Origin of the sequence: Streptomyces sp. NPDC003720 (genome assembly GCF_042875075.1) — a bacterium.
Taxonomy (GTDB): Bacteria; Actinomycetota; Actinomycetes; order Streptomycetales; family Streptomycetaceae; genus Streptomyces.
This window is the reverse complement of sequence record NZ_JBIANZ010000018.1, coordinates 1-56,673: the sequence shown is the minus strand read 5'-3', so window position 1 is coordinate 56,673 and position 56,673 is coordinate 1. Positions and strand designations below refer to the sequence as shown.

General features: G+C 72.9%; 49 protein-coding genes, 5 tRNA genes and 1 riboswitch (1 of these 55 only partly in view). Of the genes, 18 read left to right on the top strand and 36 right to left on the bottom strand.

Annotation, left to right across the window (positions count from 1 at the left end; genetic code table 11):
* From ACFYU0_RS34705 to ACFYU0_RS34690, 4 genes are all read left to right on the top strand, one after another.
* Positions 1–368 carry the final stretch of an MFS transporter gene (locus ACFYU0_RS34705; RefSeq protein WP_351661289.1) on the top strand. 1,057 nt of this gene lie to the left of the window's left edge, so the window shows 368 of its 1,425 coding nt (coding positions 1,058–1,425); its start codon lies off the left edge, out of view; the stop codon is at positions 366–368.
* 60 nt (positions 369–428) lie between these two features.
* Positions 429–1,646, top strand: coding sequence for an L-2-hydroxyglutarate oxidase (gene lhgO, locus ACFYU0_RS34700; protein WP_351662135.1), 1,218 nt, complete (start codon positions 429–431; stop codon positions 1,644–1,646).
* Positions 1,647–1,726: 80 nt separating this feature from the next.
* A complete protein-coding gene (trmB, locus tag ACFYU0_RS34695) occupies positions 1,727–2,572 on the top strand; it encodes a tRNA (guanosine(46)-N7)-methyltransferase TrmB (protein ID WP_351661292.1) in 846 nt (281 codons plus the stop codon).
* 58 nt (positions 2,573–2,630) lie between these two features.
* Positions 2,631–4,064, top strand: coding sequence for a PrsW family intramembrane metalloprotease (locus ACFYU0_RS34690; protein ID WP_389306366.1), 1,434 nt, complete (start codon positions 2,631–2,633; stop codon positions 4,062–4,064).
* A gap of 25 nt (positions 4,065–4,089) precedes the next feature.
* Here ACFYU0_RS34690 and ACFYU0_RS34685 read toward each other — a convergent pair whose 3' ends face one another.
* From ACFYU0_RS34685 to ACFYU0_RS34665, 5 genes are all read right to left on the bottom strand, one after another.
* Positions 4,090–5,037 carry an aldo/keto reductase gene (locus ACFYU0_RS34685; protein WP_351661298.1) on the bottom strand — a complete coding sequence of 316 codons (948 nt, stop codon included), beginning with the start codon at positions 5,035–5,037 and terminating at the stop codon, positions 4,090–4,092.
* 148 nt (positions 5,038–5,185) lie between these two features.
* Positions 5,186–6,226, bottom strand: a complete 1,041-nt coding sequence (locus ACFYU0_RS34680) for a M23 family metallopeptidase (RefSeq protein WP_389306363.1) — start codon at positions 6,224–6,226, stop codon at positions 5,186–5,188.
* Positions 6,227–6,233: 7 nt separating this feature from the next.
* Positions 6,234–6,402: riboswitch (cyclic di-AMP (ydaO/yuaA leader) on the bottom strand.
* Positions 6,403–6,636: 234 nt separating this feature from the next.
* Positions 6,637–7,833 carry a PP2C family protein-serine/threonine phosphatase gene (locus tag ACFYU0_RS34675; protein ID WP_389306361.1) on the bottom strand — a complete coding sequence of 399 codons (1,197 nt, stop codon included), beginning with the start codon at positions 7,831–7,833 and terminating at the stop codon, positions 6,637–6,639.
* Between the two features lie 191 nt (positions 7,834–8,024).
* Positions 8,025–8,098, bottom strand: a tRNA-Met gene (locus tag ACFYU0_RS34670).
* 66 nt (positions 8,099–8,164) lie between these two features.
* The gene (locus ACFYU0_RS34665) at positions 8,165–9,298 is read right to left on the bottom strand and encodes a dihydrofolate reductase family protein (protein WP_351661307.1); all 1,134 of its coding nucleotides are present in this window, start codon (positions 9,296–9,298) and stop codon (positions 8,165–8,167) included.
* A gap of 86 nt (positions 9,299–9,384) precedes the next feature.
* Here ACFYU0_RS34665 and ACFYU0_RS34660 point away from each other — a divergent pair, with 86 nt between their 5' ends.
* Entirely contained in the window at positions 9,385–9,924 is a 540-nt protein-coding gene (locus ACFYU0_RS34660) for a MarR family transcriptional regulator (protein WP_351661310.1), read from the top strand.
* A 151-nt stretch (positions 9,925–10,075) separates the two neighbouring features.
* Entirely contained in the window at positions 10,076–10,720 is a 645-nt protein-coding gene (ribA, locus tag ACFYU0_RS34655) for a GTP cyclohydrolase II (protein WP_389306358.1), read from the top strand.
* A 33-nt stretch (positions 10,721–10,753) separates the two neighbouring features.
* On the opposite strand, the gene ACFYU0_RS34650 is transcribed toward ribA, so the two are convergent.
* From ACFYU0_RS34650 to ACFYU0_RS34595, 12 genes are all read right to left on the bottom strand, one after another.
* Positions 10,754–11,533, bottom strand: a complete 780-nt coding sequence (locus ACFYU0_RS34650; RefSeq protein WP_351661315.1) for an SDR family oxidoreductase — start codon at positions 11,531–11,533, stop codon at positions 10,754–10,756.
* A 211-nt stretch (positions 11,534–11,744) separates the two neighbouring features.
* A complete protein-coding gene (locus tag ACFYU0_RS34645; RefSeq protein ID WP_351661318.1) occupies positions 11,745–12,272 on the bottom strand; it encodes an NUDIX domain-containing protein in 528 nt (175 codons plus the stop codon).
* A 108-nt stretch (positions 12,273–12,380) separates the two neighbouring features.
* Positions 12,381–12,453: transfer RNA gene (locus tag ACFYU0_RS34640), tRNA-Lys, on the bottom strand.
* An 89-nt stretch (positions 12,454–12,542) separates the two neighbouring features.
* A complete protein-coding gene (locus ACFYU0_RS34635) occupies positions 12,543–14,069 on the bottom strand; it encodes an amino acid permease (RefSeq protein WP_351661321.1) in 1,527 nt (508 codons plus the stop codon).
* 93 nt (positions 14,070–14,162) lie between these two features.
* Complete coding sequence (locus ACFYU0_RS34630) at positions 14,163–15,395, bottom strand: low temperature requirement protein A (RefSeq protein WP_389306355.1); 1,233 nt, start codon at positions 15,393–15,395, stop codon at positions 14,163–14,165.
* A gap of 5 nt (positions 15,396–15,400) precedes the next feature.
* Positions 15,401–15,787, bottom strand: a complete 387-nt coding sequence (locus ACFYU0_RS34625; RefSeq protein ID WP_351661327.1) for a nuclear transport factor 2 family protein — start codon at positions 15,785–15,787, stop codon at positions 15,401–15,403.
* A gap of 39 nt (positions 15,788–15,826) precedes the next feature.
* Positions 15,827–16,432: a DJ-1/PfpI family protein gene (locus ACFYU0_RS34620; protein ID WP_389306353.1), complete on the bottom strand. Its 606-nt coding sequence runs from the start codon at positions 16,430–16,432 to the stop codon at positions 15,827–15,829.
* Positions 16,433–16,436: 4 nt separating this feature from the next.
* Positions 16,437–16,862 carry an ester cyclase gene (locus ACFYU0_RS34615; protein ID WP_351661333.1) on the bottom strand — a complete coding sequence of 142 codons (426 nt, stop codon included), beginning with the start codon at positions 16,860–16,862 and terminating at the stop codon, positions 16,437–16,439.
* An 88-nt stretch (positions 16,863–16,950) separates the two neighbouring features.
* On the bottom strand, positions 16,951–18,459 hold the full coding sequence (locus tag ACFYU0_RS34610; RefSeq protein ID WP_389306351.1) for a GMC family oxidoreductase: 1,509 nt from the start codon (positions 18,457–18,459) through the stop codon (positions 16,951–16,953).
* Positions 18,460–18,496: 37 nt separating this feature from the next.
* On the bottom strand, positions 18,497–18,970 hold the full coding sequence (locus ACFYU0_RS34605) for a VOC family protein (RefSeq protein WP_389306349.1): 474 nt from the start codon (positions 18,968–18,970) through the stop codon (positions 18,497–18,499).
* Positions 18,971–18,992: 22 nt separating this feature from the next.
* Positions 18,993–19,286, bottom strand: a complete 294-nt coding sequence (locus tag ACFYU0_RS34600; protein ID WP_351661341.1) for a putative quinol monooxygenase — start codon at positions 19,284–19,286, stop codon at positions 18,993–18,995.
* Positions 19,287–19,318: 32 nt separating this feature from the next.
* Positions 19,319–20,026, bottom strand: coding sequence for a DJ-1/PfpI family protein (locus tag ACFYU0_RS34595; protein ID WP_351661344.1), 708 nt, complete (start codon positions 20,024–20,026; stop codon positions 19,319–19,321).
* A 365-nt stretch (positions 20,027–20,391) separates the two neighbouring features.
* On the opposite strand from ACFYU0_RS34595, the gene ACFYU0_RS34590 reads away from it, so the two are divergent.
* The 5 genes from ACFYU0_RS34590 (at position 20,392) to ACFYU0_RS34570 (ending at position 26,349) form a co-directional block, all read left to right on the top strand.
* Positions 20,392–21,783, top strand: coding sequence for an MFS transporter (locus ACFYU0_RS34590; protein WP_351661347.1), 1,392 nt, complete (start codon positions 20,392–20,394; stop codon positions 21,781–21,783).
* A 62-nt stretch (positions 21,784–21,845) separates the two neighbouring features.
* Positions 21,846–23,009, top strand: coding sequence for a ferritin-like protein (locus ACFYU0_RS34585; protein ID WP_389306347.1), 1,164 nt, complete (start codon positions 21,846–21,848; stop codon positions 23,007–23,009).
* Positions 23,010–23,030: 21 nt separating this feature from the next.
* Complete coding sequence (locus ACFYU0_RS34580; RefSeq protein ID WP_389306345.1) at positions 23,031–23,714, top strand: type 1 glutamine amidotransferase domain-containing protein; 684 nt, start codon at positions 23,031–23,033, stop codon at positions 23,712–23,714.
* On the top strand, positions 23,711–25,378 hold the full coding sequence (locus tag ACFYU0_RS34575) for an MFS transporter (RefSeq protein WP_389306343.1): 1,668 nt from the start codon (positions 23,711–23,713) through the stop codon (positions 25,376–25,378). The genes ACFYU0_RS34580 and ACFYU0_RS34575 overlap by 4 nt, the downstream gene beginning before the upstream one ends.
* Entirely contained in the window at positions 25,378–26,349 is a 972-nt protein-coding gene (locus ACFYU0_RS34570) for an aldo/keto reductase (protein ID WP_351661357.1), read from the top strand. Before ACFYU0_RS34575 ends, ACFYU0_RS34570 begins: the two co-directional genes overlap by 1 nt.
* Positions 26,350–26,370: 21 nt before the next feature.
* On the opposite strand, the gene ACFYU0_RS34565 is transcribed toward ACFYU0_RS34570, so the two are convergent.
* The 15 genes from ACFYU0_RS34565 to ACFYU0_RS34495 all read right to left on the bottom strand — a co-directional run bounded on the left by ACFYU0_RS34565 (position 26,371) and on the right by ACFYU0_RS34495 (position 44,934).
* Complete coding sequence (locus ACFYU0_RS34565) at positions 26,371–27,288, bottom strand: NAD(P)/FAD-dependent oxidoreductase (protein ID WP_389306341.1); 918 nt, start codon at positions 27,286–27,288, stop codon at positions 26,371–26,373.
* 16 nt (positions 27,289–27,304) lie between these two features.
* Positions 27,305–27,745 (bottom strand): CoA-binding protein, encoded by a 441-nt coding sequence (locus tag ACFYU0_RS34560; protein WP_351661361.1) that lies wholly within the window; start codon positions 27,743–27,745, stop codon positions 27,305–27,307.
* The gene (glgB, locus tag ACFYU0_RS34555) at positions 27,742–29,979 is read right to left on the bottom strand and encodes a 1,4-alpha-glucan branching protein GlgB (RefSeq protein WP_389306338.1); all 2,238 of its coding nucleotides are present in this window, start codon (positions 29,977–29,979) and stop codon (positions 27,742–27,744) included. The genes ACFYU0_RS34560 and glgB overlap by 4 nt, the downstream gene beginning before the upstream one ends.
* The gene (locus ACFYU0_RS34550; RefSeq protein ID WP_389306336.1) at positions 29,976–32,021 is read right to left on the bottom strand and encodes a maltotransferase domain-containing protein; all 2,046 of its coding nucleotides are present in this window, start codon (positions 32,019–32,021) and stop codon (positions 29,976–29,978) included. Before ACFYU0_RS34550 ends, glgB begins: the two co-directional genes overlap by 4 nt.
* A gap of 213 nt (positions 32,022–32,234) precedes the next feature.
* A complete protein-coding gene (locus ACFYU0_RS34545; RefSeq protein ID WP_351661366.1) occupies positions 32,235–33,029 on the bottom strand; it encodes a MinD/ParA family protein in 795 nt (264 codons plus the stop codon).
* 22 nt (positions 33,030–33,051) lie between these two features.
* Positions 33,052–34,287 carry a SpoIIE family protein phosphatase gene (locus ACFYU0_RS34540; protein ID WP_351661368.1) on the bottom strand — a complete coding sequence of 412 codons (1,236 nt, stop codon included), beginning with the start codon at positions 34,285–34,287 and terminating at the stop codon, positions 33,052–33,054.
* Positions 34,288–34,293: 6 nt separating this feature from the next.
* Entirely contained in the window at positions 34,294–34,794 is a 501-nt protein-coding gene (locus tag ACFYU0_RS34535; RefSeq protein ID WP_351661370.1) for an ATP-binding protein, read from the bottom strand.
* Between the two features lie 14 nt (positions 34,795–34,808).
* Positions 34,809–35,120 carry an STAS domain-containing protein gene (locus tag ACFYU0_RS34530; RefSeq protein ID WP_351661372.1) on the bottom strand — a complete coding sequence of 104 codons (312 nt, stop codon included), beginning with the start codon at positions 35,118–35,120 and terminating at the stop codon, positions 34,809–34,811.
* A 26-nt stretch (positions 35,121–35,146) separates the two neighbouring features.
* Positions 35,147–37,291 (bottom strand): glycogen debranching protein GlgX, encoded by a 2,145-nt coding sequence (gene glgX, locus ACFYU0_RS34525; protein ID WP_389306333.1) that lies wholly within the window; start codon positions 37,289–37,291, stop codon positions 35,147–35,149.
* Positions 37,288–37,629, bottom strand: a complete 342-nt coding sequence (locus ACFYU0_RS34520) for an STAS domain-containing protein (protein ID WP_351661376.1) — start codon at positions 37,627–37,629, stop codon at positions 37,288–37,290. The genes glgX and ACFYU0_RS34520 overlap by 4 nt, the downstream gene beginning before the upstream one ends.
* Complete coding sequence (locus tag ACFYU0_RS34515) at positions 37,626–39,464, bottom strand: AGE family epimerase/isomerase (RefSeq protein ID WP_389306331.1); 1,839 nt, start codon at positions 39,462–39,464, stop codon at positions 37,626–37,628. The genes ACFYU0_RS34520 and ACFYU0_RS34515 overlap by 4 nt, the downstream gene beginning before the upstream one ends.
* A gap of 145 nt (positions 39,465–39,609) precedes the next feature.
* Positions 39,610–41,058, bottom strand: a complete 1,449-nt coding sequence (locus ACFYU0_RS34510) for a maltokinase (RefSeq protein WP_389306329.1) — start codon at positions 41,056–41,058, stop codon at positions 39,610–39,612.
* Positions 41,059–41,125: 67 nt separating this feature from the next.
* Positions 41,126–42,343 carry an IS701 family transposase gene (locus ACFYU0_RS34505; RefSeq protein ID WP_389306327.1) on the bottom strand — a complete coding sequence of 406 codons (1,218 nt, stop codon included), beginning with the start codon at positions 42,341–42,343 and terminating at the stop codon, positions 41,126–41,128.
* A 501-nt stretch (positions 42,344–42,844) separates the two neighbouring features.
* Entirely contained in the window at positions 42,845–43,540 is a 696-nt protein-coding gene (locus ACFYU0_RS34500) for an SDR family oxidoreductase (RefSeq protein WP_351661384.1), read from the bottom strand.
* A 47-nt stretch (positions 43,541–43,587) separates the two neighbouring features.
* Positions 43,588–44,934, bottom strand: a complete 1,347-nt coding sequence (locus ACFYU0_RS34495; RefSeq protein WP_389306325.1) for a sugar phosphate nucleotidyltransferase — start codon at positions 44,932–44,934, stop codon at positions 43,588–43,590.
* Between the two features lie 470 nt (positions 44,935–45,404).
* Between ACFYU0_RS34495 and ACFYU0_RS34490 the strand changes: the two genes are divergently transcribed.
* Complete coding sequence (locus ACFYU0_RS34490; RefSeq protein WP_351661388.1) at positions 45,405–46,250, top strand: LuxR C-terminal-related transcriptional regulator; 846 nt, start codon at positions 45,405–45,407, stop codon at positions 46,248–46,250.
* Positions 46,251–46,710: 460 nt separating this feature from the next.
* On the opposite strand, the gene ACFYU0_RS34485 is transcribed toward ACFYU0_RS34490, so the two are convergent.
* Both ACFYU0_RS34485 and ACFYU0_RS34480 read right to left on the bottom strand, forming a co-directional pair.
* Positions 46,711–47,541: a hypothetical protein gene (locus ACFYU0_RS34485; RefSeq protein WP_389306323.1), complete on the bottom strand. Its 831-nt coding sequence runs from the start codon at positions 47,539–47,541 to the stop codon at positions 46,711–46,713.
* A 143-nt stretch (positions 47,542–47,684) separates the two neighbouring features.
* Positions 47,685–48,329 carry a methyltransferase domain-containing protein gene (locus ACFYU0_RS34480; RefSeq protein WP_389306376.1) on the bottom strand — a complete coding sequence of 215 codons (645 nt, stop codon included), beginning with the start codon at positions 48,327–48,329 and terminating at the stop codon, positions 47,685–47,687.
* 394 nt (positions 48,330–48,723) lie between these two features.
* Between ACFYU0_RS34480 and ACFYU0_RS34475 the strand changes: the two genes are divergently transcribed.
* The gene (locus ACFYU0_RS34475; RefSeq protein WP_389306321.1) at positions 48,724–50,649 is read left to right on the top strand and encodes a helix-turn-helix domain-containing protein; all 1,926 of its coding nucleotides are present in this window, start codon (positions 48,724–48,726) and stop codon (positions 50,647–50,649) included.
* An 88-nt stretch (positions 50,650–50,737) separates the two neighbouring features.
* Here the strand turns inward: ACFYU0_RS34475 and ACFYU0_RS34470 are convergent, their stop codons facing one another.
* Together ACFYU0_RS34470 and ACFYU0_RS34465 are read right to left on the bottom strand one after the other, a co-directional pair.
* Complete coding sequence (locus ACFYU0_RS34470; RefSeq protein WP_389306319.1) at positions 50,738–52,900, bottom strand: DEAD/DEAH box helicase; 2,163 nt, start codon at positions 52,898–52,900, stop codon at positions 50,738–50,740.
* Positions 52,901–53,735: 835 nt separating this feature from the next.
* The gene (locus ACFYU0_RS34465) at positions 53,736–54,086 is read right to left on the bottom strand and encodes a metallopeptidase family protein (RefSeq protein ID WP_351661397.1); all 351 of its coding nucleotides are present in this window, start codon (positions 54,084–54,086) and stop codon (positions 53,736–53,738) included.
* 83 nt (positions 54,087–54,169) lie between these two features.
* Between ACFYU0_RS34465 and ACFYU0_RS34460 the strand changes: the two genes are divergently transcribed.
* The 5 genes from ACFYU0_RS34460 (at position 54,170) to ACFYU0_RS34440 (ending at position 56,545) form a co-directional block, all read left to right on the top strand.
* A complete protein-coding gene (locus ACFYU0_RS34460) occupies positions 54,170–55,726 on the top strand; it encodes a metallophosphoesterase (protein WP_351661399.1) in 1,557 nt (518 codons plus the stop codon).
* A gap of 80 nt (positions 55,727–55,806) precedes the next feature.
* Positions 55,807–55,879 (top strand) — tRNA-Glu (locus ACFYU0_RS34455).
* A gap of 38 nt (positions 55,880–55,917) precedes the next feature.
* Positions 55,918–55,992 (top strand) — tRNA-Asp (locus ACFYU0_RS34450).
* A 24-nt stretch (positions 55,993–56,016) separates the two neighbouring features.
* A tRNA-Phe gene (locus tag ACFYU0_RS34445) sits at positions 56,017–56,090 on the top strand.
* 143 nt (positions 56,091–56,233) lie between these two features.
* Complete coding sequence (locus ACFYU0_RS34440) at positions 56,234–56,545, top strand: hypothetical protein (RefSeq protein WP_389306316.1); 312 nt, start codon at positions 56,234–56,236, stop codon at positions 56,543–56,545.
* The last annotated feature ends 128 nt before the right edge of the window (positions 56,546–56,673 follow it).

Below are 56,673 nucleotides of genomic sequence, written 5' to 3'. Positions count from 1 at the left end.
CTTCTTGGCTTGGTTTCTATGGCTATGACCGATTCGCCGCCGACGCGGCGGAGTGCTACCGCGATCTGAAGGCGCCGCGCCAGGTGCGGCGGTTCACCGAGCAGGCGCTGTCGAAGCCGACGGAGGAGTTCGTGCGGTCGCACGGGCTGCGCCTGGTGGTGTCCGCCGTCGCCGAGCTGGAGTCGGGCAATCTGGACGCCGCCTGCGAGCAGGGGGTGCGGGCCGTCGAGGTGGCCGGGCGGATCTCCTCCGCGCGCACCACCGAGTACGTGAAGGACCTGCTGCACCGGCTGGAGCCGTACGGGGACGAGCCGCGGGTGGTGGAGCTGCGCGAGCGGGCCCGGCCGCTGCTGGTGGCTCCGGCATAGGACCGCCGATCCGGGTTTGAAGGCATTGTCAGTGGCGCAGTGCACTATCGGAGCCGGGAGGTGGTGCGGGTGCGTGAGGGTGCGTACGACTGCGACGTGCTGGTGATCGGAGGCGGCATCGTCGGCCTGTCGACGGCCTACGCGATCACGCGGGCGGCGCCGGGTACGCGGGTGACCGTGCTGGAGAAGGAGCCGGGGCCCGCCCGGCACCAGACCGGGCGCAACAGCGGGGTGATCCACAGCGGCGTCTACTACCGGCCGGGCTCGCTCAAGGCGCGGTTCGCCGTGCGCGGCGCGGCCGAGATGGTGAAGTTCTGCGCCGAGTACGGCATCGCGCACGCCGTCACCGGCAAGCTGATCGTCGCCACCGGGCGGGACGAGCTCCCCCGGCTGCACGCGCTCGCGCAGCGCGGCCGGGAGAACGGGATCCAGGTCCGCGAGCTGGGCGCCGCGCAGATCGGCGAGTACGAGCCGGAGGTGCGCGGGCTGGCCGCGATCCACGTCGGCACGACGGGCGTGTGCGACTTCGTCGGCGTGGCCCGGCAGCTCGCGCAGGCGTCGGGGGCGGAGATCCGGTACGGCGCGCGGGTGGTCCGGGTGGACCGGCGCCCGGAGCGGGGCGTGGCCGTGCTGACCGCGGCCGGGGACGTCGTGCGGGGCCGGGTGCTGGTGAACTGCGCCGGGCTGCACTGCGACGAGGTGGCGCGGCTGACCGGGGACGAGCCCGGGGTGCGGATCGTGCCGTTCCGGGGCGAGTACTACGAGCTGGCGCGGCCGGAGCTGGTGCGCGGGCTGGTGTACCCGGTGCCCGATCCGGCGTTCCCGTTCCTCGGGGTGCATCTGACCCGGGGGATCGACGGCGGCGTGCACATCGGGCCGAACGCGGTCCCCGCCCTGGCCCGCGAGGGTTACGGCTGGGGGGTCGTACGGCCCGGGGAGCTGGCCGGGACGGTGGCGTGGCCGGGGTCGTGGGTGATGGCCCGGCGGCACTGGCGGTACGGGGCCGGGGAGCTGCGCCGGTCGGTGTCCAAGGGGGCGTTCCTGACGGCGGTGCGCAGACTGCTGCCGGCCGTCGAGGAGGCGGACCTGGTGCGCGCCCCCGCCGGGGTGCGGGCGCAGGCGGTGCTGCGGGACGGGACGCTGGTGGACGACTTCCTGATCCGGGAGGGGAACCGGGCGGTGCACGTGCTCAACGCCCCGTCCCCCGCGGCGACCGCCTCGCTGCCGATCGGCCGGGAGATCGGCCGCCGCGCGCTGGACATGCTCGGGGCGCTGTGACGCCCGGGCACCGGGACGCCGCCCGCCGCCCCGGGCGGCGTCCCGGGACCTCGCGCCACCGCCGTAAAATCGGTGTCACTGTGTCTGACTCGCTGAACCTCCCCGAAGCCCCCCGGTCCGAGACCGCCGCCGCGCCGCGGCCCTCCCACGTCCCCGGTGTGTCCGTGCGGCACAGCCGGGCCAAGGGGGAGCCGCGGTTCCCCGACGGGCCCAGGGCCGACCCGGCCGGATCGCACTTCGAGCGGCGGATCCGGAGCTTCCAGCCCCGGCGGAGCAGGGTCACGGCCGGGCAGGCCGACGCGCTGCAGCGGCTGTGGCCGAAGTGGGGACTGGACATCGACGGGCAGCGGGTCATCGACCTCGGCGAGCTGTTCGGCGACGACGGTCCCGTCGTGCTGGAGATCGGGTTCGGCATGGGTGAGGCGACCGCGCGGATGGCGGCCGGGGACCCCGGCACCAACATCCTCGCCGTCGACGTGCACACCCCGGGCCAGGGCAACCTGCTCAATCTCGCCGACCAGGCCGGGCTGTCCAACGTCCGGGTGGCCAACGGCGACGCCATCATCCTGATCCGGGAGATGCTCGCGCCCGACTCGCTCGACGGGCTGCGCGTGTACTTCCCCGACCCCTGGCCCAAGAAGCGGCACCACAAGCGGCGGCTGATCCAGCCCGAGTTCCTGACGCTGGCCGCGAGCCGGCTGCGGCCCGGGGCGGTCGTGCACTGCGCGACCGACTGGGAGCCGTACGCCGAGCAGATGCTCGAGGTGCTCACGGCGCACCCGGACTTCGAGAACACCCGGGCCGACGGCGGTTTCGCGCCCCGTCCGCCGTTCCGGCCGCTGACCCGTTTCGAGGGACAGGGGCTGGAAAAGGGACACGTGGTGAACGATCTCCTCTTCCGCCGCGTACCGCACCGGGATCGCTAGGTCCGGTACTCCCGACCAGCACCAGCCCCTTCCCCCGGTCACCGTTAGGGTCGATGCCGTGGCCATCAGTCCTCCGTCCCCGAGCTACTCCCCCGGTCCCGGAAGCGGAACGCACCCGCACTGGTGGCAGCGCCGGTGGGTGCGCTACGGGGCGCTGATCACGCTGCTGGCGCTGTCCGGCCTGGTCATCCTGGCGCTGGTGCGCCGCCAGACCGGTACCCAGGGCTTCCTGGTCGGGCTCGGCCTCGCCGTGCTGCCCGTGCCGTGGCTCCTGGCCGCCTTCCGCTGGCTGGACCGGGTCGAACCCGGCCCCTGGCGGAACCTGGTCTTCGCGTTCGCCTGGGGCGCCTGCGCGGCGGCGCTGATCGCCATCGTCGCCAACAGTTTCGCGACGAAGTGGATAGCCACCTCGACCGCCGATCCGGCCGGCGCCGACACCCTGGGCGCCACCCTGATAGCGCCCGTCGTGGAGGAGTCCGCGAAGGCCGCTGCCGTGCTGCTGGTCTTCCTCTTCCGCAGACGGGACTTCACCGGGATCGTCGACGGCGTGGTGATAGCCGGGGTCACCGCCACCGGCTTCGCGTTCACCGAGAACATCCTCTACCTGGGCACGGCCTTCGGGACCGACCAGCTCAGCGGCGGCCACGGCATCGCCTCCGTCACCGCCGCCACCTTCTTCGTGCGCGTCGTGATGTCGCCGTTCGCGCACCCCCTGTTCACCGTGCTCACCGGCATCGGCTTCGGCCTCGCCGCGCTCTCCACCGAACGCGGCCGGGCCCGGCGCGCCCTGGTCCCGCTCGGCGGACTGCTGCTGGCGATGGGCATGCACGCCCTGTGGAACGGCTCCGCGACCTTCGGCCGGTTCGGGTTCCTCGCCGTCTACGCCGCCTTCATGCTCCCCGCGTTCGGGCTGCTGACCTGGCTGGCGGTCTGGACCCGGCAGCGCGAGCTGCGGACCGTGCGGGAGGAGCTGCCCGCGTACGTGTACGCCGGGTGGCTCGGGCCTGCCGAACCGTTCGTCCTCGGGTCGATGCGGGCGCGCCGCGCCGCCCGGGACCACGCCCGCCGCCACCTCGGCGGGCGGCCCGCCGCGCGGGCGGTCGCGCAGTACGAGGCGTACGCCACCTCGCTCGCCTTCCTGCGGCACCGTGGGCGCCGGGGCCGGGCCGGCGCCGGTTCCGCCGTCCGGGAGCAGGAGCTGCTCGCCGAGCTGTGGCGGCGCCGGGAGGTGGCCCGGCCGGCGCTGGAGCACGCGGCCAGGACCGTGGCCCCGGTGCCGGCGGCCTCGGCGTACTGGGCGCGGTACGGGTATCCGGCGATGCCCGCAGGCCGCCCGGCGGCGTACGGACACCCGGGGGCGTACGGGCACCAGGGTGTCCCGTACGGATATCCGCCGGTGCCGTACGGCGCGGCGCCGAACCCGCCCGCCCCCTACGGGAACCCGTCCGCGCCGCCGCCCGGGTACCCCGGGTACAACCCGTACCGGTCCTGACCGGGCGTCCGCCCTCCGGCCGGGGTCAGGCGGAGGCCTGGTTCAGGCGGTCCACTTCCTCCTGGGTGAGCCGCAGCTCCGCCACGCCCAGCAGCGCGGGGAGCTGTTCCACCGTGCGGGCCGAGGCGATGGGGGCGGTGACCGTCGGCTGGGCGGCCAGCCAGGCGAGGGCGACCGTGGCGACGGGGGCGTCGTGGGCTCCGGCGACCTCGTCCAGGGCCGTGAGCACCCGCTGACCGCGCTCGGAGTCGAGGTGCTTGGCGGCGGAGCCGGCGCGGGCGCTGTCGACCGTCGTGCCGGGGCGGTACTTGCCGGTCAGGAAGCCCGAGGCGAGGGCGAAGTACGGGACCGCGGCGAGCCCCTCGCGGGCGGCGAGGTCCTGCAGCGGGCCCTCGTAGGTGTCGCGGGAGACCAGGTTGTAGTGGGGCTGGAGGGCCACGTAGCGGGCCAGGCCCTCGCGGTCGGAGAAGTCGAGGGAGGCCCGCAGCCGCTCGGGGCTGATGTTGGAGGCGGCGATCTGCCGGACCTTGCCCGCCTTCACCAGCTCGTCCAGGGCGCCGACGATCTCCTCCACCGGCACCTCGGGCTTGTCGAAGTGCGTGTAGTAGAGGTCGATGTAGTCGGTGTCCAGGCGGCGCAGGGAGGCGTCGGCGGCGGCCTTGATGTTGGCCGCGCTCAGCCCCTGGTACTGCGGGTGCTGGCTGACCTTGGTCGCGACGACGACGTCGGAGCGGTTGCCGCGGGCCTTGAGCCACTTGCCGATGATGGTCTCCGACTCACCGCCCTCGTTGCCCTCGATCCACGCCGAGTAGGAGTCGGCGGTGTCGACGAAGTTGCCGCCCGCGGCCGTGTAGGCGTCGAGGACGGCGAAGGAGGTCTTCTCGTCGGCGGTCCAGCCGAAGACGTTGCCGCCGAGGGCGAGCGGGAAGACCTCGAGGTCGGAGGAGCCGATCTTGCGCAGGGAAACAGTCATGCCCTGTTACAACGATCAACCCCATACCGCCCATTCCGGATTCACGCGAACGGTGTGTGAACAAGACCGGCGGCCCCGACTCCAAGGGGAGTCGGGGCCGCCGGGAAGACGGTGCGCGGCGCCGGGCCGGGTCGGGCCCGGGCCGGAATCAGGGGTTGAGGCCCTTGCCGTGCAGCCACGCCATCGGGTCGATGCCGGTGGCCGCGCCGCCGGGGTGGACCTCCAGGTGCAGGTGCGGTCCGGTGACGTTGCCGGTGGCGCCGACGCGGCCGATGACGTCGCCGGTGCTGACCTTCTGGCCGACGGAGACGCTGATCGAGGACTGGTGGCAGAACCACAGCTCGGTGCCGTCGTCGAGGGTGAGAATGGTGCGGTAGCCGTAGGAGCCGGCCCAGCCCGCCTCGGTGATGGTGCCGCTGTGGATGGCCTTGATCAGCGTGCCGGTGGGCGCGGCGAAGTCGAGGCCGGTGTGGTAGCCGGAGGACCACATCGAGCCGGCCTGGCCGAACGTCGAGGTGATCGTGTACGAGGACGTCGGCAGCGTGTACTGCTTGGCCAGCTCGGCCAGCCGCTCCGCCTCCGCCTTCTTCTCCGCGGCGGCCTCGGCCTCCTTCTTGGCCTCGGCGGCCTTGGCGGCGGCTTCCTCCTTCGCCTTGGCGGCCGCGTCGGCGGCCTGCTTCTCGGCGGCGGCCGCCGCTGCCGCGGCGGCCTTGGAGTCGGCCTTGCTCTGCTGCTGCTCGGCCTGGGCCATGATCCGGCTGCGCAGGGTCTCGCCCGCGTCGGAGCCGCCCTGGTCGCTTTCGGCGGCCGCGGTGGTGCCGACCGTGCTGAGGGAAGCCGTGGTGGCCTCGGCCGCCTCGGCGTGGTCGTCGCCGAACAGGGAGCCGACGGACGGCAGATCGGGCATGGAGATGGACACCGGCGGCTTGCCGGTGTGGGCGCTGGCCATGCCGCCCGCGCCGACGGCCGCTATGACGCCGACGCCGAGGACGGTGGAGCTGCGGGCGAGTCCGCCGCCGCGCTGCTTGGCGACGCGGTGCCGGCCGCGTACGGGGCGGATGGACTCCTCGGTGGGGTTCCACTCCTCCCAGGGGCCCTCTTCGGCGCGGTAGCCGCCGTAGCCGAACGTTTCGGTGTCGGGCTGGCTGGGCACGTATGGGGCTTCGGGGGCAGGCCGGTTGGACGCCACGCGGGCGTACTCCTTTCCTTCCTCCGCCTACCGGGTTAGCTGACGGGTTCGGAGCAGGAAGGTCTCCTACGCGCGTATACGTACCGGGAACCGGATCGGTTCACGGTGGCATCCGCGTGATTCACCCCAAGGTGGTGGTTCCCCGGTTCCCTTGCGGGATTCGGCGCGTGCGCACGGAGCCGCCTCTTGTGACGGCTGGGACGACCGCGCTGCGTTATCGAACGTTAATAGACTCACGTGTGAGATTCCAAGCCGTTCGGCTTGATCATTAACGTTTCCGGGGGTGGACGTACGCCGCGCGGCCGTGGAAAACGGGCGAGTTGACCGGCATTCAGGAGTCACGAGGTTTTTGATGGTGACTCAGCGGGCAAGCGGAGGGCTTCCATCCGATCACTTTCGGTCACCTCGGGTCAGGGCCGGCGTACGGCGAGCAGTGCCATGTCGTCCGCCATGCCGCCCCCGGAGTGCCGTCTGACCTCCGCGGCGAGCCGGGTGAGCAGGGTCCGCGGGTCGGTGCAGCGGCGGCCGGCGAGCCGGCGCACCGGGTCGTAGAACCGGCCGTGGGCGTCCCGGGCCTCGGTGAGGCCGTCGGTGTGGAGCAGCAGGGTGGCGCCGGCCGGGAAGCGGGACTCGGCCGCGCGGTCGGGGCGCCGGCCGAGCTCGCCCAGGCCGAGCGGCAGCGCGGGCTCGCCCGCGGTCAGGACGTGCAGGGCGCCGTCGGCGTGCAGCAGCAGGGGCGGCGGATGACCGCGGTTGACGATCCGCACCACCCCTTCGCCGGGCGGCAGTTCGGCGAGGACGACGGTGGTGAAGCCCTCCAGCGCGTCCGCCCCGTCGCGCCGGGCGCCCTCGCGGGCCAGCGCCCGCTCCAGCCGCCCGGCCACCGCCTCCAGCGTGGGCTCCTGTTCGGCGGCCTCCCGGAACGCCCCGATCACCACGGCGACGGCGGCGACCGCGCCCATGCCCTTGCCGCGCACGTCCCCGACGACCAGCCGCACGCCGTACGGGCCGTCCTGCACCGCGTACAGGTCGCCGCCGATGGACGCGCCCTCCTGCGCCGCCTCGTACCGGGCCGCGATGTCGAGGCCGGCGATACGGGGAGCGGGCTCGGGCAGCACGGCCCGCTGGGCGGCCTCGGCGATCTCCCGGACGGAGGCGAGCCGCCGGTCGCCGAGGCGTACGACCCGGTTGATGACGACGGCCAGCAGGGCGACCGTGGCCACGGTGACCACCTGGGTGACGGTGTTGACGTCCAGGCCGGGGCCGAAGTGGGCGTGCACCGCGTAGGTGGCGCCCAGTGCGGCCAGTCCGGTGAGGAGCGTGGTGCGCAGCGAGGTCAGGGGTGCGGCGACCAGCGGGGCGGCGGTGAAGAAGGGCACGGCGGTGAACTCGCGCGGGGTCAGCAGGTCGTACAGGAGCCCGCCGGCGATGAGCAGGAGGGCGAGGGCGTGGGGCAGGCTGCGCCCGGCGGAGCGGCGGCGCTCCGGGGGCAGCGGCGCGCGGCCGGCGCCGAGGACCGGGTCCGGGTCCGGGTCCGGAACGGGTCCGCCGGGGAGCCGGCCGGCCGCCCTGGCGTACGGGCTGTCCTCCACCTCACCAGGGCGCACTGCTGGTCTCCCGTGTCCTCGACGTGAGACCAGCGTGGCGGGGGCGCGGGAGGCGGGCGACCGCTGTGGCCCGAGCGGATGACCTGCTGTGACGTACGCCACTCGGCTTCCATGGGGCGGCCGTGCGGACAGGCGACGGAAAGCACTCAGGGCCGGAATCCATGAACTGGATTCCGGCCCTGAGTCTTCAGTAGCGGGGACAGGATTTGAACCTGCGACCTCTGGGTTATGAGCCCAGCGAGCTACCGAGCTGCTCCACCCCGCGTCGTTGTGTCTCAAGCATACGTCATGTCCGGGGGTGCTCCGCACACACGTTTCCGCGCGGCGCCGCTCAGGGCAGCAGATGGGCGTTCGGCGCCTTGGCCGGGCCCTCGTACTCGGGGAGCAGGACGACGTCCACGCCGGCCGCCGCCAGCACTCCGGCGCCGTCGGCGCCGGGCACGAAGGTGTCCGGCTCCCGCCAGGCCGTGACCACCCGGCGCACGCCCGCGCGCAGGATCAGCTCGGCACAGGGTGCGGGGCGGGAGGCGCGGCGGGAGCAGGGCTCCAGGCTGCTGTAGACGGTGGCGCCGGGCAGCCGGGGGTCGGCGGGGTCCAGCTTGGCCAGGGCCGCCTCCTCGGCGTGCACGACGGGGTCGCCGCCCTCGCGCGAGTGGCCGCGGGCCAGCTCGGCGCCGTCGGCGGCCACCACCACCGCGCCGACGCTGAACGCCGTGCGGGAGGGCGGGCACAGGGCGGCCAGCTCGCAGGCGGTGGCCAGCCAGCGCCGGTCGGCGGCGGCCGGCGCGGGGCCGGCGCCGGGGGCGGTGGGTTCGTAGCGCATGAGGACGACGTCCTCGATCCGGCGGGACTCGGTGAGCCGGAGCCGGCCGCCCTGGTACCCGCCCGGGCCGAACAGGCGCGGGGCGGCCGGGTCGCCGACGAACAGCGGGGCGAGGACGAGCTGGAGTTCGTCGGCGAGGCCCTGCTGGAGGAGCTGGGTGTGGACGGTTCCGCCGCCCTCGACCATCAGGCGCCGCACCCCGCGCACGTCGTGCAGGTGGGCCAGCAGGGCGCGCCAGTCGAGCTCGGGGCCGAGCGGGACCACGTCGGCGGTCCCGCCGAGGACGCGGGCGGCCCGTTGGGCGCCCCGGTCCGTGCTGTACACGACCTTCTCGCCGCCGGTGTGCCAGAAGTTCGCGGCCGGGTCGAGGTCTCCGGAGGCGGTGACGGCGACCTTGAGCGGGTACGCCGGGCGGCCCTCGGCGACCCGGGCGGCGCGGCGCGCGGGCGAGTTGACGAGGAGCCGGGGGTTGTCGGCGCGGATGGTGCCGGCGCCGATCAGGATGGCGTCCACCGAGGCCCGCACCTCGTCGACGCGGTCGAAGTCGGCCGGGCCGGAGAGCAGCAGCCGGTCGGGGCCGGTGTCGTCCAGATAGCCGTCGAGGGAGACGGCGGCGGACAGCAGGACGTACGGGTACGGCATCGGCGCGCTCCCTCGCGAAGACCCCGGCGGAGCCTTGTTCACATTCGAATCTTGGTTCAAGTTTGAAACAAACCTACACTGGCGGCATGACGACCCGCTGGCTCACTCCCGAGGAGCAGCGCGCCTGGCGCGCCTACATCGCCGCCTCCCGGCTGCTGGAGGACGCCATCGACCGGCAGCTCCAGCAGGAGGCCGGCATGCCCCACCTGTTCTACTCCGTGCTGGCCAACCTCTCCGAGGCGCCCGGCCGGCGACTGCGCATGACCGACCTCGCCGAGACCCTGAAGATCACCCGCAGCAGGCTGACCTACGCGGTGACCAGGCTGGAGCGGGACGGGCTGGTGCGCCGGGAGGACTGCAGCCAGGACCGGCGCAGCAGTCTCGCGGTGCTGACGCCGGAGGGCACGGCCGTGCTGGAGCGTACGGCACCCGGGCACGTCGAGACGGTCCGCACGACCCTGTTCGACCGGCTCACGCCCGAGCAGGTGGGGCAGCTGGAGGAGATCTGCGCCGGGGTGGCCCGGGTGCTGGAGGGGGAGGAGACGGGGGCCGCGCCGGAGGACGTGCCCTGGCGGCGGCGGTCGTCGCCCTGTCCGGGACAGCCGCCCGAGCCGCCCCGCTCCTGAGCCCTGGCCCCGGGCGGTCCGGGCGCGGAGCCCGCGAAGCCGACCCGCGCGAAATCCGTTGCTTGAACTTTTAAGCATGAGGTAGTGTCCGGGATTGAGCTACTGCTTCAAATCTGAAGCAGATGCCCAGGGACGGAACCCGGAGGCCCGCATGTCCGACACCCCCGCCGCCACCCAGCGCGCCCGCGTGCGGGTGCCGCTGCACTTTCACGACGGCTACCGCGTCGACGCCGAACTCGTCACCTTCCACGGCCTGGACGACGGCCAGGAGCACGTCGCCGTCGTCCTCGGCGAGCCAGGCGCGGTTCCGCTGGTGCGGCTGCACTCCGAGTGCCTGACCGGGGACGTCTTCGGCTCGGCCCGCTGCGACTGCGGGCCGCAGCTCCGCGAGGCGGTCGAGCGCATCGCCGAGCGCGGGGGCGTGCTGCTCTACCTCCGCCAGGAGGGGCGCGGCATCGGCCTGTACAACAAGCTCGACGCCTACGCCCTGCAGGACCAGGGCCTCGACACCTACGAGGCCAACGCCGCGCTCGGCCTCCCCGAGGACGCCCGCGACTACACGGCCGCCGCCCAGATGCTCCGCGCGCTCGGCATCGGGGAGCTGGACCTGCTCTCCAACAACCCGGACAAGGCGGAGCAGTTGCGCTCGCTCGGCGTACTCGTCCGGGACCGGGTGCCGACCGGCGTCTTCACCACCGCCCACAACGTCCGCTACCTGCGCGCGAAGGTCCTGCAGACCCAGCACACGCTGCCGCTCGGCGAGTTGGACCTGCTGCCCGAACTGAGCGCGGGCTGAACGCGGGCCTGCCCGGGTCCGGGCGGTCCCGGACTAGTGCACGGAGAGGCCGCCGTCGACGAAGACGGACTGGCCGGTGACGTAGGCGGAGGCACGGCTCGCCAGGAACACCGCGGCGCCCGCGAAGTCCTCGGCCAGGCCGTTGCGCCCCACCATCGTGCGGGCGGCGAGCTCCGCCACCCGCTCCGGGTCGGACGACAGACGCGCGTTGAGCGGCGTCATGACGAACCCGGGCACCAGCGTGTTGCAGGTGACCCCGTACGGCGACCACGCCTCGGCCTGGGACCGGGCCAGCGACTCCAGCGCGCCCTTGGAGACGCCGTAGGCGCCGCTCTGCACGAACGCCCGGTGCGCCTGCTGGGAGGTGACGTGGACGATCCGCCCGAAGCCGCGTTCGGCCATGCCGGGTCCGAACCGCTGCCCGAGCAGGAAGGGCGCTTCCAGGTTGACCGCCATGGTGGCGTCCCAGACGTCCTCGCCCACCTCGCCCATCGGGGGCCGCAGATTGATCCCGGCGCAGTTGACGAGGATGTCGGGCTCGCCGAACACCCCGGCCGCCTTCTCGGCCGCGGCGCGCACCCCCGCGCGGGTGCTCAGGTCGCCGCTCACCCGGGCCGCCCGGCAGCCGTCGGCCGCCAGCTCCCGGACCGTGGCGTCGAGTTGCTCCTCCCCGCGCGCCACCACCACCACGCTCGCCCCGGCGCGCGCCAGGGCGCCGGCGACGGCGCGCCCGATGCCGGAACTGCCCCCGGTCACCACGGCGGCCAGACCGTCCAGCGAGAACAGCTCCGACAGATACGCCCGCGAACTCATCCCCGCACTCTAGGTCGTGTCCGCGAAGTCGCGTCGTTCGCCCGTGGGGCGGGCGTCGCGGCGTCCGGTGCGTGCTCTGGGGGTCCCCCCGGCCGAAGGCTGGGGGAGTGCCGGCCGGATGCCCTCGTACTGGGTGTACTCGGGCTTTCGGCCGGTGCGGCGAGAGTGCGTGCCGGGCGCCGCGACGCAGACGCGACTTCGCGGACACGGCCTAGGACCCCCCGGGCGGCTGTGCGGGACCGCCCCACCCGTGGAGCGACACCCCGACGCCACCGCCGAGGTACCCGCGCAGTGCGCGGCGGGCCGAGGGCACACAGTCCTCGGGCAGCTCGTCGACGCCGGTCCAGCGGACCTGGGCGTGCTTGGCCGGTTCCCGGTTCTCGGGCTCCCCGGTCCACTCGTGGGCGGCGAAGACGACGGTGAGATAGCCGTCCGGAGCCTCGGCGCCCCGGGCGCCGTGGACGAGGTGCGCGACCTCCAGCGCCTCGGGCCGCACCGTCAGGCCGGTCTCCTCGTACAGCTCGCGCACGGCGGTGGCGGTGACCGGCTCGCCCGGTTCGCTCTTGCCCACCGGCAGGTCCCACAGGCCTCGCCCGAACTTGGCCCGCTCGCCGCGCCGCAGGAGGACCACCCGGCCGGCGGACCGGTCGTGGACGATGACGGCGGCGGCCAGCAGGGTCATGGACGCGAGGGCCGGGAGCAGGGCCCCGGGCCGGCCGTCGGTGTGCGGCTGGGTCACGGCGAGTCCCTTCGACGGGCCGCCGGGCACCGGCCGGCGGAGGCGGAGAACCCCGGGAAACGGCTCGCCCCCGGCTCGGTGTGTCGTCGAGCCGGGGGCGGTCCTTCGTAGGCCCTGTGGGACTCGAACCCACAACCAATGGATTAAAAGTCCACTGCTCTGCCAATTGAGCTAAGGGCCCAGGCGATGTTGCCTGTCCGAGCATAGCCGGACGCGGCCGGGTCTCCGATCGGGTATCGGCGACCCGGCCGCGTCGGGTGGGGGACGTGACTAGTTCTCGACCGTTCCGGCCGGCTCGGGGGCGCGGGTGACGGCCGGTCGCAGGAACCAGTGGCGGGCCGAGGCCAGCCACCAGGTCGCGGCGAAGCCCAGCACGACGAGGACGGCGACCGGGGCGTAGTTGAAGGTCTTCCAGGTGACCGGGGAGACCTGGGGGAGCATGAACAGGACCGTGATGACCGCCACCCAGGTGACGGATACCAGGCCGACGGGGATCGACCAGCGGCCCAGGTGCCACGGGCCCCGCTCGAAGGCCGCGCCCCTGCGGACCCGGAGGAAGGTCGGGACGACGTAGGCGATGTAGAGGCCGATGACCGCGATCGAGGTCACCGCCGCGTAGGCCGTGGAGTTGATGAGGTAGGGCAGACCGAGGGCGAGGGCGCCGAGCGCGGCCAGCCAGACCGCCGCCACGGGGGTGCGGGTGCGGGGGCTGACCGTGTGCCAGACGCGGGAGAAGGGCAGCGCGCCGTCGCGGGAGAAGGCGTAGATCATGCGGCTGTTGGCGGTCACCGAGGCCATTCCGCAGAAGAGCTGGGCGCCGATCACGACCAGGAGCAGGAGCTTGCCGGCCGTGGCGCCCAGCGCGTCCAGGAGGATCTGGGCCGGGGGCGCGCCGGTCGGGGAGGCCAGCTCCTTGTCGTACGACTGGATGGCGAAGGTGAAACCGAGGAGCAGGACGAAGCCGGCGATCCAGGAGGTCCAGATGGAGCGGACGATGCCCTTGGGGCCCGCCGTCGAGGCGTCGTGGGTCTCCTCGGTCATGTGGGCCGAGGCGTCGTAGCCCGTGAAGGTGTACTGGGCCATGAGCAGGCCGAGCAGGACGACGTAGAGGCCGCTGCCCCAGCCGGTCTCGTTGACGAACTTCGTGAACACGAAGGACGCCGTCTGGTGGTGGTCCGGGACGAGGGCCAGCGCGCCGACGATCACCGCCACGCCCAGGACGTGCCACCAGACGCTGACGCCGTTCAGGAAGGCGACGATCCGGACGCCGAAGGTGTTCAGCAGGCCGTGCAGGAGCAGGATCGCCGCGAAGAGCAGGACGGTGCGGCCGGGGGTCACCTCGAAGCCGAACTGCAGGTTCAGCCAGGCGCCGAGGAACGACGCGGCGCCGAAGTCGATGCCGGCCGTCACCGCCACCTGGCCCAGCACGTTGAACCAGCCGGTGAACCAGGCCCAGGCCGCCGCCGACCGGGGCGGCGCCAGGCGGTGGGCCCAGAAGTACAGGCCCGCCGACGTCGGGTACGCCGAGCAGATCTCGGCCATCGACAGCCCCACGAACAGGGTCATCAGGCCGACCGCCACCCAGCCCCAGGTGATCACCGCGGGACCGCCGGTGACCATGCCGAACAGGTACAGGGTCAGGCAGCCGGACAGCACCGAGATGATCGTGAAGGACACGGCGTAGTTCGAGAACGCCGACATACGGCGGGCGAGGACCTGGGTGTAGCCGAGCTGGGCAAGCCGTTCCTCGTCCGACGGCCCGTCCGTGCCACTCGTCGCTATCGCGTCTTCTGTCATGCCCCCAGCGATTCCCTTTCGCGTCCCGTGACATGCGTCACACGGATGTCGCCCTGGCGTGGATCCGGGTGTCGTCGGTGGGGTGCGGTGCCGTCAGGGGCCGTGCAGGGTGTGGGGCACCGCGGGGGCCTTGGTCGTCTCCACGAGGATCTGGCAGGAGAGGCCGCAGACCAGGAAGGCCTCCAGCAGCAGGGGCGGAAGGCCGCCGCCGGCCAGGCCGAGGAGGGTGAACGCCGCGGCCAGGCCCAGGCGGGACCAGGCGCGCAGATCGCCGCCGAGACCGACGTTGAGCAGGTGGATGCCGCCGACGCCGAGCAGGAACACGGCCATGCCGAAGCAGAGCACCGGACCGCCGTCCAGCGCCGGGTGCCCGTGGCCGCGTGCGTTGGCGGCCTGCGCGGCGAGCAGCCCGCCGACGCCGGTCACCGTGATGCCGCCGTGCACGAACAGGTGGCCGTACACGTAGGCCTGGCCGGTGAGCCGCCACTGGCGCAGCGGTGAGGGGTCGACGTGGTCGAAGACCAGCCACCACTGGCAGGCGGCGATCAGGAAGGAGCCCGCGACCACGGCCATGGTCTCGGCGCGCAGCCCGCTGGCGGCGATGCCGATGGCGTTGAGGGCGACGACCTCGCCCAGCACGATGATGGTGAACAGGCCGAACCGCTCCGGGATGTGCGAGGCGTTGAACGGCACCCGCGCCACCGCCGAGGCGGACAGGATCGGTGTCAGCAGCTCGGCCAGCAGGCCGGCGCCCCACAGCAGGTAGCAGTGGGGCGTGGGCAGCAGCGCCGACACCCCCCAGATCGCCGCGCCGAGCCCGTACCCCTGGAGGAAGCGTGTGGTCAGGGTCCGGGCCCGGGGCACGTGGTAGTGCGCCCGCAGGTAGAGGCCCAGCAGGATCAGCCGCACCAGGAAGTAGCCGAGGGCGAAGCGTTTCGCTCCGGCGGTGCCCGTGAACGCCCGGGGCACCGCCACGGAAACCGACAGCACCGCCATCATCGCGACGATCATGATGAGCCGGTAGATCCGGTCGTCGTTGTCGAAGCGGTCGGCGTAGAAGGAGTAGCCGACCCAGGCCCACCAGATCGGGACGTACAGCGCCCCGAACCGCAGCACGCCCGCCCAGGTCGGGGCGTGCAGCAGGACCTCGGTGAGCTCGGCCACGGCCACCACGAAGACCAGGTCGAAGAAGAGCTCCAGGGGTGAGGCGGCCCGGTGGTGCCCCTCCTCGGGCACCCTGAGCCGCACCCGCCCCCGGTGCAGTCGCACCTTGCCGGTGTAGGTGCCGCGCGCGACGCCCGCCTCCGGCGCGCCCACCCCCCGCATGCCGCTCAGCCCCCGGCGACCTGGGTGTGGGCGTCGTCGTGGTAGCCCTTGATCTCGGTGATCAGGCCGTCGTCGCCGACCCGGAAGGTGTCGATGCCGCGGTCCTCCACGACCCCGCCGTCCTTCTTGTGGGCGGTGATGTGGAAGGTGAACGCGGCCTCGTCGCCGCTGACCACCACGTCGGTGACGCGGAACTCGACCCGGTCGACGACCTCGAAGACGCCGTCGAAGAAGGCGGTCACCGCGGCCCGGCCCCGGTTGGCGGGCGCGCCGACCGGCTCGTGCTGGACGACGTCCGCGGCGAGCAGGGCGGTGAACCGCTCCCGGTCCCGCTTGGCGAAACTCTCCGCGTACCCCTCGACGGCGGCGCGGATCTGCTGCTGGTCTGGCATGACTTCTCCGTACGTAGGTGTCGGGCGGTGCGTGCGGGGTCAGGCCTGCGCCTCCACCTCGCGGACGAAGGCGGCCATGAAGTCGCCGGTCACCTGGGGGTGCTTGGCGGTGATCAGGTCGCCGTCGACCACCAGGTCGGCGGTGCCGCCGTCCGCGTAGACGATCTCGGCGCCGGCGTTCTCCACGTCGCAGACGACGTTGTGCGCGCAGGTGACCCTGCGTCCCTCGAGCAGGGCGCGGTCGGCGCACAGCAGCCACAGCGAGTGGCAGATGGCGCCGACCTTGAGGCCCGGCGCGGCCATCGCGGCCCGCAGGAACTCCACCGCGGGCGCCTTGTTGCGGCTGCCCGGGCCCGGCACCTCCACCTGGTAGCGCAGCCGGTCCATGGCGTACGCGCCGATCAGGACCACGCCCACGTAGTCGGCGAGGTCCAGCGCGGAGACCTCGCGGGTGACGGTGACGTGCTCCTCGACACGGCCGTTGTCGGGGTTGCTGCCGAACGTGAGCGAGGGCTGCCCCCACAGGTGGGAGACGTAGTCGACGGCGTACCCGCGCCCGGGGAAGTACGCGTTGAAGTCGCGGAACTCCGACGGGTCGAAGTGCTCCTCGATCAGGACCGCGATCCGGCCCTTGGCCGCCGGCACCGGGTCAGCCGCCCAGACCGAGCGGGCCGAGGAGCTGGCGCGGGTCGAAGAAGGCGTGGACCTCCTTGATGCGCCCGTCCTCGATGCGGAAGATGTTCGCGCCGCGGACCGTGATCGGCTCGCCGGTGGGGGCCGCGCCCATGAACACGCCGAGGTGGGTGCCGGTGATGGTGAAGGACGCGGCGACCTTGTCCCCCTGCTCCAGCAGCTCGTCGATGGTGAAGACGCGGTCCGGGAAGCCGCCGTACCAGCGCAGCGCGAACTCCTTGTACGCCGGCAGGCCGTGGATGCCGTCCGGGGAGATCGGGTTGTCGAAGACCACGTCGGGGGCGAGGATCTCGTCGGCGATCCGCAGGTCGCCGGGAGCGGTCAGGAACTGCTCGTAGTAGGTGCGGACGAGCTTGGAGCCCTCGTCGGACACTTCGGCCATGGGGTCAACTCCTCAGTCTTGGCGGGGATCACGGGCCCGGACCGCCGCCGCCGGAAGGTCGCGCGGCGGTCCGGGGCCGTCCGGTGGCTCAGGCGTCCGCGAGGAACCACCCGGCGGCGCGCTCACCGATGACGTAGCAGGTCAGGTTGGGGTTGGCGCTGACGTGCGTGGGCATCACGGAGGCGTCCACCACGCTCAGGTTCTCGATGCCGTGCACCCGCAGCCGCTGGTCCACGACCGCGCTCTCGTCGCCGCTCGGGCCCATCTTCGCGGTGCCGACCGGGTGCCACAGGGTGGCGGAGTTCTCCCGGATGTAGCGCAGCAGCTCGGTGTCGTCGTCGACCTGGGCCTGCGTGAGCTTGTCCGACAGACCGCTGGAGAGGTCCCTGATCTGCTTGGAGTTGGCGATGTCCCAGGCCAGGCGGACGCCGTCCAGGGCGATGGCGCGGTCGGCGTCGGTGCCGTAGGAGTTGAGGAAGATGTCCGGCTGAACGGTGGGGTCGGCGCTGCCGAGCGACACCCGGCCGCGGCACTCCGGCTTCTGCAGCACGCTCATCACGCTGATCGGCCGGTGGGTGACCGGGACGTAGCGGCTGACGAAGTACATCTGCATGTCGTTGAAGTGCTGCGAGCCCGGGTTGGTGTAGCGGACCAGGACCTGCACGTCCGGGTCGTCGGGGTCGGTGACGCCCTCGCGGGGCAGCAGGCCGACGGTGATCTGCTGGTGCTCGATCAGGTTCTCGCCGACGTTCGGCTGGTCCAGGACCACCTCGATGCCGAGGGCGCGCAGCCGCTGCTCCGGGCCGACGCCGGAACGCAGCAGGATCGCCGGGGAGTTGAGGGCGCCGGCGGAGAGGGTGACGTGGTCGGCGTACACCTTCTCCAGCCGGCCGCCGGTCTCCACCTCGACGCCGACCGCCCGGGTGCCCTGGAAGAGCACGCGGTGCACGGTGGCGCCGGAGCGGATGGTGAGGTTCTTCCGGCGGCGGGCCTCGGTGAGGTAGGCGACCGCGGTGGAGACACGCAGGTCGCCGCGGCGGTTCATGGGGATCGGGCCGACGCCGGTGGACTCCGGGTCGTTGTGGTCGGCGACGTAGCCGAAGCCCTGGTCGATGCAGGCCTCCAGGTAGGCGGCCTGGAACGGCACGAGCTGGTCGCGGGTGTGGCGGACGATCGGGGTCGGGCCGTTCTTGCCGTGGAACGGTCCGTCGAAGTCCTGGTCGTCCTCGATCTTGGTGAAGTACGGCAGCATCGAGCGCCACGACCACTCATCGTTGCCCAGCTCGGCCCACTCGTCGTAGTCCGCCGGGATGCCGCGCAGCGCGATGGCGCCGTTGACCGCGGAGCAGCCGCCCGCCACCTTGCCGCGGGCGTAGGTGAGGGACCGGCCCGGCACCGCCTCGGCGCTGTAGCCCCAGTCGTGGTCCTCCACGGAGACGGTGCGCGCGTTGGTGATGTCACCGGGGATCTCGGAGACGTCCGCCCAGTCGGGCCCGGCCTCCAGCAGCAGGACGCTGACGCCGGCGTTCTCGGTGAGTCGGCTCGCGAGCACGGCGCCCGAGGAGCCCGCGCCGACGACTATGTGGTCATACTTCATGGGTTCTCCCTCTTGGGACCGCTACCGGGGCCCGGGTTCACAGACCCGGGAACTCATCGGTCTCGATCCAGGTCTCGATGGCCTGCTTCTCCGCGAGATCGACGTACTCGTACCGGACACCCAGGGCGTCGGGCTCCGTGATGATCCAGCCGGGCGTGGCGCCCTCCGCGCTCCGCGAGGCCGCCGCGACGCCGATGCCCTCGGCCGCGAGCGCCCCGAGCCGGCCCTCCATGTCCGGCTCCCAGAGGCCGAGGTAGAGGATCCGGCCCTCGTTGGCGGTGGAGAAGATCCCCTCGTCCCCGTCGGCCTCGATCAGCTCGTAGTACGGCGGGCCCTGTTTCGAGAAGGCGACGTGCACGACCTGCTCGTGCGGGTGCGGGTCCTCGAGTCGCGGATTCGTCACGTGCGCGGGCTTGGTGAATTCCAGGCCCTGCGTCCGCTCGTAGTACTCGATCGCCTTCTCCAGATCGGGCACGACCACGCCGATGTGGAAGTAGGGCTGCTCGCTCATGTCCGCTCCCTGTGATTCCCGTTCACTCGTCGACCGGGTCGTACGCGTCGAGCTGCGGCGGCCGCGCGAGGTACGTCAGCATCTCCGGGACGATTTCCTTGAGGTATTCCTTGGCGCTGTGTTCGGCGAGCGCCGCGTCGTCCACGTACTGCTCGACGACCAGGTACCTGCGGGGGGTGGTCCGGTGCCGTACGAACTCGAACACCGGGGTGCCCGGCTCGTTCGCCCGGACCTGCCGCACCAGGAGCTTCAGCACCTTCTCGAAGGGCTCCTCGCTGCCCTCGGCGACGTCCAGGACTGTGGTGCACGTGATCACTGGTCCTCCAGTTCCGCTCGGCGGGCGGGGCCTCAGTGCAGCGGCGGGAGCAGGATGTCCGCCGTCTCGTCCTGGATCTTGGCCTCGGCCCCGGGGTACGCGAACAGCTCGGTGCCCAGCTCGCCGAACAGGGAGTAGCCCTCGGCGGCGCGGGTGTCGAACCACATCGACATCTCGTGGCCGACCTCCTCGCCGAACAGGTGGTTGACCATCGCGAGGGTGCCGGCGTTGATCGAGGCGGCGCCGGCGGTGGTCCAGATGCGGTCCTCGGGCGCGCCGAGCCACATGCGGCGGGGCTCCACCACGTTGGCGCCCTCCTCCTTCAGCCGCCGGGAGATGGGCGGGCTGCAGGTCACCGGGGTCTTGCCGAGGATGCCGGCGCGCTGCAGGATGCCGACGCCGACGCAGTTGGCCCCGATGAACTTCCCGTTGACGTGGTGGTGGCGGATGGTGTCGAGGATCCGCTCGTTCTTGGTGGCGGCGCCGGAGCCGCGGCCGCCGGGGACGTACAGCACGTCGTACAGGTCGTCGTCCCGCAGTACCGCGTGCGGCTCGACCCGGGCGCCCATCTGCATGGTGACCGGGCCCTCCTCCAGGGCCACCAGCTTGACCTCGATGTCCTCGCCGGCCGTCTCCTTCAGGTAGACCGCGACACCGATCATGATCTCCCAGGGGATGATGGTGTCCGACTCGCTGCACCGGTCGTACGCGAGCACCGCGATGCTCTTGATCTCAGCCATGGATTGTTCTCCAGTCCGCTCCGGGATTACCGGACCGCGGCATTCGCCGAACTCGGCGGCCTGCGCGGAATTTCCGGCTTCTGGTGGCGAAGCTAGCGCGCCCGGGAAAGGGCCCAGGAGCCTTCGGCGGATACTTTCTGAACTTCCGGCCGGGGCGTACGCAAGCCGCTTTTCCGCGACTCGCGAATACTTTCTGAACTCGCCGCGCAATACGCGGTGGGGGGCTCCGGAGCGGTGGCCGCCGGGGACGGACGGGCGGCGGCCGGCGGTAGGACGGTCAGATCAATCACGCCCGCATCCGGCCGAGTTCACGAAGTAGAGGTGGGTTTCTGGCCGCACGCGCGGGCGCCCACAAGCCTGGCGGCATGACATCTGAGAGCTCTGAGCTGCTGACCCGGCCTGCCGGCGGGGGCCGGCAGGCACGGCGGAGCGCGGGGACGGCGGGTCGCTTCTTCGGCATTGTCGTGGGCAACTTCCTGGTCCTGCTCGACGCCTCCATCCTCAACGTGGCGGTGCCGGACCTGCGGGACGATCTGCACGCCTCGGCCAGTGCGCTGCCGTGGACGGTGGACGCCTACACCGTGGTGTTCGCCGGCCTGATGCTGGCCGCGGGCTCGATCGCGGACCGCTTCGGACCGCGCCGGATCTACCGCGCGGCCCTGATCTCGTTCGGCGTCGTCTCGGCGCTGTGCGCGGCGGCGGACTCCGCCGGCATGCTCATCGCCGGGCGGGCCCTACTGGGCGTCGCCGCGGCGGGCCTGGTGCCGGCCTCGCTCGCCCTGCTCGCCGGGCTCTACCCGGACCCGGCCAAGCGCTCCCGCGCCGTCGGCGCCTGGGCCGCGATCAGCGCGCTCGGACTGGTCTCGGGGCCCGTGCTCGGCGGGGCCCTGGTCGCTCTCGGCGGCTGGCAGCTCGTGTTCCTCGTCAACCCGCCGATCGCGCTGATCACCGTGGTGCTGGCGCGGTCGCTGTCGGCCGACCGGCCCACCGCCCACCGCCCGATCGACTACCCCGGCCTGCTGCTGTCCATCGCCGGTCTGGGCGCGCTCACCTTCGGGCTCGTCGACGGCGGCACCGACGGCTGGGGGCGTGCCGTGCCGGTGACCGCCCTGGTGGCCGCGCTGCTGGCCTTCGTCCTGCTCGCCGTCGTGGAACGCCGCGCCGCGGACCCGGCGCTGCCGCCGGCGCTGCTCTCGCTCTCCCGGGTGCGGGCCGACCTGGTGGCGGGCTCCGCCGCCTCCTTCGCCTTCTACGGGCTGCTGTTCGCCATGACCCAGTGGATGGTCGAGGACCGGGGCATGTCGGCGCTGCGGACCGGGCTCGCGTTCCTGCCCATGACGCTGCCGCTCGCCGTCCTGCCGTTCTTCACCGGCCGGCTGGTCGCGAAGACCGGCACCCGGCCGCTCATCCTGTTCGGCCTCACCGCCGGCGCCGTCTCCGGCCTGATCCTCTCCTTCTCCGGCACCGAGACCCCGCTGGCGCTCCTCGTCGCCGCCCAGATCGCCCTCGCGCTGTGCGCCACCACCGCGATCCCGGCCTCGACGGCCGACATGGCGACGGCCGCGCCGCAGCGCTTCGCCGCCACCGCCCAGGGCGCGCTGAACGCCTCCCGCCAGGCCGGCTCGGCTCTCGGCGTCGCCGTGCTCGGCACGCTCGGCCCGATGCACCGGATCGGCCTCGGCGTCGTGGCGCTCGGCGTCGGCTCGGTCCTCCTCGTCGGCCTGCTCGGCCGGGCGAAGCCCGCGCAGGACGCCTGACCGGCCCGACCGCACTCCCCCGCCCGCCCTCACCCTGCTGACACGTTGAAAGGAAGCGAGCCATGACCACCGCCCAGGACGAGACCGTCTCGGCCCCGGTCCGGCGCAACGTCGCCTGGATCCGCTCCGCCCTCCAGACGGCGATCGAACTCGAGCACTCCACCCTGCCCGTCTACACCGCGGCGATGCTCTCGCTCGAGGTGCAGAACTTCACCAGCTACAACACGATCCGCAGCGTGCTGATGGAGGAGATGGTGCACATGTCCATCGCCGCCAACATGCTCGCCGCGATCGGCGGCCGACCCCGGATCAGGGACCTCGACCCGAAGTTCCCCTCGCACGGCCTGCCCGGCGGCGTGGAGCCCGACCTGCACCTCGGTCTGGCCCGGCTCTCCAAGCCGCAGCTGCGCAACTTCATGCGGCTGGAGTCCCCGCTGTTCCTGCTCCCGGAGGAGTACGGCCACGAGGACTTCCCGACGATCGGCAAGCTGTACGCGCAGATCAGGGACGCCATCGTCGCCAACGCCGCCGAACTGCGCGCGGCGGTGCAGGGCGGCGGGGTCGCCAACCAGGTCGGCGACAACATCGGCTTCAAGACCATCGTGCCGACGCCCGGCGTGGACCCGGTGGACCAGCTGCTCGAGGGCATCGACGAGATCCTGCAGCAGGGCGAGGGCGCGGCCAGCGGCACGATCCGCACCGGCGCCGCCTACCAGCACGAGGAGTCCCACTACGGGAAGTTCGCCGAGCTCTGGTACGGCCGCACCTACCGCGAGCCGGAGCCCGCGGTCGAGCTGACCCCGGAGACCGAGGCCGTGCACTTCCAGGGCGCGCGGATCGACTGGCCGTCGGTGATCAACACGCTCGCGGTGCCCGCCGACGGCTACGACAAGCTGCTGGCCGAGGACCCGGACGGCAAGGAGGTCGCCGAGGCGCTGCTCGTCTTCGACCAGGACTACAGCGACATGATGGCCCACCTCGACGCGATGTGGAACGGCGACCCGGACCAGCAGTGGCCGACCTTCGGCGAGGCGGTCCACAACATGATGAAGCTGCGGGTGTTCTCCTCCTTCACCTTCATGCAGCGCCGGATCCCGCCGGAGCTCGTCGACGACCTGCCCCGGCTGTACCCGGCCGAGTTCGGCTTCCTGCACACCTACACCGACCTCGACAAGCCGGTGTTCTACGGCCCCCGCTTCCGCAATCTCAACGCCGCCCAGGCCTGAGCGCCCCGCAGGAGAGTCACCATGTCCCGTACGAAGAGGGTCCTCATCGTCCTCACCAGCCACGCCGAGCTGGGCGGCACCGGCCGCGAGACCGGCTTCTACCTGCCCGAGGTCGCCCACCCCTGGCGGGTGTTCACCGAGGCGGGGCACCGGGTGGACCTCGTCTCCGTGCGCGGCGGCCGGCCCCCGGCCTCCGGGACCGACCTCACCGACCCCGTGCAGAAGGCGTTCCTCGCGGACCCGGAGATGGCCGGGAAGCTCGCCGCCACCCCGCGGCCCGAGGACGTGGACCCCGCCGCGTACGACGCCGTCTTCTTCGCCGGCGGCCACGGCACCATGTGGGACTTCCCCGGCAACCCGGCGCTGTCCGCGCTGGCCCGCGACGTCTACGAGGCGGGCGGCGTGGTCGCGGCGCTCTGCCACGGGCCGGCGGCCCTGGTCGGGGTCCGGCTCTCCGACGGCCGCCCGCTGGTCGACGGCAAGCGGCTGACCGCGTTCAGCAACGCCGAGGAGGCCGCGGTCGGCCTCACCGGCGTCGTCCCGTTCGCCCTGCAGACCGCCCTGGAGGAACTGGGCGCCAAGCACGAGGCGGCGCCCGAGTTCACCGCCCACGCGGTGACCGACGGCCGCCTGGTGACCGGCCAGAACCCGGCCTCCGCCACGGACACCGCCATGGCGACGGTGCTGGCCCTGGCGGCCACGTGACGACGCACCCGGCCGCGGGCGGCGCCGCCGCGGGTGGTCCGGGCGCCCCCGTCGCGGGCGCCCGGACCGCCGCCGTGCCGGCGCCCGCGCCGCCGCGGCCCCCGGCGCCGGACCCTTACGCGACGGGCCGCGCCCGCTGGCTCGTCCTCGCGGTCGGGCTGACCTGCACCTTCCTCGTGGTCGGCGGGGTCTCCATCGCCAACCTCGCCATGCCCTCCCTGCAGCGGACCCTGCACGTCGGCTTCGGCGCCGTGCAGTTCGTCGTCGCCGGGTACGGGCTGGTCTACGCCGTCTTCCTGATCACCGGCGGCCGGCTGGGCGACGTCCTGGGCCGCCGCCGGGTGCTGCTCGCCGGCCTGGTCCTGTTCACCGCCGCCGTACTGGTCAGCGGGCTCGCCCCGGACGCGGCCGTGCTGATCGGCGCCCGGCTGGTGCAGGGCTTCGGCGCCGCGCTGATCTACCCGCAGATCCTGTCGATCATCCAGGACACCTTCGACGGCGCCGAACGCAACTTCGCCCTCGGCCTGTTCGGCGCCACCATCGGCGTCGCCATCGTCGTCGGCCAGCTCGTCGGCGGCGCCCTGATCCAGCTCGACATCGCCGGGCTGGCCTGGCGGCCCGCGTTCCTCGTGCTGGTCCCGCTCGGCACCGCCGCGCTGCTCACCGGCCGCCGGGTCATGGCGCCGGACCGGCCGGCGGGCCGCCCGCACATCGACCTGGCCGGCACCGGTCTGCTCGGCGGCGCCCTGCTGCTGCTCGTCCTGCCCCTGCTGATCGGACCGGGCACGGGCTGGGCCTGGTGGAGCCTGCTGATGTTCGCCGCCGCCGTCCCGGCGTTCACCGTCTTCGTCCGCTACGAGCGGCACCTGGACCGCACCGGCCGCACCCCGCTGCTGCGCCCGTCGCTGTTCCGGCAGCGCGCCTTCGGCACGGGCATGGCCATCGGGGTGCTGTTCTTCATCACCATCGTCGGCCTGGCCGTCTACACCTCGCTGACCTTCCAGGTCGGCCTCGGTCTCGACCCGCTCCAGGCGGGCCTGGCCTTCGCGCCGGTCGGTGTCGCGTTCTTCGCCTCGTCCCTGCTGGTGCCCCGGCTGGTGCCGCGGCTCGGCAGGTCCGTGCTGGTCATCGGGCACGTCCTGCTGCTCGGCGGGCTGGCCGCCGCCTGGGCCGTCGTGCACGCGGCCGGCTCCGGCCTGTCGGCGGGCGAGCTGGCCCTGCCGCTGCTGCTGGTCGGCACCGCCCAGGGGCTGACGATGTCCCCGCTGATCGGGGTCGTCCTGACCGGCATCCGGGCCGACGACAAGGGCTCCGCCTCGGGCGCCCTGACCACCGCCTTCCAGGTCGGCCAGGCCCTCGGCGTGGCCGGGATCGGCACGGTCTTCTCCGTCCTCGGCGCCCGCCCCGGCGTGGCCGGTGCGTCAAGCCGTTACCAAGTCGCCTTTCAATCCGCCCTGTTGGTGATGGCCGCACTTACGCTGGTCTCGTTCGTCCTGGTATTCCGGCTTCCGAACCCGCACGACAGCCGGCCCCACCACCACTTCCTGTGGGTGCGGCACGGCCGCCGCACGGGCCTCGCACACGCCTTGTACCTGCTGACCGGCGGTCACGCGGTGGGCCGCCGGCTCGGCCACTGGTTCCACCACCACGAAGGGAAACACTGATGCGTCAGGTCGCTCTGGGCAGCCAGGGACTGCGGGTATCCGCGCAGGGTCTCGGCTGCATGGGCATGAGCCAGTCGTACGGAGTCGGCAACGACGAGGAGTCGATCAGGACCATCCACCGGGCCCTCGATCTGGGCGTGACCCTGATCGACACGGCCAACGTGTACGGGGCGACCGGCCTGTACGGCATCGGCGCCAACGAGAAGCTGGTCGGCTACGCGCTGCGGGAGCGCCGGGACGAGGTCACCCTCGCCACCAAGTGCGGCATCGCCGACGTGCGGCCCGGCGCCGGCATGGAGCTGCGCGCCGACCCCGACTACATCCGGCGGTGCTGTGACGAGTCGCTCCAGCGGCTCGGCGTGGACCACATCGACCTGTACTACCTGCACCGGATCGACCCGAAGACCCCCGTCGAGGACTCCATCGGCGCCTTCGCCGACCTGGTGAAGGCGGGCAAGGTCCGCTACATCGGGGTCTCCGAGGTGTCCGCGGACGAACTCGAGCGCGCCCACGCCGTGCACCCGGTGACGGCCCTGCAGAGCGAGTACTCGCTGTGGAGCCGCGAGATCGAGGCGGAGGTGCTGCCCGCGGCCCGCCGGCTGGGCATCGGCGTGGTCCCGTTCTCGCCGCTCGGCCGGGGCTTCCTGACCGGCGCGGTCACCAGCCGGGACACCATGGCCGCGAACGACATGCGCCGCAACCTGCCGCGCTTCTCGCAGGACAACCTCGACGCCAACCAGAAGGTCGTCGACGTCATCCGGGACATCGCCGCCGGCCACGAGGTGCTGCCCGGCCAGGTCGCGCTGGCCTGGGTGCACGCACAGGGCCCCGAGGACATCGTGCCGATCCCGGGCACCAAGCGGACGAGCTACCTGGAGCAGAACACGGCCGCCGCCGATCTCACCCTGACCGACGACGACCTGTCCCGGCTGGCCGAGGCGGCCGCCCGCATCCAGGGCGCCCGCCGCTGACCCGCTCTCCCCCCCCCCGCCTCAGTCCGCCTTCAGCTCCGGCGGATGCAGGAAGTAGTTGGCGGCCGACGCCGCCTGCGCCCCCTCGTGGACGGCCGACGTCACCTGGTGGGAGTGCAGCGCGGTGAGGTCGCCGGCCGCGTAGACGCCCGGCACGCTCGTCTTCTGCTCGGAGTCCACCTCGACGTAACCGGTGGGCGCGAGCCGGACGCCGAGCTGCCGGGCGAGCGTGGTCTCGGGGGTGGCGCCCTGAATGGAGAACAGCGCGTCCAGTTCCAGCCGGCGGCCCCCGCGGGTCACCACGGCGGTGAGCAGTCCGCCGGCGCCCTCCACCTCCCCGATCCGGTCGTGCACCACGGGGATGCCGGCGCCCTCCAGACGGCGGCGGAACTTCGGGCTGATCTCGTCGCTCGCGCTGTTCGTCAGCAGCCGCACCCGGTCGGTGAGGCTGTGCAGCTGCATCGCCTCGCCCGCGGCCGCGTCGGTGTGCCCGGCGACCAGGATGCTGCGCCCCCGGTTCTCGTAGCCGTCGCAGGTGATGCACCAGAACATCGACCGGCCCACGTACGACTCCCAGCCCGTGAAGTGCGGGAAGTGGTCGAGGACGCCGGTGGCCAGCACCAGCGTCCGGGCCCGCCAGGAGTGCCCCTGGGAGCGGACCGTGAAGCCGCGCTCCGCGTCGCCCTCGGCATGGGTGATCAGGTGGTGCGCGATCCTGGCGTTGGCGTACCGGCCGAGCTGCTCCCGGCCGAGCTTGCGCAGGTCGACGGTCGGGATGCCGCCCGGGAACCCCAGGTAGTTGTGGTTGGTCTGGTGGTGCGTGGAACGCCCGTGGCCCGTGTCGAAGACCAGGACCTCGCGGTTGTAGCGGGCCAGGTAGAGCGCGGCGGACAGCCCGGCGGGGCCGCCCCCGACGACGACGGCGTCGGCATCCTGCATGGTCCTCTCCCCCTTCTCAGGTCGTGCGGCTGAGTTCCCCGGCCAGCTCCAGCTCCGCGTGGACCGCGCCGAGGCAGCGGTTCATGACCACGCGCAGTCCCCCCGCCACGGCGATGTCCCGCGCCTCGTCGGAGACGATGCCGAGCTGCAGCCACAGCGTCCGCGCCCCGATGGCGACGGCCTCCCGGGCCACGTCGGGGGTCTCGGGCGCCGGCCGGAAGACGTCGACCACGTCGACCGGTTCCCCGATCTCGAGCAGCGAGGCGAAGGCGGGCCGGCCCAGCACCTCGCGGTGGTAGGGGTTCACCGGGATCACCCGGAAGCCCTTGCGCTGGAGGTAGGCCGGGATCTCGTGCGCGGACTTGCCCTCCTCCGCCGAGGCGCCCACCACCGCGATGGTGCGCGCCCCGCCCAGGATCCTGAGGTACTCGTCCCACAGGTACTCGCCCACGGTCATGTCCCCTCGTCGTGTCGTTCGCCGCCCGCGGCCCGGTGCCGGGGGCGCAGCCAGATGACGCCGAGGGGCGGCAGGGTGACCTCGACGCTCCACTCCTGGCCCTGCCAGGGCACCGGACGGGCCTGCGTGGGCTCGGAGTTGAGCACGCCCGAACCGCCGTAGCGGGCCGCGTCGGTGTTGAGCACCTCGGTCCACTCGCCGCCGCCCGGCACCCCGATCCGGTAGCCGTCGCGCACGCTCGGCCCGAAGTGGTGCACGCACACCAGCGGGTCGCCGTCGCCGTCGTACCGGACGAAGGAGTACACGTTGTCCTCGGCCGCGTCCGCGTCCAGCCAGGCGAAGCCGCGGGGGTCGGCGTCCAGGTCCCACAGGGCGGGCAGCCGCAGATACAGGGCGTTGAGGTCGCGCACCAGGTCCCGCACGCCCGCGTGCGCGGCGTCGGCCGTGGCCGCCCAGTCGGTCCCGGTGTCGTGCGACCACTCGCTCTCCTGCGCGAACTCCTGTCCCATGAACAGCAGTTGCTTGCCAGGGAAGCCCCACATGAAGGCGAGGTAGGCCCGCGCGTCCGCGAACCTGCGCCAGCGGTCGCCGGGCATCCGGCCGAGCAGCGAGCCCTTGCCGTGCACCACTTCGTCGTGGCTGACCGGCAGCAGGTGGTTCTCGGCGTACGCGTACACCATGGGGAACGTCAGCGCGTGGTGGTGGTGCTGCCGGTGCACCGGGTCCCGGCCCATGTAGCCGAGGGAGTCGTGCATCCAGCCCATGTTCCACTTGAACCCGAAGCCGAGCCCGCCGTGGTCGGTGCGCCGGGTCACCCCGTCCCAGGCCGTGGACTCCTCGGCGACGGTGACCACGCCGGGGCAGCTCCGGTACACGGCGGCGTTCATCTCCTGCAGGAACTCCACCGCCTCCAGGTGCTCCCGGCCGCCGTAGGCGTTGGGCAGCCAGCCGCCCTCGGGGCGGGAGTAGTCGAGGTAGAGCATCGAGGCGACGGCGTCCACCCGCAGCCCGTCGACGTGGAACTCGGAGCACCAGTACAGGGCGTTGGCGACCAGGAAGTTGCGGACCTGATCACGGCCGTAGTCGAAGACGAGGGTGCCCCAGTCGGGGTGCTCGCCGCGCCGCGGATCGGGGTGCTCGTACAGGGTCGTGCCGTCGAAGCGGGCCAGCGCCCAGTCGTCCTTGGGGAAGTGCGCCGGCACCCAGTCGAGGATGACGCCGATGCCCGCCCGGTGCAGGGCGTCCACCAGGTACCGGAAGTCGTCGGGGGTGCCGAGCGCGGCCATCGGCGCGTAGTACGAGGTGACCTGGTACCCCCAGGAGCCGCGGAACGGGTGCTCGGCGACGGGCAGGAGCTCCACATGGGTGAAGCCCAGCGCCTTCACGTAGCCGGGCAGTTCATCGGCCAGCTCGCGGTAGCCGAGGCCCGGCCGCCAGGAGCCCAGGTGCAGTTCGTACACGCTCATCGGCGCCCGCTCGGCGCGCCGGCTGCCGCGCCGCGCCATCCACTCGGCGTCCGTCCACCGGTGGCGGGAGGTGAAGACGGCGGAGGCGGTGCCGGGCGCGGCCTCGGCCGAGCGGGCCAGCGGATCGGCCTTCTGCCGCCAGGTGCCGTCGGGCCCCAGGATCTCGAACTTGTACCGGCAGCCGTCGCCCACACCCGGCACGAACAGCTCCCACACGCCCGAGGCGCCCAGGGAGCGCATCGGGTGCCCGGCGCCGGCCCAGTGGTTGAAGTCCCCGACCACGCGCACGGCGCGGGCGTTCGGCGCCCACACCGCGAACGCGGTGCCGGTGACCGACCGGTGCTCGCACACCCGGGCGCCCAGCACCGTCCACAGCCGCTCGTGCCGGCCCTCGGCGATCAGGTACAGGTCCAGCTCCCCCGGCACCGGCGGGAAGCGGTACGGGTCGTCGGTCTCGCACTCGCAGTCGGCGTACCGCACCCGCAGCCGGTAGTCGGGCACGTCGTCCGGGCCGCCGGGCAGCAGGCCGGAGAAGACGCCGCCGCCCTCGTGGCGCAGCTCGGCCAGCACGTTCCCGGCCGGGCCGACGGCCGACACCGCCTCGGCGAGCGGCTTGAGCACGCGCAGGGTCACGCCCCCGGGTCCCGGGTGCGGGCCGAGCAGGGCGTGCGGGTCGGCCGTCTCCGACGTGGTCAGGCGCTTGAGGTCGGTGGCCGTCGGCCGGGCCGGGGCCGGGCGGACGGGGTGGGGGGAGACCGGCGGGTTCACGAGAGGTGCGTCCTGTCCGTGATGATGTGGGCGACCTGGTCGCGGGGGTCGAGGCGTACGTAGTTGTCGCGGCCCCAGCGGTACGTCTCGCCGGTCAGCGCGTCGTGCGCCTCGAAGGTGTCGGCGCGGTCCAGGCCGAGGGCGGGGAGGTCGAGGTGGACGGTGGCCTCCCGCACGGTGTGCGGGTCGAGGTTGAGGACCACCAGCACCCAGTCGTCGCCGGCCCGCTTGGAGAAGCAGACGACGGCGTCGTTGTCGGCGCGGTGGAAGCGCAGGTTGCGCAGCCGGCGTAGCGCGGGGTGCTCCCGGCGCAGCCGGTTGAGGGTGGTGACCAGCGGGGCCAGGGTGTCGCCTGAGGCGTCTGCGGCCTTCCAGTCCCGGGGTCGGAACTGGTACTTCTCCGAGTCCAGGTACTCCTCGCCGCCCGGTCCGGCGGGCACGTTCTCGTACAGCTCGTAGCCCGCGTACATCCCCCAGGCCGGGGCCGCCGTCGCGGCGAGCACGGCCCGCACGGCGAAGGCCGCGCGGCCGCCGTACTGCAGGAAGGCGTTGAGGATGTCGGGGGTGTTCACGAAGAGGTTCGGGCGCAGGTAGGCCGCGCTCTCCTCGCCGCCCAGACCGGCCAGTTCGGAGAGGTAGGACTCGACCTCCTCCTTGGAGTTGCGCCAGGTGAAGTAGGTGTACGACTGGTGGAAGCCGATCCGGGCCAGGCCGTGCATCATCGCGGGCCGGGTGAACGCCTCGGCGAGGAACAGCACGTCGGGATCGGTGGTGTGCACCTCCTCGATGAGCCGCTCCCAGAACCGGACCGGCTTGGTGTGCGGGTTGTCCACGCGGAAGATGCGCACGCCGTGCGCCATCCAGTGGCGCAGCACCCGCAGGCACTCCGCGTACAGCCCCTCGGGATCGGCGTCGAAGTCGAGCGGGTAGATGTCCTGGTACTTCTTCGGCGGGTTCTCGGCGTAGGCGATCGACCCGTCGAGCCGGTGCCGGAACCACTCGGGGTGCGCGGTGACCCAGGGGTGGTCGGGCGAGCACTGCAGCGCGAAGTCCAGCGCCACCTCCAGGCCCAGCTCACCGGCCCGCGCGACGAAGTGGTCGAAGTCGTCGAGGGTGCCGAGGTCGGGGTGGACGGCGTCGTGGCCGCCGGCCGGGGAGCCGATCGCCCACGGTGACCCGGGGTCGTGCGGACCGGCGGCCAGGGTGTTGCCGCGGCCCTTGCGGTGGGTGGTGCCGATCGGGTGGACCGGCGGCAGGTACACCACGTCGAAGCCCATCGCGGCGACCGCCTCGAGCCGCTCCGCCGCGGTGCGCAGGGTGCCCGAGCGCGGCGGTTCCAGCACGCCCTCGGCGTTCACGGTCTCCGCGACGGCGCCCTCGGAGCGCGGGAACAGCTCGTACCAGGCCCCGTACAGCGCCCGCTCCCGGTCGACGCGCAGCGGGAGCTCCTCGGAGCGGGTCACCAGCTCGCGCAGCGGGCGGGCGGCCAGTACCTCGGTGACCTCGGCGCCGAGTGCGGCGGCCAGCCGCTCGTCGGGGCCGAGGGCGCCGTCCGCGAGCCGGGCCCGGGCCGCCGTCAGCACCTCGCGGGCCCGCCCCTCGTCGGACGGCAGGGCGTCCAGCGCCCGGTCGAGGAGCCGCGCGCCCTCAGCGAGGACCAGCTCCACGTCGATCCGGGCCGGGATCTTGATCCGGGCGGTGTGCCGCCAGGTCGCCACGGGATCGCTCCAGGCCTCCACCCGGTACGTCCACTCGCCCTCCCGGCCGGCCGCGACCTGCGCGGCGTACCGGTCGGTGCCCGGCGCGACCAGCCGCATCGGCGTCCAGGGGCCCGGCACGCCGTCCGGGCCGGTCAGGACGACGTTGGCGGCGACCGCGTCGTGCCCCTCCCGGAAGACCGTGGCGGACACCTCGAACAGCTCGCCCGGCACGGCACGGGCGGGACGGCGGCCCGCGTCCACCTGGGGGCGGACGTCCCGCACGGGTATCCGGCCGACGGTGGGCGCCGGGCGACGGACGTCGGGCTTGCCTCGCATGGTCATGCCTCCTGGCACCTGGGTGCGGTCGTGAACCCGGCTGTGGCGGGCGCCGGGGGTGTCGGGGTCTCGGGGTCCCGGCTGGGGCGGGCGTCGGGGATCTCGGGCCCGGCCGTGGTCGGCGTCGGGGTCCGAGCCCCGGACATGGCGGGCGCCGAAGTCGGGGCCCGGGCGTGCCGGGTCCCCCAGTCGGGGTCCGGACGTGGGGGGCCGTCGGGGTCAGGGGAGGGAAGGGGGGTGTGGCGGGGGGCGGCGCAGGGCCGTGGTGCCGTTGCTGACGTCGGTGATGATGCGGCGGTAGCCCGCCACCAGCGGATGGTGCGGATAGGCCGTGCTGAACAGCCGCTCCCCGGCCAGCGCCGCCATCTCCGGGGCGTACGGCAGGGACACGGTGACCGGGGCGCCGAAGGCGTCCGCCACCCTCGCGCGCAGCGGCTCGTGGGGCGTGCCGGACGGCACCAGGTTCACCGCGACGCTCAGCCGTCCGCAGCCGAGGCGCTCGGCGAGCGACTTGGTCTCGGCGGCGCCCGCCATGTCCAGCCGGTCCGCCCGGGTGACCACCACCAGGGCGTCCGAGCTGGCCATCGAGGTGACCGTCTCGTTGTTGAACCCGGCGTGGGTGTCGAGGAGCAGCACGTCGAGGGCGAGCGAGTCGATCAGCCGGTCGAAGCCCTCCCGGAGCAGGCCCACGTCGTAGCCGCGGCCCAGGATCTCGTTGATGACGCCGGCCCGGCTGCGGGCCGGCACCACGAAGAACCCGTCGTGCCCGGCGTCCGCCTCGGCCGGATAGGCGGCCTCCTCGATCTCGCAGCGCCCGATCAGGTAGTCGCTCAGGGAACGCCGGACGGTACCGAGCGCGTCCCCGAACATGACGTCCAGCGCCGGGGTCTGGATGTCGGTGTCGACCAGCGCGACCCGGTGGCCCGAGGAGGCCAGGAGCACCGCCAGGTTGGCGGCCGTGCTCGACTTCCCCGTACCGCCCCGGTACGAGTGCACGGTGATGATCTGGGACATGGTCTCCACCCGGGGTCCTGCGTCAGGAGGCGCGCCGGTGCACGGCCATCATGGTGATGTCGTCCGACTGCTCGGCGGGTCCGACGAACTCGTTCAGCACCCCGTCCATGTGGTCGAGGAGTTCCTCGCCGCGCACCGCCGCCCCGGTGAGCTGGCTGAGCATCAGCTCGTTGCCGAAGAACCGGCCTGAACCGGACCGCGCCTCGGTCACCCCGTCGGTGTAGATGAAGAGCGTGTCGCCGGGGCTGATCTGCGCGTATCCCAGCGAGAAGGTGACGTCGGGGATGACGCCGACCGCCGGTCCGGTGGGTTCCAGCAGCACCGGTTCGGCGCCGTCGGCGCTCACCAGCACCGGCGGGTTGTGGCCGCCGTTGATGTAGACGAGGTTGCCGGTCAGCGGGTCCAGGACGCCGAAGAACAGGGTGGCGAAGTAGCCCTGCCGGATGTGGTTGCGGGTCAGGTAGTTGTTGGTGCCCACCACCGCGTTCAGCAGCGGCGTCGCCCCCACGACCGGGATCGCGCGGGTCTGCTCCTCCCAGACGGTGGACTCGTTCAGCACGTCGGCCGCGATCAGGCTCTGCAGCCCGCTCTGCTCGGCGGTGTGCCGCAGCAGGCTGCGGATCAGCGCCATGAACAGGGCGGCGCCCACGCCCTTGTCGCAGACGTCCGCCACCACCAGCGCCAGCCGGCGCCGGTTGACCAGTTCGAAGACGTCGTAGAAGTCCCCGGCGACGGTCCGGGCCGGCCGGAAGCGGACGTCGATCTCCCAGTCGTCGGGACTGGGCAGGGTGTCCGGCAGGAAGCCGAGCTGTATCTCCCGGCCGATCTCCAGCTCCCTCTCGTAGCTGAGCAGTTCGGCGTGCGCGGCCACGTCCTGCAGGGTGCGGCTGAACTCGGTGCGCTCGTGGCAGTCGCGCAGCCGGGCGCGGACCAGTTCGGGGTGGAACGGCGGCACCAGGTAGTCGGCGCCCGCCTGGACGTGCCCGCCGAGCAGATGCAGGTCGTGGTCGGCGTACGCCACCACGGTGGGCTGCCGCCCCTCGTCGTCCAGCCGCCGTACGACCGCCTTCACCGTGGCCGGGGCGAGCCGGGCGGACACGAGCAGTACGTCGGTCTCCCCCAGCTCGCCCGGCGCCTGTGCGAGGGTCTCGCCGGGCGTGCGCCGGCTGACCTCGAACCGCAGCTCGCGCAGCGTCGCCAGCAGCTCGTCCGGGGCGCGGCGGTGTTCGTCAAGGAGCAGCACCTTCGTGTGTGACATCTCGTCTCATCCGTCGTGGTGGCCGCGGCGGATCGTCAGCGTGCTGACGTTCCGCCCCGCCACCAGCTCGTAGTCGAAGCCGTCCACCGCCGTGAGCGCCAGGAAGACGCCGAGCCCGCCGACGGCGCGCCGGGCCAGCGGCATCTCCAGGTCGGGCGACTTCATCCCGCCGCGCGGGTCGAAGGCCGGGGCGTCGTCGACGAAGCGCACCCACACCCGGTCGGGGGCGATCCCGCCGTCCACGCAGATGTCGCCGCTCGCCCCGCGGTAGCCGTGCATCACGATGTTGGTGGCCAGCTCGTCGGCCGCCAGCCGCAGCCGGTAGGTCTCGCTGCTGCTCAGCCGTCCCGACCGTCCTAGCTCCAGGACGAACCCGGCGACCAGGTCCAGGGATTCGAGGTCGGCCGGGACGCGCAGCCGCGTCGCGGTCCGGGCGGCGAGCGGCAGGTCGCACCACTCCTGCTCGGCGGTGTGCTCGGCCGGCGCGGCCCCCGAGTCGATCGCCATCTCCGTGGCCCCTCTCAGGCGTCGATCAGCTCGATGCTGTGGTCGAAGCCGGCCAGCCGGATGGTGCGGCTCACCGGCTCCGTCGCCCCGATCACCGCGATGCGCACCTCGTCGCCCATCTTCTGGCGGGCGAAGACCAGGGAGCGCAGGCCGGCGCTGGCCAGGAAGTCGAGATGCCGGGCGTCTATCTCCAGCCGCACCGCGCCCTGCTCGGCCGCCCGGTCGATCAGGTCGTGGAAGCGGGGCGCGGTGGACGCGTCCAGCTCTCCCTTGATCTCGATCGTCGCGATGCCCTCGGACACGCTCAGGATTCCGTCGAACGACATGAACAGCTCTCCTTCTGTGAGGGGGTTCAGCCGGTGCGCCGGTCCCGGCCGACGAGGATCACCAGCGCGTGCGGGCCGAGGTGGTAGCGGCCCGGGTGGTGCAGCTCGGGCTCGGCGCCGAGCGGGCCGGGGCGGTGCGGGGCGCCCAGCCCGGTGTCGGCGAACAGGTGCCAGGCCTGCCCCTCGGGCAGTCCGGGCAGCTCCAGGTCGTGCGACTCCCAGTGGGCGTTGACGGCCACGTACACGTGGTCGTCGCGCACGGTGCCACCCCGGGCGTGACGCCCGCAGCGCATCCAGGCGAGGACCCTGCTGTGCGCCGACCAGTCCGGGTCCCAGGCCCGCACCCCGTGCCAGCCGAGGTCCGGGTAACCGCTGCCGACCCGGTCGGAGCCGGTCGGGTGGTCGGCGGCGCGCAGCACCGGGTGGGCGTGCCGGAAGGCGATCAGGGCCCGGGTGAACTCCAGCAGCTCCGCGTTCGCCTCGACGAGCCCCCAGTCGAACCAGGACAGCGCGTTGTCCTGGCAGTAGCCGTTGTTGTTGCCGCGCTGGGTGCGCCCGACCTCGTCCCCGGCCAGCAGCATCGGCACGCCCTGGCTGGTCAGGAGGATGCCCAGCATGTTCTTCATCTGGCGCGTCCTGAGGCCGCGGACGTGCGCCGAGTCGCTGGGGCCCTCCTCCCCGCAGTTCCAGCTGTGGTTGTCGTTCGCCCCGTCGCGGTTGTCCTCGCCGTTGGCCTCGTTGTGCTTGTCGTTGTACGAGACCAGGTCGTGCAGGGTGAACCCGTCGTGCGCGGTGACGAAGTTGACCGACGCCGAGGCGGTGCGGCCCCGGTACAGGTCGGGAGAGCCGGCCATGCGGGTGGCCAGCTCGCCGACCAGTCCGGGCTCGCCCTTGACGAACCGGCGCACGGTGTCGCGGTACTTGCCGTTCCACTCCGACCAGCGGCCGTAGTTGGGGAAGGCGCCCACCTGGTAGAGCCCGGCCGCGTCCCAGGCCTCGGCGATCAGCTTGGTGTGCCGGAGGATCGGGTCGTGGGCGAGTTGCTCCAGCAGCGGCGGGTTGGGCAGCGGGGTGCCGTCGGGCGCCCGGTCGAGGATCGCGGCGAGGTCGAAGCGGAAGCCGTCGATGTGGTACTCGGAGACCCAGTAGCGCAGGCAGGACAGCACGAAGTCGCGGACCACGGGGTGGTTGCAGTTGACGGTGTTGCCGGTGCCGCTGAAGTTGTAGTACTCGCCCTGGGGCGTGAGCATGTAGTACGTCGCGTTGTCCAGGCCGCGGAACGAGATGGTCGGGCCCTGCTCGTTGCCCTCCGCGGTGTGGTTGAAGACCACGTCGAGCATGACCTCGATGCCGGCCCGGTGCAGTTCCCGGACGAGGGTCTTGAACTCGTCTGCCTGCATCCCGAACCGTCCCGTGGCCGCGTAGCCGGCCTTGGGGGCGAAGAACGAGACGGTGTTGTAGCCCCAGTAGTTGTGGAGCCGGCCGCCGGTCGCCGGGTCGGTGCGCGGGTTGTCCAGCTCGTCGAACTCGAAGACCGGCAGCAGCTCCACGCAGTTCACGCCGAGCTCCGCCAGGTACGGGATCTTCTCCCGCAGGCCGGCGTAGGTGCCCGGGGCGCTCACCCGGGACGAGGGGTGCCGGGTGAAGCCCCGGACGTGGGTCTCGTAGATGACCAGGTCCTCGGTGGGGATGCCCAGCGGGGTGTCGTCGCCCCAGTCGAAGTCGTCGTCGAGCACCTTCGCCCGGTACGGGTAGACGTCGTCCCAGTCCGGTTCCCGGCCCCACACGTCCCGGCCCGAGATCAGCCGGGCGTAGGGGTCGCTGAGCACCTTGCCCGCGTCGAACCGGTCGCCGGCCCCCGGGTCGAAGGGGCCGTCGGCGCGGAAGCCGTACTCCAGGTTCTCCGCGTCCAGGTCGAAGACCGTCATCGCGTACACGCTGCCGATGCGGAACTCCGGTGGGAACTCCAGTTCGGCCATGGGGCGCCGGGCGCCCCGCTCGAAGAGGACCAGCCGCATCGCGGTCGCCCGGTCGGAGTAGACCGAGAAGTTGATCCCCCCGGGCACCGGATGGGCGCCGTACGGGAAGGGCCGTCCGGCCCGGACCCGGTGGCCGCCGATCCGGCGGGTGGGGAACGCGTCGACGCGCTCACGTACGTCCGGGGTGGTCATCGGCCCGTGTGTTCCCGTGCCGCGTCCAGGTCTTCCTCGATCTCGAAGAAGTCCAGGAACCCGGTGGCGGACATCACGAACCGGACCTCCTCCGACAGGCCGACCAGCGTCACCCGGGTCTCGAGCTGCTGCGCCCTGCGGTGCACGATCAGCAGGGTGCGCAGCCCGGCGCTGGAGACGTACGAGACGCCGCCGAGGTCGATCAGCAGCCGGCTGCCCTGTCCGACGAACGGCAGGAGCTGGGCCTGGAGCCCGCCGGACGTGGTCGAGTTGATCTCTCCTTCGAGGACGACGACCGCGGTGTCGCCCTCGGTGCGGGAGCTGAGCTTGACGGTCATCCCGCCACCTCCGTCCGGGCCACGGGGGCCAGCCGAACCTTCACCTTGACCCGGCCCGACGTCTCGGGGAGCTGCACCAGCAGGCCCTCGGCGTCGAAGCCGGTGTGCGGCTCACCGTCGATCTCCACGGACTCGATGCGCACCGAGCCCCGCGGCAGCAGGTCGGGAGCCACCCGCAGCACCCGGCCCTCGATCAGCGCCGGGTCGGGCTTGAACCAGAAGTCCATCGCGCTGCCGCCGAGCAGCAGGTTGTTGTAGACGGCCGCCAGATAGCACAGCTCCGCCGAGTGGTACATCGACATCGAGTGGCTGCCCTTCAGCCGCTCGACCCCGAGCAGGTACGGCAGCCCGCTGGCCAGCGTGTTGAAGTAGACGGCGCCTTCGTCGTGGTCGAGGAAGAAGGCGTTGTAGAAGGCCTGCGCGTCGCGGGCCTCGCCCTGGAAGTCGGCGCGGCCGGTGACTCCGCACAGGATGAGGTAGGCGAGGATCGCCTGCTCCTGCTGCCACCACGCCTTGCGGTCGTGCCAGGTGAACCGGTGCCGGTCCTCGCCGTCCCGCCGCACCCGCTCCACCACGTCGTACCAGCCGCCGCGCTGCCGGTCCGCGCCCCACTCGGGCATGGTCTCGCCGAGGGAGGTGGCCAGTTCCAGGTAGGCGTCCTTGGGGCGCAGCGAGTGCATCCGCAGCAGGTTCCAGGCGATCTTCAGGTTGTGGCCGACGACCGCCCGGTCCTGCTGCCAGCCGTGCGTGGTGTCGTGCGACCAGTCCTTGTGGAACCGCTCCTGGACGAAGGGGCTGTGCCCCGGGTCGGGGAAGCGGCTGACGACGGTGTCGAAGGTGTACTCCAGCATGTCGGCGTAGGTCTTCTCGCCGGTGGCCAGGTACAGGTTGATCAGGTAGGCCGGCGCGTGGTCGCCGACGGAGTTCCAGTTCTTGCGCGCCCGGTTGGGGCCGAGCGACTCGTGCTCGGCGCTGAGCAGGATCGGGTCGATGTGGGAGAAGTACCCGCCGTGCTCCGGGTCCAGGTAGAACCGGTCGAAGAGCCGGATGGTGGCGTCCGCGTCCGCCTTGATGCGGGGGTCGCCGGTGATCCGGTACGTCTGGACGGGGCCGGCCAGCGCGTAGATCTGCTCGTAGGCGGGCAACGCGTCGTAGTCGTCGGAGAACTCCGAGGTGAAGAGCTTGGTCTCGACGTCGCCGTCGACCTTCAGGCCGTGGTACCAGTACACGACGTTCTCGTCGGCGTCCACGAACCGCATGTGCTCGCGCAGGTACTCGGTGCCCCGCTCGGCGACCTCCAGGTACTCGTCGTCGCCGGTGAGCAGGAACGCGGAGGCCATGCCGTACACCAGCCGGGAGATGGTGTCGGTCTCCTGGACGTGGCTCGCGGTCTTGTCGCCGCTGAGCCGGATCTCGGTGCGGTAGCGGGTGAAGTCCACCGGCCCGTCGCCGAACTGGGCCTTGCGGTAGAAGGCGGCGATCTCGCGTATCTGCCGGATCCACCAGCCGGCCTCCTCGAACCGGTGGTCGTCCGGCTGCCGCCCGGTGAAGATCAGCCGCTTCGCCTCGAACCGCGGCCCGCCGGCCCCCGGGTAGAAGATCCCGTACGCCAGGACGTACCGGCCCTCCTCGATCAGCGAGTCGATGTGCCCGGTCGCGTCCTGGTACGGCTCCCCGAGGTTGTGCAGCAGCTCGGCGGACGGCCCGCCGTTCAGGGAGACCTCGAAGGGACGGCCGTCGGCGGTGACGAGGGTGAAGACGCGTGCCTCGCGATCGAATCCGGCCACCCGGCCCGCGACGGTGTCGGAGAACGTGAAGTTGACGGTGTCGGACATGGTCACACCCTTCGCTTTATGTTTTCGAATTCGCCCGGGACTGATGAACCATCGAATCTCCCGTTCTTGACATTTCGCGAACTTGTCATATCTTCAGCGCACTCGTTTGCCGTGGACAAAGAGCGGTCGCGGACTTCCTGAACTTTCAACTCTGCCGCCGGCGTTCTTCCGTGAGCCGGCGCACGGCGGCCAGCGGAATCGGCAGCCAGGCGGGCCGGTTGTGCGCCTCGTAGACCGCCTCGTACACCGCCTTGTCCGCCTCGAAGGCGCGCACCAGCAGGGGCGCCCGGCGCGGGTCCTGACCGCCGCCGGCGGCGTAACCGGCGCAGTACGCCTGCCGGTTGTGCACCGACCAGGCCGTGGCCCGGCGGCCCAGCCGGGCGGCACGCGGGTCGCCGGCCGGGATCTCGCCCGGCGGCAGGCCCAGCAGCTCGGTCAGCGCGTGGTGGGCCGCGTAGTCGAAGGAGCGCAGCATCGCCGCGACGTCGCGCAGCGCGGGCTGGGGGCGGCGGCGCTCCTCGGGGGAGTGCCCGGGCTCGCCCTCGAAGTCGATGAGCACCCAGCCCCGCCCGGTGCGCAGCACCTGCCCCAGGTGCAGGTCGCCGTGGATCCGCTGGACCAGCGGCGCCCGGCCGCGCAGCACCCGGATCCGCAGGTCGTCGTGGAGTCCCCACAGCTCCCGCGCGTACGGCGCCAGGTGCGGCACCGCCCGCAGTCCCGCCGTCAGCCGGTCGCCCAGCAGGTCCAGCAGGGCCACGGACTCCCGACCGCTCAGCGGCCTGCTGCCGAGCTGCCCGGCCAGCGCGGTGTGCACCCGGGCGGTGGCGAGCCCCAGCCCGTACGACTCCTCGGCGAAGCCGCCGAGCGGCGCGGGGACGCCGCCCTCCCCCTCCAGACAGGCGCGGGCCCGGCCGGTGGCCGCCGCCCAGCCGTCCCCGTCGGAGCGCACGAACTCCTGCAAAATGCCCAGCGTGCAGGCGCCCAGCGGGGAGTCGCCGGTGGCGCGCACCTGCCCCAGCGGCGCCGCGCCCGGCACACCGCCGGCCCGCTGCAGCGCTCCCAGCAGCTCCAGTTCGGGGCTGGTTCCGGGCACCGGCCTGCGCAGCACCTTGAGCATCGCCCGGTCCCCGAAGGCCACCGAGGTGTTGGACTGCTCCGCCGTGCTCGCCACTCCGGGCAGGCCGTACGGAAGCTCGCTCCCGGGCAGCCTCTCGAAGCGCACCGGGCCGCCCCGCTCGGCGCCGAAGCACCCCAGCAGCCGGGTCATCGACTCCGGGTCCTGCGTGGCCTCGTACAGCGTGAGCGCGGTGCCGTCCGGCGCGTCGAGCCGCCCGATCACCGAGCCGGGCGGCTCGGCGCCGGGCCCGCGCCGCACGCCTACCAGTGCCTGGTACGGCCCGTCCGGTCCGGCGTCGAACACGGCGACCAGCAGCCCCGGTTCACCCGGCAGCACCCGCTCCAGCAGCCGGACGCCGACCCGCGGCACCCCGCCGTCCTTGCCCGCGAACCAGCGCCGCCCGGGCAGCCAGGCCCCGAGCAGACCCCCGAGCCCCGCCCGCACCCGCTCCACATCCGCGTCCACCAGCGTCGTCATACGCCCCGCACCCCCGTCCGGCCCGTCCCCACGAAGGTCCGGCCCGGGTTCGTCTCCGCCGTGGTCGTCATGCGGCCCGCACCCCCACCCGCATCCGTGCCGCGGGCACCCGTGGCGCCGGGGGGCGGGAGTCGGTGCGCGGCGCCGACGAGAGGACCGTGGCCGCGTGGGCCAGGGAGACCATCGTCATGTGGTGGTGCCAGCCCCGGTAGGAGCGGCCCTCGAAGTCCCGGATGCCCAGGCCCTCGCTGACCTCGGTCAGGTCGCGGGCGACACGGCGCGCGAGCATGGCGGTGCGGTAGACGGTGCCGAGCTGGGACTGCGGCAGGTTCGACAGCCAGTACCCGCTCGGGGTGCGCCGCCCCGGGTCCTGCCAGGCGCCGACCAGGATCAGTTCCTGCGGGTCGGCGGCAGCCGGCCGGGACGCCTCGGGTCCGGTGCGGCGCAGCAGGACCCTGGTGGCGCCGACCGAGGTGGCCCGCAGGGCGTCCGTCTCGTGGTCGTACCACTCCACCGGAAGGCACTGCCTGCTCAGCTCCGGCACCAGGGCCAGCGGGGAGCCGGGCGGGCACGGGGCGCCCGTGTCCTCCGACACGGGCTCCGGGGCCCCGGGCCGCACCGCCGGCCGCACCGGCCGCAGCGCCAGCGAGCGGACCGCCGGATCGACGCGCACCACGAACGGCACCCGGCGCTCCAGCAGCAGCGCGCACACGCCGTACGCGTCGCTCTCCCGCAGGTCCATCACCACCGGCCGGTGCGGCAGACCCCACTCCCCGGCCATCGCGGACACCGCCTGGACCGCGCACTGCTCGGGCGGGCACGAGCCGACGTCCTCCGGGATGCAGGCCCGCCGGCGCAGGGCCGCCTCGCCCGCCCAGCTCTCCGGCAGCGCCAGGCGCCAGTCGACCGGGCACGACGCCCGGTCCGAGGCCAGCCACACGCCCACCGCCTGCTGGCAGTTGACGACCCTGCCGTACTGCGACACCCAGCGCCGTTCCACGCCCACCGAGTGCTGCCCCACCTTCGCGATCACCAGGGGGTGCACCACCCAGGCGCGCGGCTCGATCCGCAGCAGCAGGTCCGCGAGTTCCCGGCGGACCGGTTCGGCGGCCCACGGGGACTTGGTGATGAACTGGTAGAGGCTCTGCTCCACCCCGCCGCCCGCGCCGTCCGCGATCGCCCGCATCGTCTTGCGGCCGGGCACGGACAGCAGGCCCCGCACGTACAGCTCGCCCCAGCGCCGCTGGTCGCTGCGCGGAATGGAGCGGAAGGCGCGGGAGAGCATCTCGGAGATCAAGCTCTCGGAAACCGGGGGAACCTCTTCCCCGGAGACCGTGGAAATCTGTGCGGAAACCGCGGCGGCAATGTCGGCGGGCCCCGCTGTCTGACGTTCGCCGGGCATGACTCGGCCCTCTCTGGAAAGCGTGAGGATTCACCCGGGGCCGGCGCGGCGGACGCGTAGCCGCGTCCGCCGGCGCGCCGGCCCCGGCAGGAGCCCGTCGGCCCAGGGGGGGTCGGGCGACGGGAGCGGGACGGGGACGGGCGGTCGGGGGAACGGCCCGCCCTCGTCCTTGCGTGCGGCCCCGGACGGGGCCGTGGCGGGCGGGCCCTGGGTCGTGTCCGCGAAGTCGCGCCGTTCGCCCGCAGGGCTGGCGTCGCGGCGTCCGGTGCGTGCTCTCGGCGTGCCGGCCGGATGCCCTCGTACTGGGTGTACTCGGGCTTTCGGCCGGTGCGGCGAGAGTGCGTGCCGGGCGTCGTGACGCAGGCGCGACTTCGCGGACACGGCCTAGGGCCGCAGGGCGAGCAGCGGGTCCGGGGCCAGCGCGCGGAACAGCGGCTCCCAGTCCGCGGGCGCCGGGCCCGGCTCGTTGTAGACCTCGAACGTGCGGCGCGTGGCCGCCGGTGAGCCGAGCGCCCGCACACAGGCCTCCGCCACCGAGGCGCGCGAGACCCAGCCGTCACCGCGGTCGCCCTGCTCCAGCCGGACGCCCGCGCCCGCGCCGCCGTCGTCGGTCAGCCAGCCGGGCCGTACGACCGTGTAGGCCAGCCCGGAGTCGCGCACCGCGTCCTCGCCGCGCAGCCGCCAGTCGAGCAGCCGCCCGTAGGCGTTCATCGGGTGCTCGCGCCGGGTCACGAATATCTGGCTGACCAGCACGAACCGAGGCCGCTGCGCGTACTCGGCGGCCGCCGTCAGCACATTGCGCACACCGCTGTACACGGTGGTCTCCGGGCTGTCCGGACCGGAGTCGGCGGTGCCCGGCTCGACGCTGAACACCACGGCGGCGCAGCCGCGCAGCGCCGGTCCCAGCGTGTCCGCGTACCGTACGTCCGCCTGCCACGGCTCGACGCCGGGCGGCGGGGGCGTTCCCCGCTCCGGGTGCCGGCTCACCACGCGGACCCGCTCGCCCGCCTCGGCCAGTCTGCTGGTCACGAGGGCTCCGAGCCGTCCCGCCCCGCCGATCACCGCTATGGGGCCGTGCATGTGCATGATTCCCCCTATGTGTCTGCCGTCCGCCGTCCCCGGCGGGTTCACACCCAGCGCAGGACGTCGTCGGCGTTCCTCAGCTCGGTCGCGGCGGGCAGCCCGGTCAGCGTGGGCACCGTGAGCCGCGGGTAGACCGTGACCCCGCGGAACCTGGACCCGGGCCGCAGCACGGCCCCGTCGCCGATCGCGGTGCGGCCCTCGAGCCGTGTCGGGCGGGCGCGTTCCGAGTGGACGACGGCCATCGGGCCGACGTAGCTGTCCGAGACGTCCGCGTGGGCGCCGATCACCGCCGACTCGCCGACGGCCGAGTGCGCGAGCGTGCTGCCTTCGCGGATCTCGGCCCCGTCGCCGACGTCCGCGTGCTCCAGCCGTACCCCCGGTCCGATCTCGACCTCGCGGCCGATGCGCACACCGGGACCGATCAGCACCGAGCCCTCCTCGATCTTCTGGGCGAGGGTGGTGCCGGTCAGGTCGTCCTTCGTCTGCAGGCTGCTGTCGTGGATCCAGCCGTGCGGCCCGGCCTGCCCGGTCCGCTCCATGAGCCGGTTCATCTGCTCGTACCCCCCGTCGAGTACGAGCCGCAGGGTGTCCAGGTAGTCCGGCACGTTGCCCAGGTCGCCGAGTCCGCCGATGGCGTGGACGGCCACCGGGTGCCCGTTGCCGGCCAGCCAGGGCAGCAGGTCACCGCCCCAGTCCAGCCGCTGGTGGGAGCGCCGGAACAGTTCCGGCTCCCTTGCCAGCAGCCGCAGCCGGGCGCAGTCGACCAGGTACATCCCGGCGTTGGTGGGCAGGGTGGCCCGCTCGTCGGCGACCGCGTCCGGGAAGAGCTCGCGCAGCCGCCCCGCGGCCGGCTTCTCCACGAAGCCCGTCACCAGTCCCGCCGCGTCGGTGCGCATCACCCCGTACTTGTCCGCGATCTCCCGGGCCGTGCGTTCCACCGCGGCCACCGTGACCACGGCGGCGTGCCGGTCGTGCGCCGCCCGCAGGGCGGCCAGGTCGAAGTCGAAGAGCGAGTCGACCGGCAGCACCAGGGCCTGGCCCTGCAGGTCCCACTGTTCGAGGTTGTGCAGTGTGGCGCCGGCCGAGCCGACGTTGTAGCGGTCAAGGCGCGACCGGGAGTACCGGATGTCCACGCCGTGCCGCTCGCCGTGCCCGAGGAGCAGTTTGATCTGGCTGCGGTTCTCCAGGCCGTGGGCGACCACGTGGAAACGGCGGATGCCCTGGTCCCGGCAGGCTTCGACGACCCATTCGATGAGCCGCCGGCCGACGAACGGAATGAGCGCCTTGCTGCGGATGTAGTCGGCCGATTCGAGGGTGATGGGTTTCGCCCGTTCCCCCCGGCCGCCCGCGAGAATGATTCCGACGGTCTCCGGATTCCGACGAGGGACCATCTTTTCCCCCCTATGAATGCGTCGGACGTCCGCCCGGACCTTCGGTCAGCCCCATTCCGGGTCGTTCACGGGACTGCCGGCCCTCTGTGTCGCCGACTGGACGTGCGCGGCCCGTTCGGCCGACTGGACGCCGAGTCCGAGGAGGAGCACGAGGGTGAATATCGCGGTGAATCGACTGGCGTTCGTTCCCTTGGAATTCATGTGGATTCCCTCCCAGGTGGCTGATTAGGCGCTGTCGCCTCCGCCGCGAGAAGCATGCCGCAGCCAGGGGCCGATTTTCTTCGCTTGGTAGCCTCGTGATCGCGCATTGCGCATTTCTGAAGGGGGAACGAATGTGCAGGAAGTCGGACAATCCCTCCCATTCTCATGTCGTCAGGCTGTGCGACGACGGACTGGCCCGCTATCGGGAAGCGCTTACGAAAGGTCCGATTGATGGGGAAGTCCCGGACTGCCTGGTCGAGCTGGGTCTGATGCGGCCGCTGGCCGAAAACCCGCTGATCATGGGAGTGGTGCCGCCGGACATCGCGGTGAGCGAGTTCTGCCGGCCCATCGAGCGCGCCATCCTCGTCCAGCAGCAGGCCGTCGCGGCCGTCCGGGAGGCGCTCAGCGCCGCCGAGGACGTCTACCGCGAGGAGCAGGGCACCGCCTCCGCCGACATCCGTCTGCTGCACGGCGAGGACGTGATCAGCGCCGCGCTGCAGAAGTCCGCCGACGCCTGCCGGGCGGAGCTGCTGACGGCACAGCCCGGCGGGGGACGGGCCACCGCACTGCTCAGCAAGGCGCTGCGCCGGACCCTGGAGCTGGCCGAGCGCGACATCCGGCAGCGCACGCTCTACCAGCACTCCGTGCGCACGCACGGCCCCACGCTCTCCTACATCGAGCAGGTGACCGCGGTCGGCGTGGAAGTGCGCACCCTGAACGAGCTGTTCGACCGGCTCATCATCTTCGACCGCAAGATCGCCTTCATCCCCGACCCCCGGCACGACCTGCGGACCACCGCCCTGGCCATCGAGCACCCGGCGATCGTCCACTACCTGGCGACGGTCTTCGACCACGCCTGGCGGCGCGCCGAGCCGCTGAGCATCACCCAGGAGCGGTCACGCCCTCCGCTGATGACCGACGAGACCCGGCGCGCCGTCCTGCGGCTGATGATCGAGGGCCACACGGACGCGGCGATCGCCAAGCGCCTCGGCATCAGCGCCCGCACCGTCTCCACCCACATCGGCCGCGCCGCCGAAGCCCTCAACAGCAAGAGCCGAGCCCAACTCGCCTACGCCCTGGCCGAGTCCAAACTCCTGGAAGACACCCCCACCTGACCCCACACCCCAGGCCCCACCCCCCAAGGCCCCCAACCCGCAGGGCCGCCGGCGCCGCACCCGCCCGAGACCCACGGCCCCAGAGGCCGCCGCCGGCGCCCCGCCCCCTGGGCCCGCCGACCCGCAAGCCGCCAGGACGCCCCCTCCCCAGCGCCCACAACCACAAGCCACCGCCGCCCCCCCCAAGGCCCCCGGCCCGCAAGCCGCCCGGACGCCCCACCCCCCAAGGCCCCGACCCGCAAGCCGCCGACGGCGCCGCACCCCCACAGGGGCCACCCGCACCCGACGACGATGGCCGCACGGGTGGTGCGGGTGGGAACCCGACCCCGCCGAAGGCGAAGCCGAGGCGGACCGGAGGAGACGAAGCAGAGGCGGCCCGGAGGAGACGAAGCCGAGGCGGACCGGCGATGGCGAAGCCGAGGCGGACCGGCGATGGCGAAGCCGAGCCGGAACACCCCCGCTAAACCCCCGCCGCGGCCAGCACCCGCGCCACCCCGCCCCGCCCCACCCCCGCCGGCACCCCCACCACCGCCCGCCCCGGCATCCGCGACCGCAGCTCCCGCAGCACCGGATCCAGCATCCGCGGAGCCGCCGTCACCACCGAAGTCCCCGGCCACAGCGCGAGCCCGACGGCCGCGGCGGAGAGCCCTGCGTCGTCCAGGTAGACGAGGTGGGCGTGCCCGAGCCCGGGCGAGGCGGCCCGCGCGGCCACCGCGAGACGGGTACCGGCCTCGCCGATGGAGATCAGCCGGGCGCAGGCGGCCTCCGGGTCGCCCAGCGCCAGCGAGGACAGCGCGGACTCGCCCTCCTCCCCGCCGCCCCGGCCCGCCCCGGCCCGTTCTCCCAGCACCAGGCAGTGCGGCCGCGCCGAGCGCGCCGCCTGCCGCACCACCAGCCGGGTCTCCTGCTCGCCGCAGGGCACGGCGAGCGGGACGCCCGACATCCGCCGCACCTCGTCGTACCCGTCCGGGAAGTGCTCGGCCGGCACCACCACGGTGGCGCCGGCCTCCAGGCAGTCCCGCCACGGCGGCCACGGCGCCGCCGCACGGCCCTCCGCACCCGGGGCGACCACCACGAACGGCCGGAACCCGGACGCGCCCAGACCCGTCACCATCTGGGTGAGCACCGAGCCCACGTTGGGCAGCGAGAAGAAGCGGTCCGGGTGCGCGGCGGCGAACGGATGGTCCTTTTCCCGGGGCAGCGTCTCCAGGCAGACGACCCGGCCGTCGCGCCCGGCGACCGCCGTGAGCTCGGCCCGGAAGGCGTCCCGCGCGGAGAGGCCCACAGCCACCACTTCCCCCCGTCGGCGGACCGGCGGCCGTCCAGCGGCGCGCCGTGTCCGAGTCCAACTGCTCCCTGAACGGCCCCCGGCAGCGGCGTTCCCGCCCGTACCGACGGCCTGGCCGGTCACCCGGCTCCGGCGCGCCCGGGTGGTCAGCCCCGGCCCGCGCCCTCGTCCACGCCGATCTCCAGCAGCAGGTGCTCGACGACGTCGTCGCCGTACGCCTCCTCGACCAGTTCCACGGACCGCACCACCCGCAGCGCCCGCCCGCACTCCCGGGCGATCCGGTGCAGCTCCCCGAGCACGCCCCGGCTGCTGAAGTGCAGCAGCGCGCGACCGCCCGGGGCGAGCATCAGCGGGGCCTCGGCCAGATAGCGCCGGTGCGCGCGGTAGCCGGGGTCGACGTAGGCCCGCTCGTGCATGGAGCGGTAGGCGTAGTCCTCGGGCGCCCGCACGTAGTTGGAGCTCCAGAAGACGGTGTCGAAACGTTCCTGCCGGAGTTCGGTGAACAGATCGCTCCGCACCGCCCGCACCCGGTCCGCCACTCGGTGCCGCGCGGCATTGCGCTCGGCGTTCTCCACCGCCCGCGGATTCACGTCGGCGGCCACCACCCGCGCGCACCCCGCAAGCGCCGCACTCACCGCGATGACCCCCGTTCCGCAGCCCATTTCCAGGAATGAACCACTCCATTCACCGGGGTCCGCCCGGTCGAGTCCGAGCAACCCGAGCGCGACGGCGGTCGAGGGCGAGAAGACGGGAGCAAACACTTCGTCAAGAAGGTCCCATCGCAGGCCCATGAATTCGAATTCGGAAGGCCGGTCGGCCCGCGTCAGCGACAACCGGCTGCGCTCCAGCGAGCGCACATAACTCTGCGTTCCCGACATGCTCTCGTCCCCCCGTTGGACGCTTCGCGGCGGCGGCGTCAGCCTGCACAACCGGCGCGGTGTCAGGGCTTATTGTCGGGCAGCCGGACACCCGGGCGGAATGTGCAGCGGTAACCGCCGCACACCGCGCCGACGGTGTCCCGGTCACCGCGGCACGTTCCCCGGGGAGGGGAATTCGGCCATTAACCGTTCCAACCTCATTGTTTCCAGCCATCGTTGACGCCCGTCGTGCACGCAATCTAGGTTCACGAAAGTCCGGCGGAGCCGGACACTGCAGGCGCCGCTGATCAAACAGGGGGTGAGGTCGGTGCGGCCCACGGACGACTTCGTACAGGACGAACTGCTCAGACTGCTCGAACTGCTCGCCGCCGAAGCCCCGCCCCACCGATTCCAGCCACTCCCGGCTACCGGCGCCGCCGCACCGGTGCCGGCCGAGTCCCTGGCCCTGCTCAACCGGGCCCGCACCCTGGCCCTCGACGTGCACGGCCTGCTCACCCGGCACCAGCAGCGCGAGGCCGCCCTCGCGGCCCTCGTGGACACCGCGCGGGAACTGACCCTCCCGTACGACGTGGACGCGCTGCTCCAGGTGATCGCCCGCCGGGCCCGGCTGCTGCTCAACTTCGACATGGCCTGGATCGCCCTGCGGGACCCCGCCGACGGCCGCTCCCACGTCCGCGTGTCCGACGGCCACGCCTCCACGATCACCCCGGGCTTCGTCATCCCGGCGCAGGGCGGCGTGGGCAACGCGGCCGCCGAGCGCTCCGCGCCCTACTGGACCGCCGACTACCTCACCGACGACCGGTTCCCGCACTCCGCGGCCACCGACGAGGTCGTCACCGCCGAGGGCCTGCACGGCCTCATGGCGGTGCCCCTGAAAGAGGGCAGCAGCACCTTCGGCGCGCTCTACGGCGCCAACCGCTCGGTACGCCACCTCACACCCGACGAGATCACCCTCGTCTCCTCACTGGGCGACCTCGCCTCCCTCGCCATCAAGAAGGCCCGGCTGCTCGCCCGGACCCGCTCCGAGCTCAGCGAACTGGAACTGGACGTCTCCCGCGCCCTGGACTCCTCCACCGCCGAGCGCCTGGCCGGCGGCGTCCACACCCGGCTCATCGACATGGTCCTCGGCGGCCGGGGCCTCGGCGAGGTCGCCGCGCACGCCGCGGCCGAACTGGGCGGCGCCCTGATGGTCCGCGACGCCACCGGCCGGACCCTGGCGGTCACCGCCGGCTTCCCCGACGTCGACGAGGCGGAACTGTTCCAGCGGACCCTGGACGCCCACACCGAACTCGCCCCCATCCGCTCCGCCGACGGACTGTGGCTGTGCCCGGCCACCGCCGGCCGCGAGGTGCTCGGCACCGTCGTCCTGGCCCCCGACGGCCCGGCCGCCGACTACCAGCTCCGGCTGCTGCGGGCCACCGCCCAGTCCACCGCGGTCCTGCTGCGCATCCAGGCCGGCGCCGACACCTCCGCCGACGGCGGCCGCAGCCAGCTCCTGCAGGACCTGATCGGCGACTCCCCCCGCGCGCCCGAACAACTCGCGGTGCACGCCCGGCGTCTCGGCGTCGCCCTCGACGACCCGCACGTGGTGCTGATCGCCCGGCCGGACGGCGGAGCCGGCGGACGCGCCCTGGTGTGGGCCTCCTCGTACGCGCACCGGATGTCCGGCCTGCAGACCACCGTGGACGACTGCCTGGTCCTGCTCGTCCCCGGCACCGACCCTTCGGCGGCCGGCCGGGCCGTCACCGCCGAGCTGGCCTCGGTCACCGGCCGCCGGGTGACCGTCGGCTCCGCCGGCCCCGTCGCGCACCCCGGCCCGCTGCACGGCACCTACCAGGAGGCCAGGCGGTGCCTGGAGGCGCTCACCGCGCTCGGCACCGACGGAGGCAGCGCCTCGGCGCAGGAACTGGGCTTCCTCGGACTGCTCCTCGCCGACAGCCCCGACATCCCGTCCTTCGTGCAGACCACCATCGGCCCCGTCATCGCCTACGACGACCGCCACCGCACCGACCTGGTCCACACCCTCGAGGCCTACTACGCCTCCGGCGGAAGCCCCCGCCGGGCCGCCGAGACACTGCACGTCCACCCCAACACCGTCTCCCGGCGCCTGGAACGGATCACCGAACTCCTCGAACCCGCCTGGCAGGAGCCCATGCGCGCCTTGGAGGTCCAGCTCGCCCTGCGGCTGCAGCGCACCCGGCACGCCATCCGCTCACCGCTGTCCGCCCGCTGAAACGGAAACGGCCGCGGGCCCCGGAGAAGTCTCCGGGGCCCGCGGCCGGTTCGGCGCTGGAGACCGGCGGTCAGCCGGTCATCCGAGGTCAGCCGTTGCGCTTCCAGCGCGGCTTGTCGTCGCGGCGCCCGAAGGAGCCGGAGCCACCGCCGCGGTGGTCGTCACGACGGCCGTAGGGGCGGTCGTGACCGGCGGAACGAAAGCCCGGACGGTCGTCACGGCGCTCACGGTTGAACGGACGGTCGCTGCCCCGGTGACCACCGCGGTCGTCGCGGCGGAAACCGCCCCGCTCGTCCCGGCGCTCGAAGGGACGGCCGCCGCGGTCGCGGTCGGCGGGACGACGGTCGTCACGGCGCTCGAAACCCCGGCCGCCACGGTCACCGCGGTCGTCACGACGCTCGAACGAACGACCACCACGGTCGCCGCGGTCGTCACGACGCTCGAAACCACGGTCGCGGTCCCGGTCCCGGTCGAACGGACGGCGGTCGTCACGACGCTCGAAACCCCGGCCGCCCCGGTCGTCACGACGCTCGAAACCCCGGCCGCCACGGTCACCGCGGTCGTCCCGGCGCTCGAAGCCACGGCCACCACGGTCGTCACGACGCTCGAACGAACGACCACCGCGGTCACCGCGGTCGTCACGACGCTCGAAACCACGCCCGCCGCGCTCACCGCGCTCGTACGGCGCCGAAGCCGCCGGACGGTCCTCACGCTCGGTCTCACGCTCGGCCGGCTGCTGCGCCACGGCCTCGACCACGGCCTCCGCCGCGGCCGCCTGGGCCTCGGCCACCGCGGTCTCCGGGTCCTCGCCCCGCTCCCGGGCGACCCGGGCCACCAGACGGTCGGCCTCCTCGCGCAGCTCGGCGGCCCGGCGCTGCGCGCGCTCGAGCTGCTTGGTGAGCTGGGCCAGGTCGCGCTCGGCCTGCTGGGCCGCGTTGTTCGCGGACTCGGCCTGGACCTCGGTCATCGACCGGGCGCCGGTGATCTCGGCGACCTCCGGGTCGAAGGCGCCCGCGCCCTGGATGATGTGGCGCGCGGCGTCGACGCCCGCGTCCTCCATCAGCCGGAAGATCTGGCGCCGCTGGTGCGGCAGCGACAGGGAGACGACCGTGCCGGTACGGCCCGCACGCGCCGTACGGCCCGCCCGGTGCAGGTAGTCCTTGTGGTCGCCGGCCGGGTCCACGTTCAGCACCAGGTCGATGCCGTCCACGTGGATGCCGCGCGCCGCGACGTCCGTCGCGACCAGCACGTTGACGTAGCCGTCCTTGAAGTCGGCCAGCGTCCGGGTCCGCGCGCCCTGGGTCATGCCGCCGTGCAGCGCGTCGGCCTTCGCACCGGCCTCACGGAGCTGCTCGGCGACCCGGTCCGCGCCCAGCTGGGTGCGGACGAAGATGATCGTGCGGCCCTTGCGGGAGGCGATCGCGGCCGTGACCGGCGCCTTGTCCTTGGGCTTCACGATGAGGATGTGGTGGGACATGGTCGTCACCGCACCCTGGGCCGCGTCCACCTCGTGGCTGACCGGGTCGTTCAGGTAGCGGTCGACGAGCGTCTTGATCTCGTTCTCCATGGTCGCGGAGAACAGCATCCGCTGGCCGCCCGCCGGGACCTGGTCGAGCAGCTCGGTGACCTCGGGCAGGAAGCCCAGGTCGGACATCTGGTCGGCCTCGTCGAGGACGGCGATCCGGGTGTCCTCGAGGGAGCAGGCGCCGCGGTTGATGAGGTCGCGCAGCCGGCCCGGGGTGGCGACGAGGACGTCGACGCCGCGCTCCAGGGCGTAGATCTGGTTGCCCATCGACGTACCGCCGCAGACGACCTTCATCTTCAGGCCGAGGACGTCGCCGTACGGCTGGAGGGCGTCGGCCACCTGCATGGCCAGCTCACGCGTCGGGGTCAGGATGATCGCGCGGGGCTTGTGCTTCTGCGTGCGGCCGCCGGCCAGCGTGGCCAGCGTCGGCAGACCGAACGACAGGGTCTTGCCGGAGCCGGTGCGGCCGCGGCCGAGGATGTCCTTGCCGGCCAGGGCGTCCGGGATGGTCGCGGCCTGGATCGGGAAGGGGGTGGTCACGCCGTTCTGCGCGAGCTTGCGCACGACGCCCTCGGGGAGACCGAGGTCGGCGAAGGTGATCTGGGGGGACTGAGGGGTGTCAGCGGTCTCGGGGACCTCGGTGATCTCGGTCGTCCCGTCTACGAGCTCGTCGTTGACGTTCTCGTTCTCGGGCATGACGATCTGATCAGTACTGGACACGGACATGCGAATGCGAAACCTTCCGGAGTCTCTTCGGCACGCGCCCGTCAACTCCGTGAGTCGCAAATGACCGCCTCAATGCGGTCCGCCACGGCAAGGGAGAGTACGCGCCACACGGCGCGCTCTGTGGTGGCGCCGGGCAAATGGGATCAAACGATCTACCACCATACGCACCCACCACCCCCAAAGGCAAACCCGACCCCATCACCACAGGTCAGCGGCCCTCCCGACCCCCCATCTCACACCGGCACCCCCGCCACCGGCGCCGGCTCACGCCGCACCCACTGCGCCCGCGCCTCCTCATGGGCCGACGAGGAGGGCTCCGCCGACGGCGGCGCCGACGACGGCTCCGGAGGCGTCGACGCCGGAGGCTCCGGCGGAGCCGAGGTCACCGGAGGCGACGGCTGGACCTTCGTCGGCACCGGATCCCCCGGCTGCGAACTCTTCCCGGGCCGCGCCGACGCCGACGGCTCACCACCCTCCCCGGACGGCGACGCCGAGGCCGACGCCGACTTCCCCGGCCGCGCCTTCCCCCCGTGCTCGTGCTTTCCGTCACCCCCCGGACCGCCGTACCCGGAACCGCCCCCGCCACCCCCCGGAGCACCGTCCGGCGCCTCACCCCCACGCTGCCCCGCCGAGTGCGCGGGCCGGGCCCGGCCGTCGTCGTCACCGACGCTCACACACCCCGCGGCCACGGACACCGCCAGCGCCGTGACGGCCAGACGGACGGGTACGTACAAGCGGCGCACGGCGGCCACCTCCGAAGGCGGGAAAGGAAGTCAACCTCCCCAACTCCCGCCGCCCGCAAGAGGACACGCACCGCCCCCGAACCCCCGCCCGCTCACCCGTAACCGAGCGCGTGCAGCCGGGCGTCGTCGATGCCGAAATGGTGCGCGATCTCATGCACCACCGTGACCTCCGTCTCGGCGACCACGTCCTCCCGCGACCCGCACATCCGCAGCGTCGGCCCCCGGTACACCGTGATCCGGTCCGGCAGCACCCCCGCGTACCACTCGCCCCGCTCCGTCAGCGGCGTCCCCTCGTACAGACCGAGCAGCTCCGGATCGTCGGCCGGCGGTTCGTCCTCGACGAACACCGCGACGTTGTCCATCAGCCGCATCAGCTCCGGGGGAATCCGGTCGAGCGCCTCGGCGACCAGTTCCTCGAACTCCTCGCGCGTCATCTCCAGCACACGGTCATTGTCCGGCACGAGACCGCCGCACGAGAGAGCCGGACCGCCGCATATCCACACCGGACCGTGGGCATACGGGCCCAATGGTCCGCGTCCCCGTCGCAGCCCTGAACCGCAGGCTCCACCGCAAACCCGACCGCACCCGCACCACCCCCGCCCTCCCCGACCTCGAACTCGCCGCCCGCCCCCGCCCCTGGCTCAACGCCCTCGGCCTCACCGCCGTGGTCCTCGCCGGCGCCTGGCTCGGCCTCCTCGTCGTCGGCAACGTGCGCGCCCCGGTCGGCCCGATGGACACCACCATGGCGCTGCGCCCCTCCCTCACCGGCGGCACGAAGATCAACGTCTCCCCGCTCGGCGCGCTGACCCTCGACAGCCACATCGCCCCCGTCCGCCTGGACGTCAACATCGACCAGCTCGACCCGCCCCGCGCCCAGGCCCTCGTCGACCACCCCGAACGCCTCTCAGGCCTCCAGGACGAGGTCGCCCACGACGTCGAACACGGCACCCTCGACCTGGCCCTGCGCTCCTGCGTCGCCGTCGTCACCGGCGCCACCGCCCTCGGCCTCGCCGTCTACCGCCGCCCCCGCCGCGCGATCACCGCCGGCGGCCTCGCCCTCACCCTGCTCGCGGCCTCCGGCGCCTGCGCCTACGCCACCTGGAACCCCAGGTCCGTCCTCGAACCCCGGTTCTCCGGCCTGCTCTCCTCGGCCCCGTCCGTGGTCGGCAACGCACGCAGCATCGTCACCGAGTTCGACGTCTACCAGCAGGAACTGGCCCGCCTCGTCACCAACGTGACCAAGCTCTACGACGTCACGTCCACCCTCCCCGCCTACCAGCCGGACCCCGCCACCCTGCGCGTCCTGCACGTCTCCGACATCCACCTCAACCCCGCGAGCTGGAAGATCATCGCCTCGCTCGTGAAGCAGTACAAGGTCGACGTCATCGTCGACTCCGGCGACACCATGGACCACGGCACGGCCGCCGAGAACGGCTTCCTCGACCCCATCCCCGACCTCGGCGCCCCCTACGTCTGGGTCCGCGGCAACCACGACTCGCGCGCCACCCAGCGCTACCTGGAACGCATGAAGAACGTCCACGTCCTGGACGACGGCCGCGCGCGCACCGTCGCCGGCCTGCGCTTCGCCGGGATCGGCGACCCCCAGTACACCCCCGACCGCTCGGTGGCCCCCGGCGGCGACGCGGCCGAACGCCTCGCCGGCGACCGCCTCGCCTCGGCCCTGCGCGACCAGCGGGCGGCCGGCACCCCGGTGGACGTGGCCATCGCCCACGAGCCCGTGGCGGCCCGGGAAACGGACGGCCAGGTGCCCCTCGTGCTCTGCGGCCACCTGCACCACGAGGGCACCGAGCTGCTGAAGTACGGCACCCGGCTGCGGATGGAGGGCTCGACCGGGGGCAGCGGGCTGCGCGCGGTGGAGGGCAAGTACCCCGACCCCATCCAGGCCTCGATCCTCTATGTCGACCGCGACAGCCACCGCCTGCAGGCCTGGGACGAGATCAAACTCGGCGGCCTCGGCCTGACCACGGCGGAGGTGAGCCGCCACCTCCCGGAGGACGTCCTCGCCCACCGCCGGACCGGCACCACACCGAGCCCGGGCACCGCCTCCCCGGCCACCCCGTAAACCGTTTTGGCGAACCCCGCCGCCATCCCATATGCTTCTCACGTCCCCGACGCGCTGAGAAGCGCGCAGGCGGGCCGATAGCCCTCATCGTCTAGCGGCCTAGGACGCCGCCCTTTCAAGGCGGTAGCACGGGTTCGAATCCCGTTGGGGGCACGCAATACCGTGTGCGACACTGTTGCACGCAAGAGCTTGGTCCTGTGGAGCAGTTTGGAGTGCTCGCCACCCTGTCAAGGTGGAGGCCGCGGGTTCAAATCCCGTCAGGACCGCTGAGGCTTCCCCGGAAGCCTCGTGGCTGGGTAGCTCAGTTGGTACGAGCGTCCGCCTGAAAAGCGGAAGGTCGCCGGTTCGACCCCGGCCCCAGCCACAACGAAGGCCCCGATCCCCGGATCGGGGCCTTGTTGTGTTCCGTGACCGCTTCGGTCCGGGTGCCCCGAGCCGGTGGCGGCCCGTGGGGCGGGGGCGCTACGTTCTCGCTGCTGGAGAGGGCTTGTAGGGGACGGGGGAACGATGGGCCGGGGCGAGGGGCGTGTGGTGCGGGACGTCGAGGTGGAGAAGTACCGGGCCCGGTACGGGCTGCTGGCCGTCGTGGTCAGCAATGTCGCGATCGCCGGGATCGCCGCCTTCGGGGTGTGGCGGCTGGACGGGGACAAGTCCGTGATCGTCGGTGTGCTGACCGCCGCGTTCACCGCGGTGAGCAGCATGACCACCGCCTATCTGGGGATCAAGGCCGTGTCCAACACCGCGCGGGCGATCGCCCTCGGGGACCGGCCGGGCCGGGGGGACCGGGCGGCGGCGTCCGCCGAGCCGCCCGCGTCCTAGGTCGTGTCCGCGAAGTCGCTCCTTTCGCCCGTGGGGCGGGCGTCGCGGCGTCCGGTGCGTGCTCTCGGGGTGCCGGCCGGATGCCCTCGTACTGGGTGTACTCGGGCTTTCGGCCGGTGCGGCGAGAG

Coding starts and splice junctions, on each gene's coding strand:
- ACFYU0_RS34685 (WP_351661298.1), bottom strand. CDS start 5,037: ATGACTGTTTCCCTGCGCAAGATCGGCTCCTCCGACCTCGAGGTCTTC.
- ACFYU0_RS34665 (WP_351661307.1), bottom strand. CDS start 9,298: ATGCCGTACCCGTACGTCCTGCTGTCCGCCGCCGTCTCCCTCGACGGC.
- ACFYU0_RS34660 (WP_351661310.1), top strand. CDS start 9,385: ATGACGACCCGCTGGCTCACTCCCGAGGAGCAGCGCGCCTGGCGCGCC.
- ribA (WP_389306358.1), top strand. CDS start 10,076: ATGTCCGACACCCCCGCCGCCACCCAGCGCGCCCGCGTGCGGGTGCCG.
- ACFYU0_RS34650 (WP_351661315.1), bottom strand. CDS start 11,533: ATGAGTTCGCGGGCGTATCTGTCGGAGCTGTTCTCGCTGGACGGTCTG.
- ACFYU0_RS34635 (WP_351661321.1), bottom strand. CDS start 14,069: ATGACAGAAGACGCGATAGCGACGAGTGGCACGGACGGGCCGTCGGAC.
- ACFYU0_RS34630 (WP_389306355.1), bottom strand. CDS start 15,395: ATGCGGGGGGTGGGCGCGCCGGAGGCGGGCGTCGCGCGCGGCACCTAC.
- ACFYU0_RS34625 (WP_351661327.1), bottom strand. CDS start 15,787: ATGCCAGACCAGCAGCAGATCCGCGCCGCCGTCGAGGGGTACGCGGAG.
- ACFYU0_RS34615 (WP_351661333.1), bottom strand. CDS start 16,862: ATGGCCGAAGTGTCCGACGAGGGCTCCAAGCTCGTCCGCACCTACTAC.
- ACFYU0_RS34610 (WP_389306351.1), bottom strand. CDS start 18,459: ATGAAGTATGACCACATAGTCGTCGGCGCGGGCTCCTCGGGCGCCGTG.
- ACFYU0_RS34605 (WP_389306349.1), bottom strand. CDS start 18,970: ATGAGCGAGCAGCCCTACTTCCACATCGGCGTGGTCGTGCCCGATCTG.
- ACFYU0_RS34595 (WP_351661344.1), bottom strand. CDS start 20,026: ATGGCTGAGATCAAGAGCATCGCGGTGCTCGCGTACGACCGGTGCAGC.
- ACFYU0_RS34590 (WP_351661347.1), top strand. CDS start 20,392: ATGACATCTGAGAGCTCTGAGCTGCTGACCCGGCCTGCCGGCGGGGGC.
- ACFYU0_RS34585 (WP_389306347.1), top strand. CDS start 21,846: ATGACCACCGCCCAGGACGAGACCGTCTCGGCCCCGGTCCGGCGCAAC.
- ACFYU0_RS34580 (WP_389306345.1), top strand. CDS start 23,031: ATGTCCCGTACGAAGAGGGTCCTCATCGTCCTCACCAGCCACGCCGAG.
- ACFYU0_RS34570 (WP_351661357.1), top strand. CDS start 25,378: ATGCGTCAGGTCGCTCTGGGCAGCCAGGGACTGCGGGTATCCGCGCAG.
- ACFYU0_RS34565 (WP_389306341.1), bottom strand. CDS start 27,288: ATGCAGGATGCCGACGCCGTCGTCGTCGGGGGCGGCCCCGCCGGGCTG.
- ACFYU0_RS34560 (WP_351661361.1), bottom strand. CDS start 27,745: ATGACCGTGGGCGAGTACCTGTGGGACGAGTACCTCAGGATCCTGGGC.
- ACFYU0_RS34550 (WP_389306336.1), bottom strand. CDS start 32,021: ATGACCATGCGAGGCAAGCCCGACGTCCGTCGCCCGGCGCCCACCGTC.
- ACFYU0_RS34545 (WP_351661366.1), bottom strand. CDS start 33,029: ATGTCCCAGATCATCACCGTGCACTCGTACCGGGGCGGTACGGGGAAG.
- ACFYU0_RS34540 (WP_351661368.1), bottom strand. CDS start 34,287: ATGTCACACACGAAGGTGCTGCTCCTTGACGAACACCGCCGCGCCCCG.
- ACFYU0_RS34535 (WP_351661370.1), bottom strand. CDS start 34,794: ATGGCGATCGACTCGGGGGCCGCGCCGGCCGAGCACACCGCCGAGCAG.
- ACFYU0_RS34530 (WP_351661372.1), bottom strand. CDS start 35,120: ATGTCGTTCGACGGAATCCTGAGCGTGTCCGAGGGCATCGCGACGATC.
- glgX (WP_389306333.1), bottom strand. CDS start 37,291: ATGACCACCCCGGACGTACGTGAGCGCGTCGACGCGTTCCCCACCCGC.
- ACFYU0_RS34520 (WP_351661376.1), bottom strand. CDS start 37,629: ATGACCGTCAAGCTCAGCTCCCGCACCGAGGGCGACACCGCGGTCGTC.
- ACFYU0_RS34515 (WP_389306331.1), bottom strand. CDS start 39,464: ATGTCCGACACCGTCAACTTCACGTTCTCCGACACCGTCGCGGGCCGG.
- ACFYU0_RS34510 (WP_389306329.1), bottom strand. CDS start 41,058: ATGACGACGCTGGTGGACGCGGATGTGGAGCGGGTGCGGGCGGGGCTC.
- ACFYU0_RS34505 (WP_389306327.1), bottom strand. CDS start 42,343: ATGCTCTCCCGCGCCTTCCGCTCCATTCCGCGCAGCGACCAGCGGCGC.
- ACFYU0_RS34500 (WP_351661384.1), bottom strand. CDS start 43,540: ATGCACGGCCCCATAGCGGTGATCGGCGGGGCGGGACGGCTCGGAGCC.
- ACFYU0_RS34495 (WP_389306325.1), bottom strand. CDS start 44,934: ATGGTCCCTCGTCGGAATCCGGAGACCGTCGGAATCATTCTCGCGGGC.
- ACFYU0_RS34490 (WP_351661388.1), top strand. CDS start 45,405: ATGCGGCCGCTGGCCGAAAACCCGCTGATCATGGGAGTGGTGCCGCCG.
- ACFYU0_RS34480 (WP_389306376.1), bottom strand. CDS start 48,329: ATGGGCCTGCGATGGGACCTTCTTGACGAAGTGTTTGCTCCCGTCTTC.
- ACFYU0_RS34470 (WP_389306319.1), bottom strand. CDS start 52,900: ATGTCCGTGTCCAGTACTGATCAGATCGTCATGCCCGAGAACGAGAAC.
- ACFYU0_RS34460 (WP_351661399.1), top strand. CDS start 54,170: ATGGTCCGCGTCCCCGTCGCAGCCCTGAACCGCAGGCTCCACCGCAAA.
- ACFYU0_RS34440 (WP_389306316.1), top strand. CDS start 56,234: ATGGGCCGGGGCGAGGGGCGTGTGGTGCGGGACGTCGAGGTGGAGAAG.